This is a genomic window from Zunongwangia pacifica (genome assembly GCF_023499215.1).
Classification (GTDB): domain Bacteria; phylum Bacteroidota; class Bacteroidia; order Flavobacteriales; family Flavobacteriaceae; genus Zunongwangia; species Zunongwangia pacifica.
The window spans coordinates 1-57,671 of the sequence record NZ_JAKHSK010000024.1 but is presented as its reverse complement, the minus strand read 5'-3'; the positions used below and the strand labels follow the sequence as shown (position 1 = coordinate 57,671).

Below are 57,671 nucleotides of genomic sequence, written 5' to 3'. Positions count from 1 at the left end.
TAATTCGCCCAGGGAAATAGTCGTCCTATGTTTGTAATGGGCAGATTTCAATATAAGAAGGGAAAGCAAAAAAAGTACTTCGTCATCTCGACCGGAGCGGAGAGATCTTTTTTCTGGTAGAAGTTAGGATATAGAGAAGAGACGCAAGAATCAGGAAGCAGGCCTATTAATTTTGAATAACTTTATTATTTAGTCTAATAGAGAAAATTTGTAAATTACTGCAAAGGCTTCTCGATACAACAACTTTTGAACCTTGAACTTTTAAACTTTGAACGTCTATCTTGATTGAGATTTCTCCATTCCGCTGCGCTTCACCTGCCTGCCGGCAAGGCAGGGTCGAAATGACGACGAAGTTCATTCAAAACTTAGCTTCAAGAATTCAACATAAAATAGTCATCCTATTTTTGTAATGGGCAGATTTAAATAGAAGAAGGGAAAGCAAAAAAAGTACTTCGTCATCTCGACCGGAGCGGAGAGATCTTTTTTCTGGTAGAAGTTAGGATATAGAGAAGAGACGCAAGAATCAGGAAGCAGGCCTATTAATTTTGAATAACTTTATTATTTAGTCTAATAGAGAAAATTTGTAAATTACTGCAAAGGCTTCTCGATACAACAACTTTTGAACCTTGAACTTTTAAACTTTGAACGTCTATCTTGATTGCGATTTCTCCATTCCGCTGCGCTTCACCTGCCTGCCGGCGAGGCAGGGTCGAAATGACAACGAAGTTCACTCAAAATTCAACATTCAACATAAAAAAGATAGGTCCTATATTCTAAAATCTATATACTTTCTTCGGAGTTATGCAATAATCAAGCGGAATGTCACTGGCGTAAACATCTTCAAAAGCCTCTTCAGCTTCGTAAAAAGAGAGTCCTATTTTAATAATATCAGGTTTACAGGTGCTTAAAAATTTATCGTAGTAGCCTTTGCCATAGCCAATGCGGTGACCATTTTTATCGAAAGCAAGTAAAGGCACAAAAACCACATCTATTTTTTCTGAAAGAATTTCGATGCCGTCTACAGGTTCAGGAATATTCCACCTGTTTTTTTTGATTTTGGTAGTTTCGGTAAGTAAATAATTGATTAAGTGGTTATGCTCGATATCGGTTCTTGGGATAACCACATTTTTATCCTTACCCTGAAGAATGTGTAAAATAAACTCGGTATCCACTTCTTTCTGTTCAGCGATACTTAAGAACAGGTGATAAAATTCGCCTTCCCAAATATCTAATTTCAGCAGATTATTGGCGATTTCTAAACTATATTCTTCAATAACTTCAGGAGAAAGATCGATACGTAAAGTCTTGTATTTTTTACGAAGTTCGGTTTTATTCATCGGTCACTTTTGATGCAGTTGAAATATGAAAAATGGCATCACCCTGATACACAATAGGAGCTTCATTCACATTGATGATATACCCCTGATTTCGGGACTTTATCTTATGCCTGAATTTTCCGTAAGGATCGGTAATCGTACCAATATATTCTCCTTTTTCTACATGCTTTCCGCAGGGAACCTTAAGATGTAAAAGGCCGCTGTACTTAGCACGCATCCAGGTGGTGTTTTCAATCAAAATAGGCTCAGCGTGTGCATCGGGAAGCTCAAATTTAGTTTTAAGCATGTTTAGATGATCCAGAATCCGCATGGTGCCTTCTACTCCCTGTCTTGCAATTTCTTTATTGCTATCCTGAGATTTTCCGCCTTCAAAAAGTAAAATAGGAATGCCCATTTTAGAACAGGTTTCACGATACGACTTAGTAATCGTAGTAGAAACGATGGTAAAGGGCGCTTTAAAGATATTCGCTAATTCGATGCTGTGTTTGTCACCTTTTTTTACCCGAATTTGGGCTACGTTAAAACGGCTTGCCCCACCGGTGTGAAAGTCCAGGCAGAAATCTGCGATTGGTAAAATTTCCTGAACAAATTGAAAGGCAAACCTACCGGCAAGCGATCCGTTTTTAGTTCCCGGGAACATTCGATTAAGGTCGCGCCCATCGGGAAATTCACGAGCCATATTTAAAAAGCCAAAAACATTCATGACCGGTATGCAAATGGTAGTGCCGCATTTAGGCTTATTAATTTCTTTACTAATAAGCTGTCTTACGATTTCTACCCCATTCAGCTCGTCACCATGAATACCGGCGGTAATTAAAACCACAGGCCCCGGATTTTTAGAACGCTCTATAATTACAGGCACTTCTACAGAAGTTGTGGTATAGAGTTTCGCCATATTAAGGTTAATGGTAGCGCTTTTACCGGGTAAAATCTTTTTGCCTAGAATTTCCAGGACGTTGTCTTTGGTGATTTGAGGCATAAATTATATTAGGCGTGTTTCTCTATATATCGAATGATGGTTTTGGCGATATCTTTTCCGGTAGCTTTTTCGATACCTTCTAATCCTGGTGAAGAATTCACTTCAAGAATTAATGGTCCGCGAGAACTTTGAATCATATCTACCCCTGCAACGCCAAGCCCCATGGCTTTGGCAGCTTTTACCGCTGCGATTTCTTCTTCATCGCTAAGTTCAATAGCTTCAGCGCTACCACCACGATGCAGGTTAGAACGGAACTCGCCTTCTTTTCCTTGTCTTTTCATGGCGCCAACTACGTGACCATCTACTACAAAAGCTCTAATATCTGCTCCTTTAGCTTCTTTAATAAATTCCTGCACAATTACGCGAGCCTGTAAACCGTTAAAAGCTTCAATTACCGATTCGGCCGCATTTTTGGTTTCAGCAAGAACAACACCAACACCTTGTGTTCCTTCTAAAAGTTTAATTACTAATGGAGGCCCACCAACCTGACTAATAACTCCGGAAACGTCTCGGGAATAGTTAGTAAATACGGTTTTTGGAAGCCCAATTTTAGCACGAGAAAGTACCTGAAGACTTCTAAGTTTATCGCGGCTTCTTACCAAAGCTTCACTTTCTGTAGTGGTAAATGCCCCCATCATTTCGAACTGGCGAACTACTGCGGTGCCATAAAACGTTACCGAAGAACCAATTCTTGGGATAATCGCATCGACATCTTTTATATAGTTTCCCTTAAAATAAATGTTAGGGTTTCTCCTTTCAATTACAATATCACATTTTAAAGGATCTACCACCTCTACGGTGTGTTTGCGTTTCATCGCAGCTTCGACAAGGCGTTTTGTTGAATATAGTTGTGTATTTCTGGAAAGGATTTTAATGTTCATTTTGTTGGTGTTGATTGTTAAATGATAAATCAATTAGTTGTGGATCCACAATAAATTTGTTGCTTAAAAATTTTCGTCCTAAAAGAACAGGGAAACGCATTTCCTGGCGTGAAGACAAAGAAAGCGAAATTTTATAGATTTTATTAAAAAGCTTTATTTTAGATTCGATCTGGTAACGTTTCTGTATCATTCCATTACTGCTGCGAACGTAAATAATCTCATAGTCTTTAAAAGTGAACTCTTTACCATTATATTGCTCATGCTCTTCGTCAAGAAATTTGCAATATAATACATCGTCTTTTTCAACAATTTCGTCACAGTGGATGGAAGAAGTGTAAGCTCCGGTATCTATTTTTACCGAAATTCCTTCAAGATCCAGCACCGGGAAATCTGCCTTGTCAAAACGTCCAATAATCCTTTTTTTGCCTTCGCTCATATACCCAAGATAGCCAAAATAAATGTTTTACGGTTTTAAGGAATTATAAAATACCTTTAAAACTGCGAATTTCAGCATTACATCTGAGATTCTGAAATAAAAAATGAATGAAGATGCGTTATAAAAATTACTTCAAATTTTCTCGAATTTCTTCAGAATGGCCTAAAGATATTTTAAATTTGAAGTGATGGAAATACCTTCTTTGGATGTACAGTTAAAGACCTTACCCGATAGTCCCGGTGTTTATCAATATTTCGATAAAAACGGGAAGATCCTTTATGTGGGTAAAGCTAAAAATCTTAAAAAACGAGTAACGTCTTATTTTACCAAACGCCATGATAGTCATCGTATAGGCGTAATGGTTAAAAAAATTCACGAAATAAGGCATATCGTGGTTTCTTCGGAAACCGATGCATTGCTACTGGAAAATAATCTGATTAAAAAATTGCAGCCGCGTTTTAACGTGATGCTGAAGGATGATAAAACCTATCCCTGGATTTGTATCAAAAATGAGCGTTTTCCAAGAGTATTCCCTACTCGACGACTGGTTAAAGACGGGAGCGAATATTATGGCCCGTTTACCAGTTTTAAAACAGTAAATACATTGCTCGATTTAATTAAAGGTTTGTATAAACTACGAACCTGTAATTATGATCTTGCTGAAGATAAGATTAGGGAGAATAAATACAAAGTTTGCCTGGAATATCATTTAGGCAATTGCCTGGGACCATGTGAAGGTTATCAGGGAGAAGCAGAATACAATAGAAATATCGATCATATTCGGCAGATCGTAAAAGGAAATTTTAAAGATTCGCTTCATCAGTTTAGGGAGCAAATGCAGGAGCATGCCACTAATATGGAGTTTGAAGATGCGCAGCGAATAAAAAATAAGATTGAAGTTTTAGAAAATTATCAATCCAGGTCTACAGTGGTTAATCCAAAAATTAATAATGTAGATGTATTTTCTGTAATTAGTGACGAGGGTTATGGTTATGTGAATTTCTTGCAGCTTATGCACGGGTCGATTATCCGGTCGCATACCATTGAAATGAAGAAAAAATTAGAGGAGACCGATGAAGAATTACTGGAATTAGGGATCACAGAGATAAGACAGCGATTTAATTCAAAATCTCCCGAAATTTATGTGCCTTTTAAAGTCGATGCCGGTGACGATGTAAAAGTAACGGTGCCAAAACTGGGGGATAAACGTAAGATCGTAGAATTATCTGAGCGCAATGCCAAGTATTATCGGCAAGAACGATTTAAACAAATGAAAATCGTAGATCCAGATCGCCATGTAAAGCGGGTGATGGCCCAAATGAAAGAAGATTTACGTTTAAGTGTAGAGCCAAGGCATATCGAATGCTTTGATAACTCTAATATTCAGGGAACAAATCCTGTAGCGGCCTGCGTAGTTTTTAAAAACGGAAAACCCAGTAAAAAAGATTATCGTAAATTTAATATCAAAACGGTTGAAGGGCCTAACGATTTTGCTTCGATGGAAGAGGTGGTGTATAGAAGGTATAAACGTCTTTTAAATGAAGGGGAAGAATTGCCGCAGCTTATTATTGTGGATGGTGGTAAAGGACAGTTGGGCAGTGGTTTAAAAGCTTTAGAGGCCTTGGGTTTACGCGGTCAGGTGGCGATAATTGGTATTGCAAAAAGATTAGAAGAGTTATTTTATCCTGGCGACCCGGTACCGTTGTATTTAGATAAAAAGTCTGAAACTTTAAAAATCATTCAACAATTAAGGAATGAAGCGCATAGATTTGGGATCACTTTTCATAGAAATAAACGTAGTAAATCTGCGTTAAATACCGAACTGGAGTCTATTAAGGGGATAGGTGAAAAAACGGTGGTCGAATTACTGAAGAATTTTAGGTCATTAAAACGGGTAAAACAAGCTTCAGAGAAGTCACTGGCAGAGGTTGTGGGAAGTGCTAAGGCTAAGATTGTTTACGATTATTATCACTCATAATCTTTATAATAAAAATGAAAAAAATCTTTTGTATCCTATTCTTTTGTAGTTCGATTTTAAGTTTTTCTCAGCAAGAAAAATTGAAGGTTGGTGTTGTTTTGAGTGGAGGAGGCGCAAAAGGGCTGGCGCATATTGGAGTTTTAAAAACGATAGAAGAGGCCGGCGTTCATATCGATTATATTGCAGGAACCAGTATGGGGGCGATTATTGGTGGGTTGTATGCTTCAGGCTATACGGCAGTCGAATTAGATTCGATTGTAAAAAACACCAATTTCAATATTCTTATCCAGGATGAAATTCCAAGAAGATCCATGACGTTTTACGAGAAGAGAAATACCGAGCGTTATGCGCTTACCCTTCCCTTTGATAATTTTAAATTAGGATTTCCCTCAGGATTAAGTAAAGGCCAAAATATTTACAATTTAATGTCTGGCCTTACGGTGCACCTGGATAACGAAAAAGATTTTTCAAAATTGCCAATTCCGTTTTTTTGTGTGGCTACCGATATAGAAACCGGAGAGGAAGTTATTTTAGATAAAGGTTCGCTTGCAAAATCCGTAGCGGCGAGTGGTGCTATTCCCTCTCTCTTTTCTCCTGTAAAAATAGATGGTCGCCTGCTTATCGATGGTGGTGTGGTTAATAATTATCCCGTTGAAGAATTGCGGCGTCGCGGTGCCGATGTGATTATTGGGGTAGATGTTCAGGATTCGCTAGTTAATCGAAAAAACTTAAAAGGGGTGTTCGATATTTTTACACAGGTGAGCAACTTCAGGACGATTAAAGACATGAAAAATAAGATTCCGCTTACCGATATTTATATTCGTCCTGATATTGGTCCTTTTACGATCATGTCTTTTGAAGAAGGCACTGCGATTATCGACTCTGGTAAAGTGGCCGGAGAGCGTCAAATTTCGGCATTAAAACAATTGGCGCAAAAGCAAGAGACGCATGTTAAACCATATCACCGAAAGGTGATGGATACCATTAATTTAAGCCGAATTGAACTTGCAGGGAATACCAATTACCCACGGTCTTTTATTATGGGAAGGCTTCGGTTAAAAACTCCCGGAAAATATAGTATTTCGCAAATAAATGAAAGTATCGACTTTTTATCGGCTACCGGAAACTTTGATAAGATTAACTATTTTTTTACCCACGATAAAGGAGAAGATACGTATGCATTAAACCTTAATATCGATGAGAGTGAGAACAAAACTTTTCTAAAATTAGCCTTGCATTATGACGAATTGTACCGTAGTGCCGCATTGGTGAATTTAACCCGAAAAAGTTCGATTTTCACAAACGATGTTACCTCTTTAGATTTAATTGTTGGGGAAAATATTCGGTATAATTTTCAGTATTATATCGATAAAGGTTATTATTGGAGTATTGGGGTAAAATCCCGATTTAACTCTTTTGATACGCCGGTAGATTATAAGCTTATTGAAGAAGAGGTGAGCGAAGAGGGGCTTAATATTAACCGAATTGATATCGATTTTAAAGATTTTACCAATCAATTTTATGTAGAGACCTTATTTAGGCAAGTAGCTTCGTTGGGATTGGGAGCAGAGCATAAGTATATAAAAATCTCTTCAGAAACAATTAATAGTAATGAAGAAGAGCAGGACGTTCCCGGAACCGAATTCGAAAATAATCACTATTACAGTGCTTTTGCTTATTTAAAATATGATTCTTTTGATAATAAATATTATCCAAAGCGCGGATTTTATTTTAATGGGGATTTTCATATTTATCCATTTTCTTCTGTCCATGATTTTGAAGAGTTTTCTATCGCCAAGGCAAAAATTGGCTATGTTTTTACCCCTATAAGAAACCTAAGTTTTCGACTTTTTTCTCAAACAGGATTTAGAATTGGCGATAGCGACAATCAAATATTAGATTTTCTTTTAGGAGGCTACGGAAATGATCTTATTAATAATATGGTGCCGTTTTATGGTTATGATTTTGTGAGTCTTGGGGGCGATAGTTTTATAAAAGGTCTTGTTGAAGTGGATGCAGAAATAGTAAAGAATAATCATGTTACCCTAAGTGCTAATTTTGCAAATGTAAGAGACGATTTATATTCTTCTGGAAATTGGTTCTCGATGCCAGATTATACGGGCTACGCCTTAGGCTATGGAGTGGAGACCTTTCTTGGGCCGATGGAAGTAAAATATTCTTATTCGCCAGAGATCGAAGAAGGTCAATGGTTTTTTAGTTTAGGTTTCTGGTTTTAATGCGCTTTTCTTTAAAATATTTTTTAATCGCCCTTTTATTTTTTGGAATGGAGTTTTTAATAGCAAGATCCCTAAATGGCGGTTTTATTCGCAACGTGTTTGGCGATTACCTAATCGTATTTGTAATGTATTATTTTTTACTCACGTTTTATAAGTGGCAAAAATTTAAACTTGCTGTTTTCGTTTTGCTCTTCGCTTATCTGATCGAGCTCTTACAATATGTGCAAATTTTAAAAATCCTCGGAATTCAAAAATCCACTGCTACCGATATGATTTTAGGATCATCTTTCGATTGGTTGGATATGCTGGCGTATACTTTGGCATTTTTAAGTATTATTGGTATAGCCAAGGTTTTTAATAAAGAGGTTTGATAACTAAGGGGGTGACTCGCTTTTAAATTTAAAATTTTTCGTCTCGCTTCTTGATTCGAAAATCTGTTTTCTCTACTCTATTTTCTGTATTCTATGCACTAACAATAAAGCAATCTAACTCCTAACATACAAAGAATTTGGCAGAAATAAGGATGCTTCAGCTAGTTCTGTTGAGTGAAAAAGCTTCAGCAACTAACTCAAAACTCCGTAGGCGCAGTTCTTTATTAAAACTCATGGTAGAAATAATCACTTCATCAACATCAAAATCCTTCGCCAAATTAATGATCTTCTCTTTTACGCGATCTGGGGTGCCAGAGATTAATCGCCCTGCATTATAATGTAATCGTTGTTTCTCAAAAGAAGTAAACTGATGATTTCTTACATCTTCAAATTCAGGTAGGTTTTGGTAGTTTCCTTTGTCAAATTGTAGCAGAATATAATCAATATATTTACGCATTTGGTTGGCTTCCTCTTCGGTTTCGCCGCATATCACGAACGAAGAAATTAATGCTTTAGGTTCTTGGCGATCCTCGGTAGGTCTAAAATGTTTGCGATAACTCGCTACTATATTAGGAGAAACACTTCCGTTGATAAACTTTGCCACGGCAAGATTTAAACCCAGATCGGCAGCGATTTTAGCACTACCACCGCTACTACTTAAAATCCACTGTTGCGGGCTTGTTTTTACCTGCGGGATAGCATAAATAGGTGAATTGTTTACTTGCGCATTATCCTTAAAAAAATGATTTAAATGTTGAAGTTGCTGAATATAATCTTCTTCTTTAAAAGTATTTGAAGGATTTAAAAGATTAGCACTAATGCCATCACCACCGGGTGCACGCCCAATACCAAGATCAATGCGGCCGGGATATAAAGCTTCTAACATTCTAAAGTTTTCGGCCACTTTAAAAGCGCTATGGTTAGGTAACATAATGCCGCCGCTGCCCAATCGAATTTGCGAAGTTTCAGCTCCTAACCTTGCCATTAAAACCTCTGGAGCAGAGCCGGCAATAAAGGTAGAATTATGATGCTCAGAAATCCAAAAACGCTGATAACCTAAATTTTCAGCAAGAATAGCAGTTTCTATAGTTTCCTGAATTGCAGCAGCAGCTGTGGAATTGGTACGAACCACAGATTGGTCTAAAATTCCAAGTTTAAGATCATTCATGCAAAATGCTTTTATTAAGTTATTCGGTTTTTAGAGCAATTGCTTACAAACTAATTTAGGATATTGAAGCTTAGTTTTACATTTCATTTAAGAAAGAATGCGCTTGTTTTCTATAAATTTATTATTAGTTAATTTTATATGGTTTTTATTGATAATTTTATAATTTTAGCAAACATGAAAGTAGTCTAATTAAATATTTAATTATGCCTTTTTATCATAAATTAGGTAAGATTCCGCATAAACGACATACCATTTTTAAAAAACCAGATGGGAGCCTTTATTACGAACAGGTTTTTGGAACCATTGGTTTTGATGGGATGTCTTCGATCTCTTACCACGAGCAACGACCTACACAGGTTAAAGAAGTTAAGAAAAGTTATAGCGTAAAACCTGCAATCTCGAAAGAAAATAACTTAAAATCCTACCGATTAAGAGGCTTTAAGATACAGCCAACACGTGATTATTTAGAAAGCAGGAAGGTGATTTTAACCAATAGTGATGTCGATATTATTCTGGCAGCACCACAAAAGTCTACCGATAATTATTTCTATAAAAATGCCGATAGTGACGAGCTCTTATTTATTCATAAAGGCAGCGGAAAATTAAGGACGCATTTAGGGAATCTCGATTTTAAATACGGTGATTATCTACTTATTCCGCGGGGAACGATCTATAAACTCGATTTTGATACCGAAGAAAACCGCCTTTTTATTGTAGAATCCCGAAGGCCCATCTATACGCCTAAACGATATCGAAATTGGTTTGGGCAGCTTTTAGAGCATTCGCCATATTGCGAGCGTGATCTAAGACAGCCTTACGAGTTGGAAACCAATAATGAAAAAGGCGATTTTTTAATTAAAATCAAGAAACAGGGAGAGATTTTTGACACGATTTATGCCTCGCATCCATTTGATGTGGTAGGTTATGATGGGTATAACTACCCTTATGCATTTTCGATACATGATTTTGAGCCTATTACAGGTAGGATTCACCAGCCGCCGCCTGTACATCAAACTTTTGAAACCGATGCGTTTGTGGTTTGTAGTTTTTGCCCGCGTAAATACGATTATCATCCAGAGAGTATTCCGGCACCATACAGCCATAGTAATATCGATAGTGATGAGGTGTTATATTATGTGGATGGCGATTTTATGAGCCGAAATGATATTGAAGCTGGGCATATTTCGTTGCATCCGGCCGGGATTCCGCACGGGCCACATCCCGGTGCGGTAGAACGAAGTATCGGAAAAACCGAAACCGAAGAACTGGCGGTAATGGTAGATACCTTTAAGCCTTTACAACTTACCGAAGATGCCATGGCCATTGCCGATGAAACCTATTACAGATCATGGTTGGAAGACGAGGATCAATAAAAAAGATTCAAAAAATAACGAATATTAAGATTATGTCTAAAGATAATTCATCATTACAATTAGAAAAAGTAATTCCTGAAGCAGATGATTTTCTTCCTATTTTAGGGACAGATTTTGTAGAGCTGTATGTTGGGAATGCAAAGCAGGCCGCATATTATTATCAGCATGCATGGGGATTTCAGCCGGTAGCTTATTCTGGTTTAGAAACCGGGCAGCAGGATAGCGTTTCTTATGTATTGCAACAAGGAAAAATCAGGATTGTACTCACCTCTCCTTTACAACCTTCTGGAGCAATCAATGCGCATATCGATAAGCATGGTGACGGGGTGAAATTTGTGGCTCTTTGGGTAGACGATGCCAAAAAAAGTTATGAAGAAACCACCAAAAGAGGTGCTAAAAGTTATGTAGAGCCTTATGAATTGGAAGATAATCATGGGAAAGTAGTGATTTCTGGAATTCATACTTACGGGGAAACGGTTCATCTTTTTATTGAAAGAGGAGAATATAAAGGCCCATTTATGCCGGGTTACAGAACCTATGCGCCGCTTGCCAAATCTCCAGAGACCGGTTTAAAATATATCGATCATATGGTGGGTAATGTAGGTTGGAACGAAATGAATAAGTGGTGCGAATTTTATGCAAAAGTGATGGGATTTGCACAAATGGTTTCTTTTGATGATAAAGATATTTCAACAGATTATACCGCTTTGATGAGTAAAGTGATGAGTAATGGGAATGGGCGAATTAAATTCCCGATTAATGAACCTGCGGAAGGAAAAAAGAAATCGCAAATTGAAGAATATATCGATTTTTATAATGGTGCCGGAGTGCAGCATATCGCTTTAGCTACCGACAATATTATTGAAACAGTAACTTCCTTACGCGATCGTGGAGTGGAATTTTTATATGTTCCAGAAACCTATTATGATGATTTATTAGATCGCGTAGGAGAGATCGATGAAGAATTAGCGCCGCTAAAAGAACTGGGAGTGCTGGTGGATAGGGATGATGAAGGTTATTTATTACAGATTTTCACGAAGCCGGTTTTAGATCGCCCAACCATGTTTTTTGAAATAATACAAAGAAAAGGCGCGCAATCTTTTGGAAAAGGAAACTTTAAGGCTTTGTTTGAAGCCATTGAAAGAGAGCAAGATTTGCGAGGAACGCTAAAATAATTGTAAATAATTGATTTTTAGATAATTTAAAGGTGTGTTTTTAATGTAAAAATCAGTATTTTAGTTAAAGTCTGTTTTTAGCTTTTTTTAATAGGATAAAATGCAGAATTTTGCGCTCGCATTTTTGGAGTGGTTACCAAATTTGTTTTTTCATAATTTAAGTTTTAGTTGGTTAATAAGACAAAAAACCTCGTCATTAATTTGATGGGGTTTTTTGTTTTGATACATTTGGAATAGTAATTGTAAATCACATAAAAGATAGTCATTCAATATAACACTGTTTCAAATTTAAACCAATGGTTCAAAGACTTACAATTACGATAATACTACTTTTCTTCGCACTTACTTCACATCAAGCTCAAAATGCCTATGATGCTGGCGAATGGTTTAAATTCAGGATACATTATGGTCCATTTAATGCAAGTTTTGCAACGCTTCAGGTAAACGAAGCCAATTTAGAGGGGAGACCGGTTTATCATGTTGTGGGTAAAGGTAAATCTACCGGAATGCTGCACTGGTTTTTTAAAGTAGATGATAATTACGAAACGTATATAGACCGTAAAACGGGGCAACCTTATAAATTTATACGTCAAATCGACGAAGGTGGGCATACTAAAGATTTAGAGATCGATTTTGATCATAAATCAAATAACGCTTATGTTCATGATAAAAAGCATGATAAGAAAAAGACCTATACTACAAAGGAAAATATCCATGATATGTTGTCTGCATTTTACTATCTTCGCAGCAACATAAACGAGGAGTCGCTGCAACCCGGCCAAGAGATATTCCTTAACCTTTTTATCGATGATGAAAGTATGGATTTTAAGGTGAAATTTTTAGGGAACGAAGTGGTAAAAACCAAGTTTGGAAAGGTAAATGCGCTAAAGTTTAGACCTTATGTAATGGCAGGTAGAGTTTTTAAAGAGCAGGAAAGCCTTACTTTTTGGGTAAGTGCAGATAAAAATAAAATACCTTTAAAAATAAAAGCCGATCTTGCTGTAGGATCGCTTGATGCTGATCTTGATGCTTATAAAGGTCTAAAATACCCCTTCAGGATTATTATAGATTAGCATGGAAATTAAACCCGAAATAGCCGAGAGAATAGAATTACTTGAAGAGAAATTCAGAAATTCTGGTCAGGATATGGGGTCTTACTTAGATGGTCTTTTATACGACCGCTATTTAACATATTGGGATTATATAAGTTTAGATACGTTGCTGAGTTTGCAAAAACCAGAGACACATTTCCCAGACGAAGAGATTTTTCTAACCTATCACCAGATCACCGAGTTATATTTTAAGCTGATTATCCACGAGCAAAAGCAGGTGATCGAAAATCCTAATTTAACCGCTTCTTATTTTATTGAAAAACTGAATAGGATGATACGTTATTTTAGGGTGCTCATCAATTCTTTTGATGTGATGATTAAAGGGATGGAGCGTGAGCAGTTTTTAAAATTCCGTATGGCATTATTGCCGGCAAGTGGTTTTCAGTCGGCTCAGTTTAGAATGATCGAGTTTTATTCAACTCCGGTTGAAAATCTTGTAGAGCATAAGATTAGAAAAAACTTCAGTTTAAATAATTCTATCGAAGAATTATTCGAAAATATTTACTGGAAGAAAGGTGGTATAGACCTTAAAACCGGTGAAAAAACCTTAACTCTAAAACAGTTTGAAAAAAGATATACGCCCCGCTTTTTAAGAATTGCAAACGAGGTTAAAGGAAAAACCCTGTATGGTCGTTATCAGGGCCTGGCAGCTTCAGAAAAAAACAATTCAAAATTAATCGAAGCACTACGTACTTTTGATAGTAGTGTAAACGTTAACTGGTTGTTGATGCATATAGGTGCCGCATATAGACATCTGGATCATGGAAAGAAAACGGTAAAAGCCACTGGTGGCACAAACTGGAAAGAATTTTTACCACCGGGATTTCAAAAAATATCTTTTTTTCCTGAATTGTGGAGTGAAGAAGAACACGAAGAATGGGGCAAAGAATGGATAAACCACATGTTTAATATTGAAAATAAGAATTAGAAATTGAAGAAATTTAGTTTTTTATTCCTGCTATTATTAGTTTTTGCGGGATGCAAGGAAGAAACAAAAGATCAAGCCGTAGCAGAAACTAAAAAACCAGCGCCCAAACCTATTGTAAAAGAATTTGGGTTTGTTTTGGACGATTTTGATATAGTAGTAGATACCATAGAACGAGGAGATAACTTTGGATATATTCTGGATAATCACGGGGTAGATCGTGGTAAAGTTTTTGAAATTTCAGAAAAAGTAAAAGATACTTTTAATCCTGCCAGGATCACTGCGGGTAAAAAATATATTATTTTGAAAGCTAAAGATTCGGCTCATACACCGCTTCATTTTATCTATCAGAATAACAAAATCGATTATACGGTTTTAAACATTGGCGATAGTATTTCTGCCTATACCGCTAAAAAGCCGGTTTCTATAAAAAGAAGGGAAGTTTCTGGAGTAATTACGTCCTCACTTTCCGAAGCTATGCAGGCACAAGGTTTAAGTAATCTGCTGGTTTATCAATTATCAGATATTTACCAGTGGAGTATCGACTTCTTTAAACTTCAGAAAGGAGATCAGTTTAAAATGATCTATCACGAAAAATATATCGATGATACTATTTTTGCCGGAATAGAAAGTGTAGAGGCAGCAGTTTTTAAACATTCAGATCGTCCTTTTTACGCGTTTAAGTATGAGACAGATTCAATAACAGGACAGGCCAGTTTTTATGATGAAGAAGCAAAAGCCTTGCAGAGCTTTTTCTTAAAAGCACCGCTAAATTATAGTAGGATCTCTTCCAGATATCAGCGAAGAAGATTTCATCCGGTACAAAAAAGATGGAAGGCGCATTTAGGAACAGATTATGCCGCGCCAACCGGAACACCAATAAAAACAACGGCAGATGGGGTAGTAATTGCTTCCAGTTATACTTCGGGTAACGGTAATTATGTGAAAGTACGCCATAATAAAAAATATACCACACAGTACCTTCACATGAGTAAACGAAATGTAAGAAACGGGCAGGCGGTAAAACAAGGCGACGTGATAGGTTTTGTTGGCAGTACGGGGTTGGCTACCGGGCCTCATGTGTGTTATCGATTTTGGGTAAATGGTAAACAGGTAGATCCTTACAGCCAAAATTTACCGACAGCCAAGAAAATTGAGGGAGCTAAAAAAGACGATTATTTTGCTTTTATCGAGCCGCTAAAGACAGCACTGGATAAAATACCTTATAAAAATATCTAAAACCAAGATTTTGTGTAAGATTTGGTGGTTTTATCTACTAAACTTTCACAATAAAAAATTGAAAAATGAAGAATATAAATCCAACCAAAACCCAAGCCTGGAAAAAATTAGAAGCTCATTATGCTGAGACAAAAGACCAGTCTTTAAAATCGCTTTTTGAAAACGATAGTGAGCGTGCAGCAAAATTCACCACCAAATGGGACGATTTTCATGTAGATTTTAGTAAGAATAAAATTACGGAAGAAACCAAAGCACTTCTTATCGATCTTGCCAATGAGTGTGGATTAAAAGAAGCTATGGATGCTTATTTTGGGGGTGAAGCCATTAATAAAACTGAAGGGCGACCGGTATTACATACGGCTTTAAGAGCTTCAAAAGATGCCGATATTAAAGTAGACGGTGAGAATGTAATGAGCGAGGTTGAAGAGGTTAAAGCAAAAATAAAAGCTTTTTCTTCTGAAGTTATTCAGGGAATTACGAAAGGATATACAGGAAGAGATTTCACGGATGTTGTAAATATTGGAATAGGAGGATCTGATCTTGGCCCCGTAATGGTAACTGAAGCTTTAGAGTTTTACAAGAACCATCTAAATGTTCACTTTGTATCGAATGTTGATGGAGACCATGTACATGAAACAATAAAGGATCTAAATCCTGAAACTACCTTGTTTGTTATCGTTTCTAAGTCTTTTACCACTCAGGAAACCTTAACCAACGCAACGACTATTAGAAACTGGTTTATGAAAACGGCTCCTGAAGAGGCGGTTTCTAAACATTTTATTGCCGTTTCCAGTAATGTGGCAAAAGTAAAAGAATTTGGAATCGACGAAAATAATATCTTCCCAATGTGGGATTGGGTTGGTGGTCGTTTCTCACTTTGGAGTGCAGTAGGACTTTCTATAAGTTTAGCGATTGGATATCCAAATTTTGACGCTTTATTAAGTGGAGCGCAAAAAATGGATGAGCATTTTAAACAAACAGCGTTTGAAAATAATATTCCTGTATTGGCTGGATTGTTAAGCGTTTGGTATAACAATTTTTATAAAGCAGAAAGCGAAGCGGTAATTCCTTATTCTCAATACCTGCATAGATTGCCGGCGTATTTGCAGCAGGCAGTGATGGAGAGTAACGGTAAAAGTACCGACCGTAATGGAGATAAAGTAGATTATCAAACCGGGGCGATTATTTGGGGAGAACCAGGAACAAATTCGCAACATGCATTTTTCCAGTTAATACATCAGGGAACAAAATTAATCCCGGCCGATTTTATAGGATTTAAAATGTCTTTATTTGACGATAAAGATCATCATCATAAATTAATGGCCAATTTCTTTGCACAAACAGAAGCCCTACTTCAGGGAAAAACCGAAGATGAGGTTCGTGAAGAGTTGTCTTCAAAAGGAATGAGCGAAGCGGAAATTAAGGAGTTATTACCTTTTAAATTATTTGATGGAAATAAGCCAACAACCTCTTTTTTAATTGATAAACTAACACCAGAGAGTTTAGGCAAGTTAGTCGCCATGTATGAACATAAGATTTTTGTACAGGGGGTAATTTGGAATATCTTTAGTTACGACCAGTGGGGAGTAGAATTAGGGAAGCAATTGGCAAGTACTATTTTAAAGGATATAGATAGCAAAAAGGTAGATAATCATGATTCCTCTACAACCAATCTTTTAAAGGCTTTCCTGGATAAGTAAGTTTTAAAATAACTTTATGTAAAGCTTAAGCACCTCATTTTGAGGTGCTTTTTTTATATCATGTTTAAGATTTCTTAATTGTCAATTAACTAGTAAAAGAATAAGATTAGCCAACTTTAGATTTCAATTAAAATCAAAACAAACTAATAATGAAAAAACTTTTACTAACCGTAATCTTATTTTTGCCGTTGGCTATTTTCGCTCAGGGAATTGTAAGAGGAACAATCGTCGATTCAGAAATGCAAAGTCCGCTTCCTGGAGCAAATATTCAAGTAGTGGGAACTAATAATGGAACGACGACAAATTTTGATGGAGAATTTGAGATCGAAGTAATGTCGAATACAGGGGTTATTAAAATTACCTTTGTGGGATATGCTACAAAACGTATTAATTTTAATGTTACTAACGGGGATCAGGATTTAGGGAAGATTGCAATTAATACTGATGAAAATGCACTTTCAGAAATTGTTTTAATTGGTTCAGGAGTGATCGATCTTGAAGATGATCGTGCTACACCAATTGCCGTATCTACAGTAACATCTTCTGAAATTCAACAAAAGTCTGTTGGGAATGTGGAGTTTCCTGAAGTAATGAAGAACATTCCTTCAGTATACGTCTCTAATCAGGTAGGTTTTGGTGATTCGCAAATGTTTTTACGAGGTTTCGATCAAACAAATACCGCTTTCCTGTTAAACGGGCAACCTATTAATGGAATGGAAGATGGTAAAATGTATTGGTCTAATTGGAGTGGTATGACCGATATTGCAAATGCCGTACAGGTACAAAGAGGACTAGGTTCTTCTAAACTAGCAATTTCTTCGGTTGGAGGGACGGTGAATATCGTTTCTAAAACTACAGATAAAACCGAAGGTGGTTTTGCAAGGTTTTTAACTGGGAATGATAGCTTTTTAAAGTTTACGGCAGCTTATGATTCTGGTTTAAATGATAAAGGATGGGGATTTTCGGTTTTGTTGGACCACTGGCAAGCGCATCGTAAATTTTCTGAAGGTACTTTTGGAGAAGGTCAAAACTATTTCTTCTCGGTAGGAAAATTAATGGGAGATCATAATTTCAATTTCTTGATTTTTGGTGCGCCACAACAGCACGGTCAAAGATGGTCGCAGCCAAAAGAGGTTTTAGAGGAATATAGGAAATACAATCAGCACTGGGGTTGGGATAAGGACAAGATAACATCAGAAAGAGTAAACTTTTATCACAAACCAGTAATAAATTTAAACTGGGATTGGAGTATTTCGGAAGCATCAGATTTGTCGACAGTGCTTTATGCCTCTTTTGGGCGTGGTGGTGGAACCGGTCCCAGAGGTAATGGTTTAATAAGGGAGCCAGATTATAACATAGCTGGTGGGATTAGTGGTCAGATAGATTATGCTGCGATAAGAGAACAGAATTCTCAAATAGGTATTGGGGGAGATTATAGCAATCCTTTAGGGGCTGGATATATTAGAAGAGCATCGATGAACAATCATGCTTGGTATGGAATGATTTCTAATTTTAAAACTGAGCTTTCTGAAAACCTAAGTATGAATGTTGGTGCCGATTTTAGATTTTATACCGGAGACCATTTTAGACAGGTGATCGATTTTTATGATTTAACAGGCTGGTCTAATGATCGCCCCGATGATCGTATCGTTAGGGAGTCTTTTAGTATCAATCCTTGGTCGACTTTATTCGATTATGCAAAGAAAGACGAAAGAATAAATTATGATTACTCTGAAGATATTAACTATCAAGGAGTCTTTGGACAATTAGAGTATGCCAATGATGCATTTTCGGTTTTCTTCCAAGGAGCTTTATCCAATCAATCCTATAAACGAGAAGATCGTTTTGCAAAAGATGCGAATGGAAACAAAACGACCAAAGAATCAGACAAAACTAACAAAGTGGGATATAATTTGAAAGGTGGAGCGGCTTATAATTTTAATGAAAATCATATTTTGTTCGCTAATGCAGGTTTTTATTCGCGGCAACCATTCTTAGATAATATTTTTGCCGGAACAGCAGAGCTTGCAGATCCAGAGGTAGATAACGAAGAAATTACAGGCTTAGAAGCGGGTTATCGCTTCGAAATGAATAATATCCAAATTAACCTGAATGTTTATAGAACCGAGTGGGCAAATAGGTTTATAGCCAATGGAAATACTATTATTGATCAAACTGGAACACAAATAGATATTAATAGGGAGCAAACAGATGTAACCCAGTTACATAGGGGAGTAGAATTAGATGTAAAATATAAAACGTTTAACGGTTTGCATTTTGGGGCATATACATCAATAGGTGATTGGGAATATTCAGGATCTACTCCTTATAGAACTAGGGATTTTAGGGATAATACTTACTTTACAAATGATGATATAAGTGATTACAAAGATCAAAATGGGAATGCCCTACCCGCCAATTTCTTTAATGGAAATGTAGACCTTGATGGGGTAGAAGTGAGTAATGCGCCTCAATTTTCTCTAGGGGCTAACGTTTTATACGAGTTCTTTAAAGGTTTTGAAGCGGGGCTGGATTTTAACTACTTTGATAGATTATACGAATTTGTAGATGTTGCAGATGTGGTTGCTCAGGGAGCATCTTATGAAACGACTAAGTTGGATAGTTATGCGCTGTTCGATCTTACCGCGAAGTATGAGTTTGACTTTGGAGGAAACAATTTTATATTTAGAGGAAATATTTATAATCTTTTTGATAATGAATATGTAGCGCAAACAGATGCTTTTGGTGTATTTTTTGGTTTAGGAACTACTTGGAATGCAAGCCTCACCTATAAATTTTGACTATCTTCTTACTAATATCTTAATTAGACAGCCTTTTGATGATGTATTTTCATTAAAAGGCTGTTAAATTTTTAATAAGGTTAAAAGTATAAGACAAAATACCTTATGTAAATAACTTTTAAGCTCTCAATTTCAATGCTTTCAAAAAATGTTTTAGTTTTGACACGCATTAAGATGTTAAATAAAAATCCTTAACATTACGTTAAACTTGGATTTTGGAAGAATAACTTCTTTTGCGCCGAACTAAAATCAAATCAAACAAGTGCAATGAAAAAAATTACAAATCTATTATTTGTAGCGTTCATGATGTTAACTGCCTTAGCCCAAGCTCAGGGAGTTTTAACCGGTAAAGTGGTAGACGGTGAAACTGATACACCTCTACCGGGTGTAAATGTAATTGTAGAAGGTACATCAATTGGGGTTACTACCGATTTTGACGGGCTTTTTACAATAGAGGTTGATAAAAATCAGGGTGTACTTAACCTATCTTATGTTGGTTTTGCATCAAAATCTGTAAAATTTACTATCGCTAACGGTGAAGAAAAGGATCTTGGTACTTTATCGCTGCAAATGGATGAGGGAGCTTTAGACGAAGTTTTGGTAACTGCATATTCTTTAGCAATTGACCGTAAGACACCAGTAGCGGTTTCTACAATTAAATCTGAAGAAATAGCATTGAAATTAGGAACTCAGGAGTTTCCTGAAATACTTAAAAGTACTCCAGGTATTTATGCCACAAAACAAGGTGGTGGATATGGAGATGGCCGTGTTAATATACGTGGTTTTAGCTCTGAAAACGTTGCTGTTATGATTAATGGTGTGCCGGTTAACGATATGGAAAATGGAGCGGTATATTGGAGTAACTGGGCAGGTTTAGGAGATGTTACTTCTACAATGCAGGTACAAAGAGGTTTAGGAGCATCTAAAGTAGCCGTTCCTTCTATAGGGGGAACTATTAACATTGTTACCAAAAGTATAGATGCTGTAGAAGGTGGTAAAATATCCTCTTCAATTGGTAATAACGGATATTTAAAATATGGAATGACATATTCTACAGGTCTTTCTGATAAAGGTTTTGCAGCGACAGTTTCTGCATCAAGAATTAAAGGTGATGGATATGTTAATGGTCTTCAATTTGAAGGATATAATTATTTTGTGAATTTATCTCAACAAATTAACCCAAATCATCTTCTTTCTTTTAATGCGTTTGGTGCTCAACAAGAACATGGTCAACGTTACACTAGGGAGACTATAGAAGAATATAAAAGAACAGAGCAGGGACCAAAAAGATTTAATGCCGATTGGGGATATAAAAATGGAAAAATTTATAATTCTTCTTATAACTTTTATCATAAACCTCAGATGTCTTTAAACCATTATTGGACAGTTAGTGAAAAAACAAATATTTCTACTGCTCTTTATGCTTCTTTTGGATCTGGTGGAGGTCGTAGAACAGAAGGTGATAAGATAGGATCTGATGAATATAGAATTGGGGGATTCGATCAGCCAATAGATTTCGATAAAATTGTAGACGAAAATAGAGAAAGAGGTGCTTTAGGAGCAACAGATATGATTTTTGCTTCAAATAATAGCCACCAGTGGTATGGTATACTTTCTACATTCAAAAATAGAACTACTGATAAATTAACTATTTCAGGAGGAATTGATGGTAGATATTATATAGGTTCTCACTGGTATGAAATTACTGACTTGTTAGGAGGTGATTATTGGTTAAACGATAATTCTAGTGATTTAAATGCTGGACAGGCTTTACAAGTAGGAGATACTTTTGGTAAAGATTATGATGGTAAAGTGTTACGAGGGGGTGTATTTGCTCAAGCAGAGTATGATATTTTAGATAATTTTAATGTATTTCTAGCTGCAGATATTTCTAATACTACTTATAGTGTAGAAAATAATCTAAAAAATATCGAGAAAAAAGAATCAGATAAAGTAGACTTTTTAGGATACGGAGTAAAAGGAGGTGCGAATTATAATTTCACAGATAATCAAAACGTATTTGCTAATGTAGGTTATTTTTCAAGAGCTCCTTTTCTTACCAATGTATTCTTAAATGCTACTGGTAGTACAGAAGCAAATAAAGATGCTGTTAATGAGAAAGTATTTAGTACTGAGTTAGGATATGGGTTTAGACTTCCAAATTTAAAAGTTGCATTAAATTTATATCGTACTCAATGGATAGATAAATCTATTGCAGGAAGTTATAGTAATCCTGCTGATCAAAATACTAGATTGTTTTATAACCTTCAAGGTGTAGACGCAGTACACCAAGGGGTAGAGTTAGAGTTATCATATAATGTAACAGATAACTTTAAGTTTAATGGAATGCTTTCTCTAGGAGATTGGAAATGGACTAATAATGTAGAAGGTGTGAAACAAGATGAAAACGGAGAAGTTATAACTGGTGATGACGGGAACCCACAAAAGTTATTTGTATACTCTAAAGATTTGAAAGTAGGAGATGCTGCTCAAACTACTTTTGCTGTAGGAGCGAGTTATGATTTTGCTCCTAAATCAACAATTTTTGTAGATTATAATTATGCTGGAGATATGTATTCTTCTTATTATGTAGAGGATAGAGATGACTCTAAGCAAGAAGGAATAAATACTTGGAAAGCTCCAGATTATGGACTTTTTGATCTAGGAATTAAGCATACATTCGATTTTGGTCCTTTCCAAGCATCATTATACGGAAAAATTAATAACGCATTGAATACCGAGTATATCTCTGATGCGAATGATCAAGGCAATGGAGCTCAAAATGCGTTGGTTTATTTTGGAGCGGGAAGAACTTACAGTGTAAGTTTTAACCTTAAATTTTAAAAATTAAAGATAAAAATATAGAAATGAAAAAAATTTTCACTCTAATAGTAGGTTTAACAACACTTTTCTCAGTTGGTTGTGATCCTATGGATGATATTTATGATGATCTTAATATTCAGGATAACGAAATTCAAGGGAATATAGATTATACTTTAGAAGAAAAGGATTATACAGATATTTTAGATCTTAACTATTCAAATTTTAATAGTGTAGATGATGCAAAAAGTTTAATCCCTCAGGTTTTAAGTGAAAAGTATCCTGCATTAGGTAAAGGGTCTTTAGCTTCTGTTACTTATGATATTTACTCTTCTCGCCCCAAAGAGGATAGCTTAATTGTTTATTCTGCTACAAATGATGATTATGCTAAATATGGTGATGATAAATATCCTAATTGGGATGGAATGAGCCAAATTTATGATTTTCTAAAAGGTGAATATCCAGATGCTGAAAATAGGACATTAGTTTCTTTAACTTATGATTATTTTGATGGAGGAACTAAAGAATTGAATAATGGGTTCTTTTATGTTAATGGCGAGTGGATGTTTATCCAAGGATTCACGCAAGAGGAATATGCAGAAATGGGAGAAAGCTATGCGAACTTCTCAAATGAAGATGAGGCATACCAAAAAATCCCTATTTACTTAAAGGACAAATTTAAGTATGAAACTGTTGAAGCTGGAGATATTCAACCAATAATGTACAAACTATATAAAAGTGGTAAGACTGTTAGCTATATCGCATATTTTATTTATGATGGTGAAATGTGGTCTATCTATGATAATGTACTAAGCCAAACCTTACAATTTGGTCATGATGGTGAAACTTGGATTCCTGATAATACAATTCAGTATTCATTCACATCTGAAGATTATACTTTAGCCGCTAATGAACTTTCATCTAAATATCCTGATGCTACAGATAATTTGAGCAATTATGGAAACTTTAATAAATCCCGTTGGGATGATGATATGTTACTAGAAGCGATTAATGTGGTATTAGATAATTTATCTCCAAATGCTGAAGTAGGTCAAAAATACGTCGTAAAATATACGGTTTATGCTGGAGGTACTTCAGATGAGACAAGGTCAGTAATCAAATCAGAAGATGGTTCTTGGGTAGATTTATAATCTTGTTAGCCTTGTAAAAACAAAACCTTTCGTATTTTAAATGCGAAAGGTTTTCTTATTTATTAATAAAATGAAATGATTATGAAGAAGTTTTTATGTTTAATTTGTCTTGCCGCAATATTAGGATGTAGTAGTGACGATAGCGATGCTCCGGTAGATCCTACAGATGATATAGTAAAAGAGCTTCCCGAAGCAGTAGATGATGAATTTAACACGATAGAGGATACTGAATTTAAAATTACGGGATTACTGGATAACGATATAGTTCCAACAGGTACGCGTTTAAAAGAATTTGATACAGAAACAGTTGCTGGAGGGGAAATTGTGGATAACCGTGATGGAAGCTTTACTTATCGCCCAGTTGATAATTTTACTGGTGAAGATAGTTTTACTTATACCATTTGTGATAAAGAAGGAAATTGCTCTACGGCGACGGTAAAGTTAATAGTGCAAGATACGGGTTCCCCTAAAGCAGTAGATGATGTTGTTATTGGAGTAACTGGAGTAACTATCATAATTGATGATCTTACCGATAATGATGATTTGATTGACGGAGCTAAAATCACTAGCGTAGAGAATGGTGAAAACGGAACAGTTGTTTTAAACGGGGATCAAACTGTAAGTTTTACTCCTGCTGCAGATTTTCAAGGAGAGGCCAATTTTACTTATACTATTTGTGATGATGACGAAACTCCTTCCTGTTCTACTGCTACAGTAACTGTTAAAATTTCAGAACCTTTAGCATTCAATATTCCAGCTGAACTTCAGGAGTACTATAAAAACACCGTTTTTTCGGCAAATTCAGAGATTACAAAGGAGTCAATAACAGATTTGACTATTGATATGCATACCACCATACTTACTTACTTCCAAAGACATGATTATTTATATAGTGCAGATGCCGATCCAGACAATCAGGATGATGTAATTTTAATGTATTCTGGAGAAAGAAGATACTGGCAGGAATATACATCAAGTAGTAATTCTTACTCTCCACAAACTTTTAATACTGAGCATATTTACCCTCAGTCAAGATTATCTTCAGAAGATGCGGTTACAGATCTACATCATTTGCGTTCTGCCGATGCTAGTATAAATTCTTTAAGATTAAATTATCCTTATGCTGATGGTAATGGAGAATATGGTCTTGTAGGGAATAATGAACAATGGTATCCCGGTGATGATTGGAAAGGTGATGTAGCAAGAATGATTTTCTACCTTAATATTCGATATGGTGAGAGTTTTGATAACGTTGGAGGTTTAGATCTTTTCCTTAAGTGGAATGTAGAAGATCCTGTTTCAGAATTCGAAATGCAAAGAAATAACGTAATCGAAGCTGCACAAGGTAACCGAAATCCGTTTATCGATAATCCATATTTAGTGACCCTTATTTGGGGTGGAAGTGATGCCGAAAATCGATGGGAATAACCTATTTTTGTAAAAAAGAAAATTATGTACCAAACTATTCAATTTATACATTCCTACTGGGCTTATTTAGTAGTTATAATGCTTACCATCGCTTCGATAAGTGCAATTATTGGTTGGGTTTCCGGTAAAGAATATAGTGCCGGTAATTTTAGAATATCCCTTTTTACGCTTATCGTTTCTCATATTCAGTTACTTATTGGTATTGTTCTTTACTTTGTAGCACCTTATTTTAAAATGTGGGGCGAAGTTGGAATGGGCGGAGTAATGAGTGATGATACGCTAAGATTGTATAACCTTGAGCATCCTCTTATGATGATTATCGCTATTGCTTTAATTACCATAGGCTATTCAAAACACAAGAAGAAATTAACTTCTACGCCAAAATTTAAAACACTGGCGATATTTTATACGATTGCTTTGGTGGTACTTCTTTCAAGAATTCCTTGGAACGCATGGTTATAAAAAATTAACCTTCAAAATATCGAAAATCCCTGTTTTTAACGGGGATTTTTCTTTTTTATAAGATAAAGATATACTGGGAAATGATCGCTATAGCCACCCAGGTAGCCATTATATCCATAACTTCGGAAGGGGTATCCTTTATACTGCCCCGTAGAGGTCACCAAATAATCTTTTTTGAAAACTCCTGCTTTGTAATACTGAAAATGCTCATAATTTTTAGTCAGCAGCGTTCCGGATATTAAGATCTGATCAAATAAATTCCAATTGTCCCGATACGCTAAACTGCCAACACCGTTTTTATATAACTTTAGCATCGGATTATAAAACTGAAATTGATTTGGACTTTCTGAAGTCTTCAGCACATTTTTTACATTCTTGTTTTTAGGATCGTCATTAAAATCCCCCATATTGATAATTTTAAATGAAGGATTGATCGCCCAAAGCGAATCGCATATTTTCCGGTTGACCAATGCTGCCGATTTTCGATAATTTCGGCTTGCTTTTTCGCCACCACTTCTGGATGGCCAGTGATTTACCAAAAAAGCAATTTTTTCATTTTGAATTTTTCCGGTTACCAATAAAATATCCCGAGTATATTTTCTTTTTCCTTCCTTGTTTTGTAAAGGAACTGCAATAGCTTTCGATTTTATCGGAGTAAATACTTTAGAATTGTAGAGTAGTGCATTGTCTATCCCGCGACGATCTGGCGAATCAAAATGGATAATTTTGTAGTTCTTATTTTTTAAGTTTTCAGTGTTTAATAAGTCTTCAAGTACACTGTAATTTTCTACCTCACATAATCCAATAATCTCGGGACTATGGCCAGAGAATTCCGTCCCAATTTCTGATAATACCCGTCCAATATTGTTTAATTTAAGCGTATATTTTTCTTTAGTCCAGGCATCTTTACCTTCAGGTGTACGATCGTCATCAAAAGTAAAATCATCATTTTCAGTATCAAAAAGATTCTCTGTGTTGTAAAAAGCAATGGTCAAAACATCGTAGGTATCCCGACCTTGAGCAAGCCCAATTCCGCAGTATAAAAGAAAAAGGACTGTTAATAATTTAGTAGTCAAAATCTTACTATTTTAAGTGATTGCGTTAAAAATCTTAATTTTTATTGATAAAGTTATACGGTTTCGAATACTATTTGTTAACTTGAATATCTAATGTATTGATTTTCAGTGAAAGGATTGGTCTTTTTTTGGATGATTTCAATGTCTTTCGGCTTTTTACAGGCCCAGGAAAGGTTAATTTCTGGACAAATACTTAACGCCAATTCTCAGGAGGTGATTGCTGGCGTTTCGGTGAGTATAGAAAATCATTTTCTAAAAGAAACCACAGATGTCAACGGGGGATTCACTTTAAAATTCGACGATTTAGAAATGGGAAATTATATATTGAACATTTCTAAACCTGGTTTTGAGTCGTTGCGCTTACCTGTACTTCTGGATCAGGCAAGTTTAAATTTAGGGGTTATTAGGCTAATTCCAGATGTCATCGAAGAGCAGTCACAATTGGGAAATATAAATTTAAGCGAAAATCAGCTGGACGATGATCAGATAGATGCTGGCTTTTCATCGATTTTAACCGCTGGCAAGGACGCTTTTTTAAATGCTGCAGCTTACGATTTTAGTCAGACCTATTTTAAACCACGGGGCTACGATAGCCAATATGGGAAAGTAATGATTAATAGTATTCCGCTAAATAAAATCCAAAATGGCAGGCCGCAATGGAGTAATTGGGGCGGATTAAACGATGTGCAGCGTAATCAGGATTTTAATTTTGGCCTTACTGCAGTGGATAATAGCTTCGGAAGCCCTGCCGGTACTACCAATTTTGTAATGCGGGCATCAAAGTACTCAAAAGGAGGTCGTCTTACTTTATCCGCAGCCAATAGAAGCTATCGCTCCAGGATTATGGCCACCTATAGTTCGGGAGAATTAAAAAATAATTGGTTTTATACGCTATCCCTTTCAGGGAGATTTGCTGAAGAGGGTTATATTGAAGGAACTTCGTATAAGGCGAAGTCAGCTTTTCTTTCCGTAGAAAAAAAGATAAACAAAAATCACAGCCTGAATGTTGCGGCAATTTATACGCCTAATATTCGGGGAAAATCAGCAGCGATCACCAATGAAGTTTTTGATTTAAAAGGAAGAAAATATAATAGCTATTGGGGGTTTCAGGGAGATGAGATCAGAAATTCCCGGCAACGCCGGGTAGAGGAGCCTATTTTGATGCTGAATCACTTTTGGGATCTTTCAGAAAATACGAAGATAAATACCAATGTTGCTTATCAGTTTGGACATATCGAGAATACCAGGATCGATTATGGAGGTACTAATTTAGTGCGATTTAACGATGAGGCCTCTTATGAAGGCGGAGGGCAAAATCCAGATCCCGCCTATTATCAAAATTTGCCAAGTTATTTTTTAAGATCTGAAGGGAGAGAGAACTACGAAGCAGCATACAAAAGTGCGGCGGCATTCAGGGAAAATGGACAATTAAACTGGCAGGCGATTTATGGCGCAAACATGGCTGAAACCAATAATGGGAATAATGCGGTGTATGCTTTAACCGAAGATCGCAATGATGACCATTCCATGTATCTTAACGCTATTGTTGATCATACCATAAATGCAAAGTTTAAACTGAATGGCGGAATTAATTTTCAGTATTTGCAAAGTCATAATTATGCGAAAATCGACGATCTTTTTGGCGCAAATCATTTTCTGGATATCGATTTCTTTGCTGAACCCATAAATGATTATTCGTTAGAGCAGGTTGCTCAAAGCGATGTACAAAATCCCAATCGTTTAGTGACCCAGGGTGATATTTATAAATATAATTACGATCTAAATGCCAATAGTCTTCAAGCATTTTCACAACTTCAATTCGCAACGAAGCATATCGAAACTTACTTTTCTGCAAAAATGAGTTTTACAAATTATGAGCGTTTTGGTAATTACCAAAACGGATTATTCCCGGATAATTCACTTGGGAGAAGTAAGGAACTGAATTTTATCGATTTCGGATTAAAATCTGGAATAACGTATCATTTTACAGGTCGGCATTCCGTTTCCTCTAATCTGTTTTTTGCCAGTAATCCACCAACACTACAAAATAGTTTTGCCAATCCGCGGCAAAATAACACGGTGGTTCAGGATCTGGATAGCGAACAAATGTATAGTGTAGACGCTACATACCGTTATCGTTCGCCAAATTTCAATCTTAAAATCAGCGGCTATTTTACACAATTTCGAAATGTGACTGATGTCTCTTTTTATTATGTAGATGGTCTTTCTGGTTTGGGGAGAAATACAACAACCGCTTTTGTTCAGGAGATTCTTTATGATGCCGAAAAGCAGCATTTAGGGATCGAGTTTGGGGCTGAAGCTCAGGTAACTTCAACCATAAAATTAAAATCGGCTGTAGCGCTAGGGCAGTTTATCTATTCCAATAACCCTAATTTATATTTAACCAGCAATAATTTTGCCGGCAATGTGAATTACGGGGAAACACGTTTAGAGAATTATCGGCTCGCAAATGGACCACAACAGGCCGTGCAGTTAGGTTTTGAATATCGTGATCCCGATTACTGGTGGTTTGGTTTTACGGCCAACTATTTTGCAAATGCGTTTATCAATGTGAGTCCGTTGCTTCGAACGGCAAATTTTGCTACCGATACCGATGGTTTGCCGTTAGAAAATTATGATGCGCAATTAGCCAGAAAATATCTTAAACAGGAAAATTTAGGCGATTATTTTCTGCTGAATGCGATTGGAGGAAAATCCTGGAAACTGGGTGATTATTATGTGGGCATTTTTATAAGCCTTAATAATATACTGGATAAGCTTTATAAAACGGGCGGTTACGAACAATCCAGAAATGCAAATTTCACCAGTTTGCAGGAAGATCGGCAACGTGAAACACCGGTTTTTGGGAATCGTTACTGGTACGGCTATGGTACCACTTATTTTGCTAATCTTTATGTTAGGTTTTAAAATGAAGAAATTTCTAAGCCTTTTTATACTCATTTTGATCAGTTGTGTGAAGACCGATGATTATAACGTGCCCCAAAGCCAGCTTCCCAAGAATGTAGGCGTAGAAGGCACCAAAATCAGTCTGCGTGCAGTAAAGAATAGTTATAATGAAGAAACAGGGGAGATCTATACATTTTCAGGAGATCATTATTTTGAAGGCTATGTAATTTCGTCTGATCGTGCCGGTAATTTTTATAATGAACTCATTCTTCAGGATCATCCTGAAAATCCCGAAGCCGGTATACAAATTTTGATTGATGAAAATGCACTCTATCAGCGTTATAACTTCGGAAGAAAAGTTTTTGTAAAATTAAACGGACTCAGTATTTCGAAAAATAACGGATTAATTCAGTTGGGGAAACAAAACAGGGGTGATCTCGATCCAATAACGCCTTCAGAAATCGATGAATATCTAATTCGTTCAGAAATTATAGAAGACATCATTCCGCAGCAAATCAAAATTGGGGATTTTTCAGCAACTTTATTAAGTACTTATGTGCAGTTAGATCATATTCAGTTTAACCGAAATTTAGTGACACCAACCAATAGCACTTTTGCGGCTGAAACTTTCGATCAATTTGATGGTTTACGCCAAATAGAAGAATGTGGTAGTGATGATACGGCTTTGCTAAGCACAAGCACTTATGCCGATTTTAGATGGCTTAATTTGCCGGAAAACTCAGGAAGCATATTGGGTGTTTTAGGACGTGATTTTTACGATGATTTTTATATTATTCAGGTGAATTCTTCGGAAGATTTGTTGTTTGAAGGGAATCGCTGTGATTCCGAATTTTTTAGCTGCGGCACCAATACTACGGAAGGTGAAACGATTTTATTTGAAGAAAACTTTGCTGAAATCACCAACGAGAATAAATTAGATCCTTTAGGGTGGACTAACCTAAACGTAAACGGAGGAGAAGAGCGATTTGTGGATGCCACGGCTAACGGGAATAGAACGATCAGAATTTCGGCCTATAATACCGGGGAGAATCCGTTGGAGGCCTGGCTTATTACTCCGCCCATAGATCTTTCGCAAACACTAAATGAAGTTTTGTCTTTTGATATTAAAGCCTCTTATGACAACGGAACTATTTTGCAGGTTTATGTAAGTGAAGATTTTGATGACGATCCAAAGAATGTAAACTGGCAGTTGTTAGAAGCCAATATTCCTATAGGGCCTTCCAGACAAAGTGGGGTGAATTTTACAAATTCTAAGATCGATCTTTCCTGTTTTACTGCTGAAGTTTATATAGGTTTTCGTTATCAGGGAAGAGATCCTTCACGCACCACAACTTATGATATTGATAACATAAGAATAACTGCTGAATAATTATTTTCGTAAAAATTAAAACCCCAAACAATCAAAGAATGAAACTTAAACTAGCTGTGATATTCATTGTTTTTAGGATATATTTTATGAATGCACAGGATATCACGGGTTCCTGGAAATGGACTTCGCCAGACGGTTTCCAGCAATTTGATATCGAACTGGAAAAGATTAGCGACAAAGAATACCGCGGTAAACATTGTGCCATTTTTGATAATGGCGAGCGTATAGATTGCGCTAATGATGACACCTTCTCTATTGTATTACTTAAAATCTCTGAAGGGAATTTTGCCGGCACCATAGAAAGTAGCTATGAGCAATCCCAGGGTAAAATAAGAATGCAATATCATACTCAGGAAGATGTGCTGTATTTTAATCTTACTAAAAATCCACCGGGAATTTTTTATTTGCCTGAAGAGGCTATTCTAACCCGTTGATTAATCCCTGATAATTTCTTCGGTTTTATAAGGCGACCAGATTTCGTAAATAGCATCACCGGCCGAGCTTTTACCACGATGATGCCATTCGTTGTTTAGGATTTGATAATCGAAAGTTAAGCTGGCACCCACTCTAAAATCGTCTTTAGAGAAAAACTCGATATTTTCGATATATCGGCCATATTTTGCCAGGTATGATCCGCCACCTGTCGCAAAGAATTCTCCGGTGGCCGAGTTGTAAGCGATCCATTGAAAACGTGTTCCGCTAAGAATTTTTATAGTTTTACGATCTCCAATTTCCCGTTTTTGCATTTCACCATCTTTCTGCCGACCAGTAATGATCCAAACTCCTGAAAGCTCGTCCTGATAATCACCGATTTTAAGCCAGGTTTGTGTGAAATCCTGTTCTTTAAATTTTAGGGTGTCTTTGGTCACTTCAACAACAAGATTATTGATATTTCCCACTTTTTCTTTATTTGCCGAATTGAACTCGAATTTTTCGGTATAAGAAGATCCTTCAACTTCATAAATTCCACCTTTGGCATTTTTAAAATCATAGTCACCTTCTTTAGTGCCTTCAGCAAAAAAAACATCCTGATAAATACGAACCGTAGTAAGCTCAACAGGTGTTTTATTTTCTGAAATTAATTCCCACGATCCCTCTAAACCTGCTAAACTTTGTGAATTACCAAGCTGAAATATACTGAAAGCTATAAATGAAAAAAGTATCTTCATCACACCAATTTTTGATAATGAAGATACTAAATTTACTCGATAATCGAGACTTAATGATTATCCGTAATTTGTAATAATTTGTTGTTTTCGTCATTCCGGACTTGATCCGGAATCTCATACTGTATTGAAAATCAATCTATTGTGATGAGACCCTGAATCAAGTTCAGGGTGACCACACCACATTATGATTTATTGCGGACATTCAAAAAAATTTATTTTTTAATATTTTTTGCCCCGAGTTCGTTTGATAATCGCGGTTTGTTTCTTTTGAAGAATAGTGATTGATTACTTTTCTTCTCCGTATTTATCGTATTCAGGGTATAGGAAGTTGTTATAGGGAAAGCGTGTAATATGAATTTTACGAACAGCTTCGTAGACTTTCTTTCTAAAATGCTCCATATTCTCTTTTTCTAATGCCGAAATAAATAATACGTTATCACCAAGACGGTTCATCCAGGTTTGTTTCCATTCGCTTAACGTGTAATGCGCGGTTGTTTTTTCGGTAATAAGATCATCTTCAGCAATTTCTTCAGGTACATATTGGTCGATCTTATTAAAAACCATAAGCGTTGGTTTATCTGAACTTTTTATTTCATCCAGAATTTGATTTACTGAGTCGATATGCTCTTCAAAATTAGGATGTGAAATATCGACTACATGCAACAATAAATCGGCTTCTCTAACTTCATCTAAAGTCGATTTAAAAGATTCTACAAGCTGTGTAGGTAGCTTTCTAATAAACCCTACTGTATCGGTTAAAAGGAACGGCAAATTGCGGATAACCACTTTTCGTACCGTAGTGTCCAGGGTGGCGAAAAGTTTGTTTTCAGCAAATACTTCACTCTTGCTAATCGTGTTCATTAAAGTCGATTTTCCCACATTGGTATAGCCTACCAAAGCCACCCTAACCAATTGACCACGATTACCACGCTGCACTTCCATCTGTTTGTCGATAGTTGCCAGTTTCTTCTTCAGCAAAGAAATTTTATCACGAACTATACGACGGTCGGTTTCGATCTCTGTTTCCCCGGGACCACGCATACCAATACCACCACGTTGTCTTTCAAGGTGCGTCCACATCCCGGCAAGTCTTGGTAATAAATATTCGTATTGGGCAAGTTCTACCTGAGTTCTTGCATAGCTGGTTTGTGCACGCTGGGCGAAAATATCAAGAATAAGATTGGTTCTATCCAATACTTTACATTTCAGTATTTTCTCTATGTTTTTTTGCTGGGCAGGCGATAGCTCATCATCAAAAATGGCGGTACCAATTTCGCTTTCAGCAACATAATTTCGTACCTCTTCCATTTTCCCAGATCCAATGAAAGTCTTTGGATTAGGAAAATCCATTTTTTGCGAGAAACGTTTTGCAACTTCTCCGCCGGCAGTATAGGTAAGGAATTCTAGCTCATCCAGATATTCCTCTAATTTATCTTCATTTTGGTCCTTAGTGATGATCCCAATAAGAACCGCTTTTTCGTAACTTAAATCTGTCTTTTCAATCATAAATACAAAGGTACACAATAGATTAGTATTGTGATTTAGCACGTAATTTTTTCAAAATAATTTAACCAAAAAAAGAGGCTGTCTACAAACATCCAAAAACGTCATTCTGAACCTGTTTCAGAATCTCATCTCATTGATTTAAAAATAGTTATGAGAACCTGAAACAATTCCGATAGCTATCGGAACAGGTTGACTAAAATTGAGTTTTTAGACAGCCTCTTAAAATTTAGTATTTTGAACGGTTTAGAAGCTGTAATTAAATCCTAAACCAAAAACTTCTCGTATCTGAAATGCTCCTACAGCATTATCATCATATATGGCCTGGAAAATAAAATTTGTTGACAATAAGTCGTTAATTTTCATCTTTACATTGATCGTGTAATCAATATCCACATTTTGAGGATCTTCCAGATAGTTAGAATAGAGATTAAGAATGTTTTCCATTTTTACATTTTCGATAATATCGAATTTAGCATAGGCTGAAAGGGAAGCACCAAGCTCGAATCGAGACGATTTTCCTTCATCCACACCAAAATAATCACCGTCCTGATAACCTTCTACACTGGTAAAGTAAGAATCTACAAAAATAAACCTTGCGGTAGCCGGGGCGATGTTTACATAAAAATTCTCGTTTTTCTTCCAAAGCATACCGGGACCAAATTGCAGGTAGGCGGGAGAGAAAAAGTTTGTACGTTCTGTACGGATGGTTTCACCCGTTTCGGCATCTTTACTAAACGTATAACCTTTGGTAACCTGAGTTCTGAAATTTGTAAAAAATGAATAAAACCAGTTAGAACCTTCTACTTGTTTACCTGCAACCGAGTTAATTTCTAAACGATCACTGGTTTTTCTGGCAAAATCGTCTCCTTTTTGTTTTGTAAGTCCGTAATCCACTAAAATTTTAGAATCCCAGGTAAAATCATCTTTTAGATAATTAAAATCATAATTAAAGATGAGGTTTCCTGCGATATTAGACGTTCCGCCACCGGTCCATTCGGCATTAAATGCCGACTGATTAAAAAGTAGCTGGATGTTACCTTCTGTTGTCCATCCTTCTTTCTGTTCTTCGCTGTCATCTTCCTGAGCTTGCATGTTTAGAAATCCCCCTAACATTAGCAGGCTAAGTAAAATCTTTTTCATTGGTTAGTTGTATTTGGATTAGTTTTTTGGTTTTTTGTATAGTGGAACCGAAGAGCATGCTTCGCCATACATGATACTTTTGGCTATTGGCTGTAGTTTGCTTATCAATAGCAAATAGGCATTTTTGGGAACAGGTTTGTTAGCGCAACCTTTAATGATTACCGGTTTATCTTCTAATTCTGAAAGATCCATTTGCTGAATAATTTCAGTATAAAGAATATTTTCTAAATCGTCGAGGCTACCGGTTACGGTCTTTTTAGCGTATGGTTGAAGGTAAGTGGCAATAAGCATATAGGCCCACGCCGGGATAATAGCATCGGTACTGCAATGTAAAGCCACATAGCAATCCTGATATTGGCTCCAATCGTAATTTTTTGCTTCCTCTCTAAAAGTACTTTCACGTAATACAAAACCTTCCAGCAACCAGCTTGAAATATCAAAAGCCACTCTTTGGCCTTTTGGATAATAATCTTCCAGGTTAAAAGTGACTAATGTACTGTTTGCTACTCGATTTACAATTTCTCCTGTAGCCATACACGTTCTTTTATAATAATCCTAATTCTAATTTAGCGCCTTCACTCATTAAATCCTGACTCCATGGCGGATCGAAAGTAATTTCAACCTCACAATCGTTTACTTCATCCAGTGATTTTACTTTTTCTTCCACTTCCTGTGGTAAAGACTCAGCTACCGGGCAGTTTGGTGTAGTAAGCGTCATTAATATTTTCACATCATAATCTGTGCTTACCATTACATCGTAAATAAGTCCCAGCTCATATATATCTACAGGGATTTCGGGATCGTAAATGGTTTTTAAAACTTTTACGATTTTTTCTCCCAATTCCTGAGTGTCGATTTCCTGTTCCATTTTATTTTAATTGGGTTTGATATGCAATTGCATACATTTTTAGTTGTTTGATCATACTTACCAATCCGTTGGCGCGGGTAGGGGATAAGTGTTCTTTTAATCCAATCTCGTCGATAAACTGAGTGTCTGCTTCAAGAATATCTGAAGGATGGTGCCCAGAAAAAGCTCTAATTAAAATGGCTACAATTCCTTTGGTAATGATCGCGTCGCTATCTGCGGTAAATTCAAGTTTCTCACCGTTTAACTCGGCATGAACCCAAACTTTACTCTGGCAGCCTTTAATTAAATTTTCTTCAATTTTATACTTCTCATCAATAAGCGGAAGTGATTTTCCAAGCTCGATCATATATTCATAACGCTGCATCCAATCGTCGAACATTGAAAATTCATCTATAATTTCCTCTTGTATTTCTTGTATAGATTTACTCACTTTTTTTCGGTTTTTATAAGGCTAATTAAAATCTGGTTATCATTCGATAATAACTTAAGCTCTTTTTCAGAAAAACTAAATTTCTCTATGTTGCGCAATACTTTAGAGATCGTATTTTCATTCTGCATTGCTCCCTGACAAAACTTCCTGGTACTTATGGCGTTAGAAAATGTAAGCTTATTTTTACTAATCTCATAACTAGCACCAATATTATTACAATCTGTAGTTACCGCAAGTGTTTTGTTTTCTGAATTAAAGTCAAATATAAGATTCCCAAGATTTTCAGTGCTATTATCCAGTGTTTTAACCGAATATTTACCTGAAATTTCGGAATTATTTAACGTTTTGTGTTCAGCCTCGCTAAGATTGGGCGTTTCTTTAGGTTTGTTTTCCTGTTTACAAGCGCTTAAAAAGAGGAAGCTGAAAATCGCTAAAATCACTAAGGATTTATGCCAGCATGGCTTTGGCTTTAATAACGGCTTTGATAAATGCATCTATTTCTTCTTTTGTATTATAAAACGAAAAAGAAGCGCGAACCGTACCGGGAATTTTATAAAAATCCATAATGGGTTGTGCACAATGGTGCCCGGTTCTCACTGCTATACCCAATTTGTCGAGAATCGTACCAATATCATACGGGTGCATTCCATTAATATTGAAAGAAATTACCGCTGTTTTTTCTTTTGAAACGCCATAAATCTCCATTCCGTCGATTTCCAGAAGTTTTTTTGTTGCATAATGAAGGAGCTCTTCTTCGTAAGCAGCAATTTTATCAAAACCAAGATTATTCATATAATCCAGTGCTGCTCCAAAAGCGATACCACCACAAATATTAGGGGTTCCTGCTTCAAATTTATGCGGAAGATCGGCATAAGTGGTTTTCTCGAAAGTTACCGTCGCAATCATTTCGCCACCGCCCTGATAAGGTGGTAGTTTATTAAGCCATTCTTCTTTTCCGTACAGCATACCAACACCTGTAGGGCCACACATTTTATGTGCAGAAACCACGTAGAAATCTACATTTAAAGCCTGTACATCGGCTTTAATATGCGGTGCTGCCTGTGCCCCATCAACTAAAACGGCCGCATTATATTCGTGAGCTTTGGAGATGATTTTTTCGATTGGATTTACGGTACCTAAAGCATTAGAGACATGATTTACAAATACAAGCTTGGTCTTTTCTGAAAGTAATTCTTCGAAAGCAGAATAGATTAATTCTCCTTTCTGATTCATTGGGATTACTTTTAAAAGGGCTCCTGTTTTTTCAGCTAAAATCTGCCACGGCACAATATTAGAATGGTGTTCCAGTGCAGAAACGATAATTTCGTCACCTTTTTTCAGTAAAGAACCAAAGCCATTGGCTACAAGATTGATCCCGTGAGTGGTACCTGAAGTAAAAATGATTTCATGAGCCTTTTTGGCATTAAAATGCTCCTGAATTTTTTTACGGGCCTGCTCATATTTGTCGGTAGCCTCTTGTGATAAAGCGTGTACGCCGCGGTGAATATTCGCGTTGTAATTAGAATAATAATCTACAATCACATCGATAACCTGTTGTGGGGTTTGTGAAGTTGCAGCATTATCAAAATAAACGAGAGGATATCCATTTACTTCTCGTTTAAGAATAGGGAAATCCTCTCTAATTTTTTCTACGCTATAGGCTAATGCTTCAGTAGCTGTACTCATATCTTAAAGTTTTTGCTGGACAAAATGGGCTACTTTAAAAATAGCTTTATAGATTGAAACCTAATTCAATACCAAGTTTTTCAGCAATAAGATTGTTGATTCTTTTCTTGATCTCTGGGATTTTTACACTTTCTAAAACGTTATTAGCGAAAGCGTACATTAATAATCCGCGAGCTTCTTTTCTGGGAATTCCTCTGGATTGTAGATAAAATAGTGCATCTTCGTCTAATTGTCCTATCGTACAACCGTGACTACAACGTACATCATCTGCAAAGATTTCTAGCTGAGGTTTGGAGTTGATGGTGGCTTTATCATCTACAAGAATATTATTGTTAGATTGATACGCGTTGGTTTTCTGCGCTTCTTTTTCTACTACCACTTTACCGTTAAAAACCCCAACAGATTTATCGGAGAAAATCCCCTTATAATCCTGGTGACTTTCGCAGTTAGGATAAATATGGTGTACTAGCGTGTTATGATCTACATGCTGTTTGCCTTCAATAATGGTAACTCCCTTTAGGGTAGAGTCAATACGCTCACCTTTTTGATAGAAATTAAGATTATTCCGGGTAAGGTTACCACCAAAAGAAAAGGTGTGTACAGAACAGTTACTTTCGTCTTTTTGTTCGATAAATGTGTTATCGATTAAAGATGAAGTTTCTTTATCATTCTGGATTTTATAATAATCTACAATGGCACGACGGTCTGCAAAAATTTCGGTAACCGAATTGGTTAATACAGGATGATCTGTTAAACTTTGGTGTTTTTCGATAATCTGTACATGAGAATTCTCATCGACCACAATAAGGTTTCTTGGCTGAAGTAATAAAGAAGATTCATTTCCCGTAGAGAAATTAATAATCTGAATTGGCTTATCTGCCATGATATTCTTATGAATATGAATATAAGCACCTTCTTTGGTGAATGCCGTATTTAACGCATTAAGACCATTTTTTGGAGCAAGCTTATTAAAATAATTGTCGATAACCGGCTTGAATTTGTCTTTATTTAAAGCAGAAGACATTAAGCATACATCGATTTTATCGTGCGTGGTATTTGATAAATGAGACGAATAAATACCATCGATAAATACCAAATCATAAGTATCGATATCATGATTAAGGTACTTTTTAATCTGGGTATATTCTATCGCATCTTCTTTTTTAGGAAAAATGCTGTAGTCGTGTTTTAGCGCAGACTTTAAAGAGGTGTATTTCCAGGCTTCTTCCTTTCTGCTGGGAAAACCAAGGGTCTCAAAATCTTTAATCGCCTGATTTCTTATTTGCTGAACATCATCATCTACCTGATATTGCTCGTCGAAAGCTAAAAATGATGATACTAATTTATCTTTTAATTCCATTTTCTTCTGTTTATCAGTTGTCATACAAATTCTCAAGATTGGTCAAAAAAACCAATCTGTTTTTATCGAATTTTAATATTAAACTGCTTTTTCCTGCTTAATCCAGTCGTAACCTCTTTCTTCTAACTCGTAAGCAAGTTCTTTACCTCCGGTTTTAACGATTTTACCATCGATTAAAACGTGTACAACATCTGGTACGATATAATTTAAAAGTCTTTGGTAGTGTGTAATTACAAGAACGGCGTTATTTTCTGTTCTTAATTTATTCACTCCGTTTGATACAATTTTAAGGGCATCGATATCTAAACCAGAATCTGTTTCGTCCAAAATCGATAATTTTGGCTCTAGCATGGCCATCTGGAAAATCTCATTTCTCTTTTTCTCCCCGCCAGAGAATCCTTCGTTTAATGATCTTGATAAGAATTTACGATCGATTTCAAGTAATTCCGATTTTTCACGAATAAGCTTAAGCATTTCGTTAGCAGGCATATCTTCTAAACCATTGGCTTTACGATGCGCGTTAATTGCAGTTTTCATAAAGTTGGTTACCGATACTCCTGGAATTTCCACTGGGTACTGAAAAGAAAGAAAAACACCTTTGTGAGCTCTTTCCTCTGGATCAAGTTCAGCAAGATCTTCATTTTCAAAAATGATTTCACCATCTGTCATTTCGTATTCTTCTCTACCTGCAATAACAGAAGATAAAGTACTTTTTCCAGATCCATTAGGACCCATGATAGCGTGTACTTCACCCGGGTTAATCTCAAGATCGATTCCTTTTAGGATTTCTTTTCCTTCTATACTTGCGTGTAAATTCTTTATCTTAAGCATAATTATTTGGTATGCATTTAGGCTAAGCCTAAATTATGTTTGTTATTCCTGTCTATTTTTTGTGCTATCGGCAAGGATAGCTACAATTTCTCTTAATTCTATATTTCTTTTGATTCCGGTTTGTCTGGGGCTTTGCTTTAATTTTCCTTTCACTTTTACCGGGATCATTTCGAAATCATCAGTTTTATAAGCTTCAACTTGTTTTCCCAAATTTCGGCTTAAGCTGTCGATTTCGACATTATATATAAAGTTTTCGCCTCTTAAAATGGCATCTTTTTCAGTGAAAACGAATTTGCCTACTACTGTTGGTACGGTATCCTGTTCAGTTTCTTGCTCTTCAGCAACATTCTCCTGCACGGTCTGCTTGGTGTCATCTTTGCAGGATGCTATGGTAATAAGCAATAAAAATATAAACAGAATTTTCTTCATTTTCTATAATTAGATCGCTTATCCTACAGAACCTTCTAATGAAATTTCTAATAGTTTTTGTGCTTCTACGGCAAACTCCATGGGAAGTTTATTTAATACTTCCTTACTAAAGCCATTAACAATTAGTGCGATCGCTTTTTCAGTATCAATTCCTCTTTGGTTACAGTAAAAAATCTGGTCTTCACCAATTTTACTGGTTGTAGCCTCGTGTTCTACTTTCGCCGTTTTGTTTTTTGCTTCGATGTATGGGAAAGTGTGCGCCCCACAAGCATTACCCATTAATAGGGAATCACATTGCGAAAAGTTTCTTGCATTTTCGGCACGCGGATTTATTTGTACCAAACCACGATACGAGTTTTGTGATTTTCCTGCTGAAATTCCTTTAGAAATAATGGTACTCCTGGTGTTTTTACCAAGATGGATCATTTTTGTTCCTGTATCGGCCTGCTGGTAGTTATTCGTTACCGCGATAGAGTAAAACTCTCCAACCGAATTATCTCCTTTTAATACACATGAAGGATACTTCCAGGTTACTGCAGATCCTGTTTCTACCTGGGTCCAGGATATTTTAGCGTTTTTCTCGCAAAGACCTCTTTTTGTTACGAAGTTAAAAACTCCGCCTTTTCCGTCTTTCCCTCCAGGGAACCAGTTTTGTACGGTACTGTATTTTATTTCGGCATTATCTAAAGCGATAAGTTCTACTACTGCCGCGTGTAATTGATTTTCATCACGCATTGGCGCGGTACAACCCTCAAGGTAACTTACATAACTACTTTCATCAGCAATCACTAGCGTTCTTTCGAACTGCCCTGTACCTGCCTGATTAATTCTGAAATATGTTGATAGTTCCATTGGGCAACGAACGCCTTTGGGAATATAACAGAATGAGCCATCACTAAATACAGCAGAATTTAAAGCGGCATAAAAGTTATCCTTCTTAGGAACTACAGAGCCGATATATTTTTTTACTAATTCTGGGTGTTCTTTAATAGCTTCTGAAATTGAACAGAAAATGATCCCTTTTTCAGCTAGTGTCTTTTTAAATGTAGTGGTTACAGAAACTGAATCCATGACCACATCTACGGCAACACCGGCTAGTTTTTTCTGCTCGTCTATAGAAATACCTAGCTTTTTAAACGTATCAAGCAACTCGGGATCAACTTCATCCAAACTATCGTATTTAGGTTTCTTGTTAGGAGCCGAATAGTAAGAAATGTTTTGGAAGTCAGGTTTTTGATAGTGAACATTTGCCCATTCTGGTTCTTCCATTTCTTGCCATGCCCTAAAAGCTTCCAATCGCCATTCTGTCATCCATTCTGGCTCTTCTTTCTTTTTAGAGATTGCTCTAACAATATCCTCGTTTAAACCTACAGGAAGGGTGTCAGACTCTATATCGGTATAAAATCCGTACTCATATTCCTTGGTTTCGAGTTCTTTTTTTAAGTCGTCTTCAGTATATGCCATTTCAGTATTTTATAATTCAAGGTTCAAAATTCAATATTATTTAAATTTTGCTCCTCTAAAATCACTCTTTTGCAAATAATCTATAAACCCATTTATTTGCCTGCTCAATGAAATAACTTTGTTCTTAAAGTCTTCAAAATCATCTTCATTTAGATATCCACGGTCAAAAGCTCTATATAATATTGTGATCGGGTTTCTCCACAAGATGCTTTTGCTATAGAAAGAAATTGAATAAATTCTCTATTTCCATTTCTTTCGAATCCCTCTGCTATATTATCCATTATTGAACCTGATGATCCATTTAATTGATTATATAGTTTAAAATCATTTTTAAGATTTGTATTCTGTTTCGCTTTGTAAACAATCTTGCAGATTTCTCTGGCCTTTTGGCAAATCTCTAAATCTTCAAATTGTTTAATTGTTGCCAACTTTGAATATTAAACCTTTAACATTGAACTTTTCTTTTTAAAGCGAAAAACTTTCACCGCATCCGCAGGTTCTTTGGGCATTTGGGTTATTAAAAACAAAACCTTTGCCGTTTAATCCGCCAGAATATTCTAAAATAGTTCCTGCCAGATATAAAACACTGCGTTTATCTACAATGATTTTAATATCGTTATCTTCAAAAAGTTTGTCATCATCGGCTTTAGATTTATCGAATTTTAGTTCGTACGATAAACCAGAACAGCCGCCGCTCTTCACGCCAACGCGTACAAAGTCCTGAAGGCTGTCAAAACCTTCTTCTTCCATTAGAGCAGAAATCTTTTTTCTTGCATCTTCACTAACTTTTATCATAGCTTAAAAAGATCTTTTTAAATCGCGTACAAATATACATTAAAACAAGCGTTTTACCATAGCGGTAATATTTGTTTTAAAAATGTAGAAATAGACGTATTCGATTATTATTAAAGGCCTTTATTTTACCGGGTTTAAAAAAGGCTAAGTTGTTTTATGTCAAAATCTTCCGGATGATTTGTAAATTCTGGAACTTCTTATTCTATTAGTGGGATAATATAGGAAACCTTTCAGTTTATATGATAAAATTCGTTAAGTATATGTTGTTGCCATAATATTCATTTATTTTGCATAAAATTTATTTGTGATGTTTGATAATAGTGAGCCTACCAAAACAAGTTTATCTGAATTAGGGGAATTTGGATTAATCGATCATTTAACCAAAAATTTTTCTCCAAAGCATTCTTCTACGATTAAAGCGATTGGTGATGATGCCGCAGTGTTAGATTTTAAAGATAAGCAAACACTGGTAAGTACAGATATGCTTGTAGAAGGTGTGCATTTTGATCTTGCTTATATGCCGCTGAAGCATTTAGGGTATAAATCTGTTATGGTAAACGCATCAGATATTTATGCCATGAATGGTAAAGCAACACACATCACAGTTTCTATTGCGCCGTCTAATCGTTTTCCGGTAGAAGCTTTAGAAGAATTATATGCCGGCATACAATTAGCGGCAGATTTATATAATATCGATGTGATTGGTGGGGATACGACTTCTTCTACATCTGGATTATTTATAAGTATTTCGGTTTTTGGGGAAGCTAAAAAGGAAGATGTGGTATACAGAAGTGGGGCACAGGCTAATGATTTACTGGTGGTGACCGGAGATTTGGGTGCTGCTTATATGGGATTGCAGGTATTGGAACGAGAAAAACAGGTTTTTAAAGCCAACCCTAATGCGCAACCAGATCTAGATCAATATACTTATTTAATCGAACGCCAATTAAAACCTGAAGCACGTAAAGATATTCCGCCTTTGCTTAAAGAGCTTGGAGTGAAGCCCACTTCGATGATTGATATTAGCGACGGACTTTCTTCTGAAGTGATCCACCTTTGTAAAAATTCGAAAACCGGCGTGAATCTATATGAAGAAAAAGTGCCGCTGGATCCTGCTGTAATATCGGTTTGTGAAGAATTTGAATTGGATAGTACAATGATTGCATTAAGTGGCGGTGAAGATTATGAGTTACTATTCACCATTTCACAATCAGATTTTGATAAAATAAAAGGAAATCCAAACCTCACTATTATTGGTCATATGACCGAAGAAAGCGCAGGCATGCATCTTATCACACGTGCCAACCAGGCGATTCCATTAGTTGCTCGTGGATGGAACTCTATGAAGAGTGAAGAATAAAGCTTAAGAAGCTTTGGCGTAATGACTTTGGCGTAGACGGCGATCTTTTCGTTTTTTGTGAATTTTGGCGATATAGTTGTTCGTTTCTTTAAATTTCTTTGTTAAGGGTGCTAAGAATCCATTCGCTGTGTCTGTCATTTCCTGTCCGCAGTTGGCACACTTATATTCGTGTACGTGATCGGTAACATTTTTGGTTACCTTTAACTTGTGGCCAAAAATACTACAGTAAACTTTAGCGAAAGAAAATTTATGGGGATTATCTTTCATAAGTGATTGATTTTTAATTTTTTGACTCTTTAAAATTAAAAAATACTTACGAAAATCCCAAAGAATAGCTAATTTTTTGTTAAATAATATTTTTTAAGATTTTGATTGCGAAAAATGTAATATCTGGCACTTATTTTCATTAAATGACAAATTTAATAGCACCGTTTCTATGCGTTTTACATTGGTGTTTTGTGCAATCTTAACCGTTTTAGCTAGTTTTTACAGTGATTTCTGCTGAATGATATGGATAAATGACTTTTCTTTAAACCCTTTGTTGATTTTAGCTTGTATGATGCATCTGTTCTCTTAAGTTGTTTCCAAATTATGATATTAGAAGAGATTTTTACTGCTGAATTTTATGCTTTTGATTGAAGAAAATGAGATAATTGTTCCCTATTTTCAATAAAGGATAAGTGTCCATCGGGAAATTCGATGATTTCAGCATTCGTTTTTTTGGCTATTTGTAGGGTGGTTGTTACATCCAGCACCGGGTCCTGCATGCCAATAACCATAAATTTCTCTCCTTTAAAGTTTTTAAATGCTTCAGTGCTGTCTAATCTATTCTTCATTCCCAGTGTGGCTGCAATAATATTTTCTGAAGCCATTTTTTGTGCTTCACGTTTAAGAATTTCGATTTCTGGCTTAAACTTTTTATTATTTTCAGAAGTTAAGAGGTTAGAAATCGCCATACTTACAAAAGCCGATTTGTTTTTGGTCAGCATATCAGCAACACGTTCCCTGTTTTCCTTTTTCTCGGGAGTATCTTCAGCTGGGGTAGAATTGATAAGGCTAATCTTTGATATTTTCTCAGGATGTTTTTTTAAGATCTCCATAATTACATAGCCTCCCATAGAATGACCGGCAAAGCTGGCTTTTTGGATTCCTAAATGATTAAGTACTTCCACTACTGCATCTGCCATATTTTCCATAGAATGGACGTTAGCGATATTTCCTGTTTTTCCATGGCCCAAAAGATCGATTGTAATCACCTGGCGCTCTTTAGAAAGTAATTCCAGATAGTCTTTCCAAATTGCTTCGGTTTCTAAAAATCCATGTAAAAGCACTAAAGGATTGCTTTTTCCCTTTGTTGTAAACTTTATTTGTGTATTTTTATACAGTATTTTCATAAGCATTACATTATAAAAGGCCGCAAAATTGAATTAATTTTCAATTATTGTGGCCTTTTTATATAGCTGTTAAGAGTTCATAATCTCCTCAATCTCCTCTGCTTCAATAGGAATATTGCGCATTAAATTAAACGGTTCTCCTTTTTCCTGGATTACAACATCGTCTTCTAATCGAATTCCGAATCCTTCTTCCGGCAGATAAATTCCCGGTTCAACAGTAAAAACCTGGTTCGCTTTCATAGGTTCGGTTAAAATACCATAGTCATGCGTATCTAAGCCAATATTATGAGCGGTACCATGCATAAAATATTTTTTGTAAGCTGGCCAGTCTGGATTTTCATTTTGTACATCGGCTTTATCAAGTAAACCAAGATCCAGTAGTTCTGAAGTCATTAGTTTTCCAACTTCTTTATGAAATTCGTCCCACATGGTTCCTGGGATCAACCATTTTGTAGCTTCGGTTTTAACCTTATTAACGGTATTGTAAATTTGCTTTTGTCTATCGGTAAATCTTCCTGAAACGGGAATCGATCTGGTCATGTCACTAGAATAGTTGGCATACTCGGCACCCGTGTCTAATAAAATAAGATCTCCTGCTTTACATTGCTGATTATTTTCAGTGTAATGCAATACGTTGGCATTATTTCCGCTCGCGATAATAGGGGTATAAGCAAAACCTTTAGAGCGGTTTCTTATCATCTCGTGCCAGTATTCCGCTTCAATTTCATATTCCCATACGCCAGGTTTCGTGAATTTAAGCGCTCTTCTAAAAGCCTTCTCGGTAATATCGCAGGCTTGCTGCATTAAATCCAGCTCGATAGGATCTTTTACAGAACGTAACCTTTGCAAGATGGGATTACTTTTAGCAACCTGATGCGCCGGGTATTTTTGTTTACACCATTTTATAAAGCGATCGTCACGGGTTTCTGTTTGGATACTTCCCTGAACGCGATAATGTTCATTTTTGTTAAAATAAATCGTCTCTGCTTGCGCCATAATTTCAAAAAACACCTTTTCAAAATCTTGTAGCCAGTACACTGTTTTTATACCACTTACTTCAAAAGCTCTTTCTTTTGTAAGTTTTTCGCCTTCCCAAACGGCGATATGCGGATTGGTTTCGGTTAAGAAAAGTATTTCCCGGTGTTCTGGTTTTGGTGCTTCTGGAAATAAAACTAGAATCGCTTCTTCCTGGTCTACACCACTTAGATAGAATAAATCCCTATTTTGCTGAAAAGGCATTGTACTATCGGCCCCAATAGGGAAAACATCATTAGCATTAAAAACAGCTAATCCTCCAGGAACCATACGCTCCATAAAGTTTTTACGGTTTTTAATAAATAGTTTGCGGTCTATTTGATCGTATTTCATAACTGTAATTTCAAATTATCCCCCAAAGCTAAAAAACAGCGGTTAGAATGCCTGTTAATCCAAGGCTAATATTTGATAAAATAGACAATGCATTAGGAATGCAACAACGATTTGTTACGGAAGCTTTATTGCTGATAAAAAATCATTATATTTATACTTATGATTTTTTAATAATTAAGCTAATTTTTATTTTTTAGTTTATATCTGTAATTGAAATGTATGTTGAAGCTTTTTTAATGAAATGTTTAATCGATATTTGTTTCAACTTTAATACTTAAAATTTTAAAACTGTGTGTGGAATTGTTTGTGCGTTCGATTTAAAAGAGAAGTCTGATGATTTAAGACCTCAATTATTAGAAATGGCCAGATGTTTAAGACATCGTGGTCCGGATTGGAGTGGGATTTACAGTAATGATAATGCGATTTTGGCGCACGAGCGTCTTGCCATTGTCGACCCAATTTCAGGAGGACAGCCTTTATTATCCAAGGATGGTAATTTAGTACTTGCCGCTAATGGCGAAATATATAATCATAAAAAGTTAAGAGCGCAGTGCCCAGATTACGAATTTCAAACAGCATCAGACTGTGAAGTGATCCTGGCGTTGTATAAACACAAAGGAGCGAAATTTCTTGATGATCTAAACGGAATTTTTGGTTTTGCTATTTATGATGTAGAAAAGGACGAATATCTAATTGCAAGGGATCATATGGGGATTATACCTTTGTATATTGGTTGGGATCAAAATGGTACTTTTTATGTTGCTTCAGAGCTTAAAGCACTGGAAGGAAAATGTACTAAAATTGAATTGTTCCCTCCAGGTCATTACCTGTCCAGTAAAGAAGATGGTTTCCAGAGATGGTACGAGCGTGACTGGATGGAATATGATGCGGTTAAAGATAACGAAACCAACATCGAAGAACTAAGAGAAGCTTTAGAGAAAGCGGTACATCGCCAGTTAATGAGTGATGTTCCTTATGGGGTATTACTTTCAGGCGGGCTGGATTCTTCAATAACTTCAGCAGTAGCTAAAAAATATTCAGAAAAAAGAATTGAAAGTGATGATAAAGATGCTGCATGGTGGCCAAGATTGCACTCTTTTGCCATTGGATTAGAAGGTTCACCAGATCTTGCAGCGGCGCAAAAGGTAGCCGATCATCTGGATACGGTGCATCACGAAATTAAGTTCACTATTCAGGAAGGTTTAGATGCGATAAAGGATGTGATCTATCATTTAGAGACTTATGATGTCACCACAATTAGAGCCTCAACCCCTATGTATTTAATGGCCAGGACTATCAAATCTTTAGGGATTAAAATGGTGCTTTCTGGAGAAGGGTCTGATGAGCTTTTTGGTGGATACCTTTACTTTCATAAAGCACCAAATGCCAAAGAATTTCACGAAGAAACCGTACGTAAACTAGATAAATTGCATCAATACGATTGTTTAAGAGCGAACAAATCACTTTGTGCCTGGGGAATAGAAGGTCGTGTTCCTTTCTTAGATAAGGAATTTATGGATGTGGCGATGCGAATTAACCCACAGGACAAAATGATTAATGGGGAGCGTATCGAAAAATGGGTACTTAGAAAAGCTTTTGAAGATTATCTGCCAGAAAGTGTGGCCTGGAGGCAAAAAGAGCAATTCTCTGATGGTGTTGGTTATAGTTGGATCGATACTTTAAAGGAACTTGTAAATTCTGAGGTTACAGATGAACAACTTAAAAATGCTCATTTTAAATTCCCAATTCAGCCACCATCAAGTAAAGAAGAATATTATTACAGAACGATTTTCTCGCAGCATTTCCCAAGTGATGCTGCAGCATTATCTGTTCCTTCAGTACCTTCAGTAGCATGTAGTACACCAACAGCTTTAGAATGGGACGAGTCTTTTAAGAATATGAACGATCCATCTGGTAGGGCAGTAGCAAACGTGCATTCAGATGCTTATAAAAAAGATTTGATAGAAGGTTAATTCCTTATTTAGGGTTTTATTGCCCGGGGGTTGCCTTATAATGATCAGAAAGATTTTAGGAACCATATCTTATGGGTTTGCCACAAAGGTTCTTGAGTCCTAAAAGTTAAACTTAAAAAGCCATTCAAAATTTGATATTTTGAATGGCTTTTTTTGTGAGATGGATATATTTTCAAAATTTTATAAATTGTAGAATTTCAATCGTTTGAATTATTTTTTCGATTTTAAGGATTTCATCTTTTAGCTATTGAAAATACTGTTTTTATACGTTTTTGGGTCTACAGTTTAGCAACTTTTGAGATTAAACAAAATTATGGCTTACTTAAACTTGTTCTAAATAGCCCTACAAAGAAGCATGAAAGTTTGTCCGTAAATGAATTGGAGTGTATTTTTGCTGTTAAAATTCTATAAATAATCAAACCAATGGGTGGATTTTTAAAATCATCTATCGCAAAGAAAGTTGCGATGGCCTTGTCGGGACTGTTCCTGGTCTTATTTTTACTTCAGCACTTTACAATAAATTTCACTTCTGTTTTTAGTGAAGACGTATTCAATGAAATTTCCCATTTTATGGGAACCAATTTTTTCGTACAGGCTATTCTTCAGCCGGTATTGATATTTGGGGTGATATTTCATTTTATAATGGGATTTGTTCTGGAAGCCAAAAACCGTGGTGCTCGAAATGTAAAGTATGTAAAATATAACGGAGGAGCTAACTCAAGCTGGATGTCCAGAAATATGATTTATTCTGGATTAGTAATATTAGCCTTTTTAGCACTGCATTTTTATGATTTTTGGATACCAGAAATTGTACATAAATATGTGGAATCTCACCCAGAGGATGCTTCAAGATATTATAGTGAGATGGTCGCTAAATTTCAGGATCCAATAAGAGTGGGAGCCTATTGCCTATCTTTTGTTTTTCTTAGTTTGCACCTGCTTCATGGGTTTTCTTCATCATTCCAGTCTATGGGTTGGAATAACAAATATGCTAAGGGAGTAAGAGGCCTAACAGTGGCTTTTGCTATAATTATTCCGCTAGGATTTATTTTTATAGCATTGTTTCACTATATCAATAACCTTTAATTCGCAAGATTTATGTCAGTTTTAGAATCAAAGATACCAGAGGGGCCGCTTAAAGATAAGTGGACTAAACATAAAAATGATATTAACCTGGTAAACCCTGCCAATAAGCGAAATATCGACATTATTATTGTAGGTACCGGGCTTGCAGGAGGTGCTGCTGCGGCGACTCTTGCAGAATTAGGGTATAACGTAAAGACATTTTGTTATCAGGATTCTCCAAGACGCGCGCACTCTATTGCCGCTCAGGGAGGTATAAATGCATCAAAAAATTATCAGGGAGATGGTGATTCAGATTACCGTCTTTTTTATGATACAGTAAAAGGCGGGGATTATCGTTCGCGCGAAGCGAATGTGTATCGTCTTGCTGAAGTATCTGGAAATATTATCGACCAGTGTGTGGCGCAAGGTGTGCCTTTTGCAAGGGAATATGGTGGTTATTTAGACAACCGTTCTTTTGGTGGTGTTTTGGTTTCCAGAACTTTTTATGCCAAAGGTCAAACTGGTCAGCAGTTATTATTAGGAGCTTATTCTGCGATGAATCGCCAGATTAATCGTGGTAAAATCCAGTCCTTTAACCGTCATGAAATGATGGATATTGTTTTAGTTGATGGTAAAGCAAGAGGGATTATTGCCAGAGATATGATTACAGGAGAGCTAGAAAGACATTCTGCTCACGCTGTTGTTTTAGCGTCTGGAGGTTACGGGAACGTATTTTTCCTTTCAACAAATGCTATGGGAAGTAACGTGACGGCAGCATGGAGAGCTCACCGTAGAGGAGCTTACTTTGCTAACCCATGTTATACGCAGATTCACCCAACATGTATCCCGGTTACCGGAGATCATCAGTCTAAATTAACGTTGATGTCTGAATCTTTACGTAACGATGGTCGTATTTGGGTTCCCAAGAAAAAAGAAGATGCTATAGCCATTAGAGAAGGAAAGAAAAAACCAACCGAACTTTCTGAAGAAGAAAGAGATTATTACTTAGAAAGAAGATATCCTTCATTTGGTAACTTGGTGCCTCGTGATGTAGCGTCCAGGGCAGCGAAAGAACGTTGCGATGCAGGATTTGGAGTAAATAAAACAGGCCAGGCGGTATATCTGGATTTTGCTAGCGCGATTAAACGCTACGGAAAAGAAGCCGCATTTACTTCGGGTCATAAGAATCCATCTGAAGCTGAAATTATAAAATTAGGTAAGGAAGTTGTAGAATCTAAATATGGTAACCTTTTCCAGATGTACGAAAAGATTACAGATCAAAATCCTTACGAAACACCAATGATGATTTATCCTGCAGTTCACTATACCATGGGCGGACTTTGGGTAGATTATAATTTACAAACAACCATCCCCGGATGTTATGCTGCAGGAGAAGCTAACTTCTCAGATCACGGGGCTAACAGATTAGGAGCTTCAGCTTTAATGCAAGGGCTTGCCGATGGTTATTTTGTATTGCCTTATACTATTGGAGATTACCTTTCAAAAGATATTAGAACCGGTAAAATCCCAACAGATTCTAAAGAATTTGATGCGGTAGAAAAAGAAGTGAAAGACAGTATCGATCGCCTAATGAATGCTGGTGGTAAACACTCTGTAGATACTTACCATAAGAAATTAGGTAAGATCATGTGGGAAAAATGTGGTATGGCGCGTAATGAACAAGGTCTTAAAGAAGCTATCGAAGAAATTAAGGCGTTAAGAGAAGATTTTTGGAAGAACGTTAAAGTAACAGGAACCGCAAATAGCAAAAATGCAGAATTAGAAAAAGCGGGGCGTGTAGCCGATTTCCTTGAATTAGGAGAACTTTTTGCCAAAGATGCGTTGCATAGAAACGAGTCTTGTGGAGGTCATTTTAGAGAAGAATATCAAACCGAAGAAGGAGAAGCCTTAAGGGATGATGAAAACTTTAAATATGTAGCTGCATGGGAGTATAAAGGGCAACCTAGTGATGCCGTCCTACACAAAGAAGAGCTTATCTTCAATAATATTGAATTAAAAACAAGAAGTTATAAATAGACCTATTATGTTAATCGTGAATAGTTAATGGTTGGCATAAAATTGTAATGGATAAAATAAAAAGCTTTGAAGACTTAAAATGCTGGCAAGAAGCAAGGGTTTTAAGAAATCAAATCAAAGATTTAATTCAGACTTTTCCAGATTATGAAAAATATGAATTAATATCTCAAATGCGTAGAGCTTCACGATCAGTAACTCATAATATTGCTGAAGGATACGGAAGATTTCATTACAAAGAAAATATTCAGTTTTGTAGAACATCACGAGGTTCACTTTACGAATTACTCGATCAACTGATTACTGCAAATGATGAGAATTATATTGATAACGATAAGTTAGAAGCTTATAAAAAACAAATAACTAATTGTTTATCGCTTTTGAATGGATATATAAACTACCTTAAAAGAGCGGCTAAAAACAATTAACTTTTAACATTTAACTTTAACAATATGAAGTTAACACTTAAAATATGGCGACAAGAAAACGCTAAGGCTAAAGGGAAGATGGTATCCTATCCAATCGACGGAATCGAAGGGGATATGTCTTTTCTTGAAATGCTAGATGTATTAAACGAGAGTCTTGTTGCTAAAGGTGAAGATCCGGTAGAGTTTGATCATGATTGTCGTGAAGGAATCTGTGGAACCTGCTCACTTCAGATTAACGGAGAGCCACATGGTCCAGATCGATTAATTACTACCTGCCAGCTACACATGAGAAAGTTTAACGACGGTGATACTATCGTTATCGAGCCTTTTAGAGCTAATGCTTTCCCAGTAGTAAAGGATTTAATTGTAGATAGAGGTGCCTTCGATCGTATTCAGCAAGCAGGAGGTTATGTGTCTGTAAACACATCGGGAAATACCATCGACGCTAACAGTATTCCGGTAAATAAGCATGATGCAGATGATTCTTTTAATGCTGCAACCTGTATTGGTTGTGGGGCTTGTGTTGCTGCCTGTAAAAATGCAAGTGCGATGCTATTTACTTCAGCCAAAGTTTCGCAATACGCTTTACTTCCACAAGGAAAGGTAGAAGCGACAGATCGTGTTTTAAATATGGTTCGCCAAATGGATTTGGAAGGATTTGGAAACTGTACCAATACCGGTGCTTGTGAAATCGAGTGTCCTAAAGGAATTTCTTTAGAAAACATTGCTCGTATGAACCGTGAGTATTTATCGGCAAGTACTAAAGGATAAAATATATTTTTTCTGAATAAAACTGATCCCGATTTCTTTCTAGATTTCGGGATTTTTTGTTTTGCCTTGAAAATATGGCTTTTGCCCCTCTCCCCAACCAACCCCAAAACCTTGTTAACATAATTACGATTCAATAAGCAAATTTCTATCTTCGCTATTAAAACAAATATTTATGAAAAACCTGGTTTATTTCTGTTTTGCGATGTTAATGTTCAGTTGTAATTCAGCTAAAAACAATCAAGATATGAATCCGACGCTAATTGCTGAAGGCAACCTATACGGGAATGGCAACGATGGTTTAGTGGAAACCAATATGGTGCTTAAAAACCAGGCAGAATGGAAAGAAGTAGCCGCTAAAATGAATAAGATAAATGCTACGATAAAAGAAGAACAGATCGATGCGATCGATTTTGATAAGCAAATGGTGATTGTGTTAATCGATCAGCAACGCACCAAAGGAGGGCATTCTATCAAAATTGCAGCGGTAGACAATAAGATGCAATCGGTGGTGATAAGTATACAGAAATCGCATCCGGAAGGGATGGCCACAATGGTAATGACGCAGCCTTATTATGTGGCGACAATTCCTAAAACCGATAAACAAATCGAATTTGAAGAAGTGAAATAGCTCATTGAAAATCAATATTCAAAATAACCATTTTCAGTTGGCGTGCAGTGGCGTTTCCTTTTGGGAAGAGCAAAAAGCCCTGCTGGTAGCCGATGTACATTTGGGGAAGATCTCTCATTTTCGGAAATACGGCAGCGCGGTGCCACAATCGGCAATTCAGACGAATTTTGATCGCCTGGATGAAGCAGTTGCGAAGTTTCAACCACAGAAAATCATCTTTTTAGGCGATCTTTTTCATAGCGCGTTGAATGCCGAATGGAATTTATTTGAAAACTGGCTTCAAAAGCAACAAGCTGAAATTATCTTAATTGCCGGAAATCACGATATTATTTCTCCGTTGCATTATGAAGAATTAGGGGTGAACATTCATCAGGAATTACAGATCGAGAACTTCCGGTTAACGCATCATCCCGAAGAAAAAGAAGGGAGTTTTAATATCTGCGGGCACATTCATCCCGGATACCGATTAGTCGGCTTGGCGAAACAGCATTTAAAACTAAAGTGTTTCTTCCGAAGCAAAAATCAACTGATTTTACCTGCTTTTGGTGAATTTACCGGGACATTTTTAATGAAACCCGAAACTGAAGATCAGGTTTTTGTGTGCGCGCAATCTGAAGTCATTCGGGTGAATTAAAATGTTTTTCATTTTTAATAATCTAAACTTTAACCTAAAACTAACGCTGGTTTAATTCGCTAATAATTAATTTCATAAATTAATTGTGTCATCCCAAATCTCATCACTCCTATGAGATTCTGAAACAGGTTCAGAATGACTACTCAGACTAAAAACTATGAAACCAAAACTACTCGCTGTTCTCAATTTTCTTTCCGTAGTCATCACGCTTTTTGTGAGTTATTACACGCAAGCCGTGAAGCTTAACGGAAACACGATGGGCAGCCTAAGTCACGAATATTTTAACCTGTTCACTCCGGCAGATTATGCTTTTGCCATTTGGGGAATTATCTATTTGGGATTGCTGGCCTTTTCGGGCTATCAAATCTATCAAGCGTTCGGCCCAAAAACCGATTTGCAGTTTCTTCAGCAAACAAAATTCTGGTTTATTTTGGCCAATCTTGCCAATGCCGCCTGGGTGATTGTCTGGTTGTACGAATACACGGGATTGTCGATTTTTTTAATGCTGCTGATTCTCTTTTCACTCATCAAAATTATCCTGAATACCAATATGGAACGTTGGGATGCGCCCTTAAAAATCATCGCATTTAGTTGGTGGCCCATTTGTTTGTATTCGGGTTGGATTGCGGTGGCCACCATTGCCAATATCGCCGCGTATTTAGCCAAGATTGGATGGAATGGAGGTATTTTTTCTGAAGTGCAATGGACGATTATTATGATTGTTGTCGCTGCGATTTTGAATATTGTAATGATTTACGCCCGATGTATGCGCGAGTTTGCTGCCGTTGGGATTTGGGCGTTATTCGCCATTTATATGCGACATTCTGACGACCAAACCTTAATTGCTTATGTAGCTTTAGGGAGCGCTATTTTAATCGGACTCAATTGCGCTTATCACGGCTTCCTCAACCGAAAGCAAAACCCAATGTATCGAATGATGAATAAGAATTAGATTTTAGATCGCTTCGCTTTTAGAGTATAGACTATAGATTCAAGAGCTAGGAATCAAGATTGAAAATGTTGAATTTTAAATTAGAAAAAATGAGGTCATCTCGACCCTGCCTCGCCGGCAGGCAGGCGAAGCGGAGAGATCTTTTTTCTTTTGAAGTTATGAAATTTTTATAAGCGAAAGGTCATTCTGAACTTGTTTCAGAATCTCATTAGAGTGATGAGATCCCGGATCAAGTCCGGGATGACGAATTTATATTAACTAAAGTCTAGACTCTAACCTCTCAAATCTCAATACTAACTACTCCCTACTAAAAATAAAAACCTGATAAATATCATATTTTAAACGAGGGCTGCTTCTCATCTTTGGTGATTAAACTTAAGACGAATGAAAAACGCCATATCCCCACATCAGTTTCATATTCCGGTGATGGGCATTGCTTACACCATCGATACGCCGGTAAAAGTGGCGCATTTTGGGATAAATTCTTCCATTTCAATTATCGAAGATCACCTTATCGAAAAAATGCGTGAGTATTATTATAAACTCAATAACGAGACTTTTCACCCCATCACTAAAAAAGAATCCAACTTTAGGGCCAAGCGGATTACCGATTACCTGAATTTGATTGGTGAAGAAGTGAAAAAGAAAGTAGAAGAGGTGAAAACCGCTGCTTTTTCAGGTACTTCAGAAATTACCAAGTATTTTGAAATGCTTCCTGAAGTTTCTGAATTAAAACAGAAATACCTTAAATTTCTTCAGCTAACTGATCCTTCAGAAAAAGAAAACCTGGAAACCGAGTTGAGAAAAGAAGTGAAACCCGGTGCGATTGAAGTCAATATTATGACGAAAATCGATAGCGACCAAATTGATGAAAACAAAGAAGTTATCGAAAACGGATCTGATGCTTTGCAGGCCTTAAAAGGCTATGCCGAAAGCAATTTGGAGAATTCAACCTTGGTTTTTTCGGCCGGGATGAACCCCAGATTGTTTAATTACCTGTCCTCTTTTAAAACTTTTAAACCCAATAACAACGGGAATTTCAGCAAAGCCATCGCTATAAAAGTCAGCGATTACCGTTCCGCTTTAATTCAGGGAAAATACCTCGCCAAACGTGGAATTTGGGTTAGTGAATTCAGGATTGAATCGGGCTTAAATTGTGGCGGACACGCTTTCGCGACCGACGGTTTTTTGATGGGGCCGATAATGGAAGAATTTAAGCAGAAAAAAGACGAATTACAGTCAGAACTATCCGCACTTTACCGAAGTGCTGTTGCTGAAGAAGCTGAAATTTCAGCATTGCCCGACATAAAAATCACCGTACAGGGAGGGATTGGTACGTTTGAAGAAGACACCTTACTAAAAGATTATTTTCAGGCCGATGCGACCGGATGGGGATCGCCATTTTTACTTTGTCCGGAAGCGACGAATGTAGATGAAGAAACCCTCGAAAAACTTCAAAAATCGAAGGAACAAGACATTGTTTTAAGCCATAGTTCGCCGTTGGGCGTTCGGTTTAATTATCTGAAGGGAGCCAGCGGAGAGGATTTCCGAAGAAGAAATCTTTTACGTAATAAACCCGGCAGTTCGTGCCCAGAGAAATTGTTGGAATCGAATACTGAATTTACCGAAAAACCCATTTGTACCGCTTCGCATAAATACCAAAAATTAAAACTGAAGCAAATTCAAAATTCCGATTTATCGAATGCTGAAAAGGCCAGGGAAGCCGATTTGTTGTTTCAAAAAGAGTGTTTATGTACCGGTTTGTGCAATAGTGCCGCTAAAAATTACAATTTCAGCTTTGTAAAGAAAATGGATTTTGTCACTGTTTGCCCTGGGCCAAATTTGGCGTATTTTTCGGGTAAATATTCCTTAAAAGAGCTCACCGATCATATTTATGGCCGTACAAATGTGTTGAGCGGTTACCGCCCGCATATGTTTATTAAAGAATTGCAATTGTACATTGATTACTTAAAGGAATTGGCCGATAGCACCGATTTTTCGAATAAACGGGAAGCGAAAAAGTTCACCCGATTTACCCAAAATCTGGAAGAAGGGATCGACTATTACAAGAATTTATTCTTTAGAAAAGTGATTAAAGAACATCAGTTTTTAACCGATTTATTGATCTGCGAAAGCCGAATTTTAGAAATAACACAGCAAGCGGAAGTGGCTTAGGTTTTAGACCGCTGCGCGGTTAGAGCTTAGTACATAGACCGGCTTCGCCTGTTAGAAAATAGACTAGAGAATCAAGACAGAAGAGCCAGGAATCAGGATTGGAAATGTTGAATTTTGAATGCTGAATTTTGAATGTAAAAGTGATGTCATCCTATGTTTGTTGCATGTAGATTTAAGAGAAATAATGATTAGATTTCAATAGAAGAAGGGAAAGCAAAAAAACCGTGCTTTGTCATTGGTCTTATAAGGCTGTTCGAGATGCTGG

The 57,671-nt window shown here is 36.5% G+C and carries 49 protein-coding genes and 1 pseudogene; 27 read left to right on the top strand and 23 right to left on the bottom strand.

Annotated elements, in window-relative coordinates; translation table 11 throughout:
• Positions 1-773: 773 nt before the first annotated feature.
• The 4 genes from L1967_RS15375 to L1967_RS15360 are packed head-to-tail and all read right to left on the bottom strand — an operon-like array spanning position 774 to position 3,633.
• Positions 774-1,337 carry a 5-formyltetrahydrofolate cyclo-ligase gene (locus L1967_RS15375; RefSeq protein ID WP_249602391.1) on the bottom strand — a complete coding sequence of 188 codons (564 nt, stop codon included), beginning with the start codon at positions 1,335-1,337 and terminating at the stop codon, positions 774-776.
• Positions 1,330-2,316 (bottom strand): succinylglutamate desuccinylase/aspartoacylase family protein, encoded by a 987-nt coding sequence (locus L1967_RS15370; protein ID WP_249602390.1) that lies wholly within the window; start codon positions 2,314-2,316, stop codon positions 1,330-1,332. The genes L1967_RS15375 and L1967_RS15370 overlap by 8 nt, the downstream gene beginning before the upstream one ends.
• An 8-nt stretch (positions 2,317-2,324) precedes the next feature.
• A complete protein-coding gene (rimK, locus tag L1967_RS15365) occupies positions 2,325-3,197 on the bottom strand; it encodes a 30S ribosomal protein S6--L-glutamate ligase (RefSeq protein WP_249602389.1) in 873 nt (290 codons plus the stop codon).
• Positions 3,187-3,633: an ATP-dependent zinc protease family protein gene (locus L1967_RS15360; RefSeq protein ID WP_249602388.1), complete on the bottom strand. Its 447-nt coding sequence runs from the start codon at positions 3,631-3,633 to the stop codon at positions 3,187-3,189. The genes rimK and L1967_RS15360 overlap by 11 nt, the downstream gene beginning before the upstream one ends.
• Positions 3,634-3,820: 187 nt before the next feature.
• On the opposite strand from L1967_RS15360, the gene uvrC reads away from it, so the two are divergent.
• From uvrC to L1967_RS15345, 3 genes are read left to right on the top strand one after another with little or no spacing between them, the layout of a single operon-like run.
• Complete coding sequence (gene uvrC / locus L1967_RS15355) at positions 3,821-5,611, top strand: excinuclease ABC subunit UvrC (RefSeq protein ID WP_249602387.1); 1,791 nt, start codon at positions 3,821-3,823, stop codon at positions 5,609-5,611.
• Positions 5,612-5,625: 14 nt separating this feature from the next.
• Complete coding sequence (locus L1967_RS15350; RefSeq protein WP_249602386.1) at positions 5,626-7,848, top strand: patatin-like phospholipase family protein; 2,223 nt, start codon at positions 5,626-5,628, stop codon at positions 7,846-7,848.
• Between the two features lie 47 nt (positions 7,849-7,895).
• Positions 7,896-8,219 (top strand): ribosomal maturation YjgA family protein, encoded by a 324-nt coding sequence (locus tag L1967_RS15345; RefSeq protein ID WP_249602385.1) that lies wholly within the window; start codon positions 7,896-7,898, stop codon positions 8,217-8,219.
• Positions 8,220-8,376: 157 nt separating this feature from the next.
• Here L1967_RS15345 and L1967_RS15340 read toward each other — a convergent pair whose 3' ends face one another.
• Positions 8,377-9,387, bottom strand: coding sequence for an LLM class flavin-dependent oxidoreductase (locus L1967_RS15340; RefSeq protein WP_249602384.1), 1,011 nt, complete (start codon positions 9,385-9,387; stop codon positions 8,377-8,379).
• A 203-nt stretch (positions 9,388-9,590) separates the two neighbouring features.
• Between L1967_RS15340 and L1967_RS15335 the strand changes: the two genes are divergently transcribed.
• The 11 genes from L1967_RS15335 (at position 9,591) to L1967_RS15285 (ending at position 25,573) form a co-directional block, all read left to right on the top strand.
• Positions 9,591-10,760 carry a homogentisate 1,2-dioxygenase gene (locus L1967_RS15335; RefSeq protein ID WP_249602383.1) on the top strand — a complete coding sequence of 390 codons (1,170 nt, stop codon included), beginning with the start codon at positions 9,591-9,593 and terminating at the stop codon, positions 10,758-10,760.
• 32 nt (positions 10,761-10,792) lie between these two features.
• Positions 10,793-11,935, top strand: a complete 1,143-nt coding sequence (hppD, locus tag L1967_RS15330; protein WP_249602382.1) for a 4-hydroxyphenylpyruvate dioxygenase — start codon at positions 10,793-10,795, stop codon at positions 11,933-11,935.
• Between the two features lie 296 nt (positions 11,936-12,231).
• Entirely contained in the window at positions 12,232-13,008 is a 777-nt protein-coding gene (locus L1967_RS15325) for a DUF3108 domain-containing protein (RefSeq protein ID WP_249602381.1), read from the top strand.
• 1 nt (position 13,009) lies between these two features.
• A complete protein-coding gene (locus L1967_RS15320; protein WP_249602380.1) occupies positions 13,010-13,975 on the top strand; it encodes a tryptophan 2,3-dioxygenase family protein in 966 nt (321 codons plus the stop codon).
• 3 nt (positions 13,976-13,978) lie between these two features.
• On the top strand, positions 13,979-15,211 hold the full coding sequence (locus L1967_RS15315; RefSeq protein WP_249602379.1) for a peptidoglycan DD-metalloendopeptidase family protein: 1,233 nt from the start codon (positions 13,979-13,981) through the stop codon (positions 15,209-15,211).
• Between the two features lie 65 nt (positions 15,212-15,276).
• Positions 15,277-16,911, top strand: a complete 1,635-nt coding sequence (pgi, locus tag L1967_RS15310; RefSeq protein ID WP_249602378.1) for a glucose-6-phosphate isomerase — start codon at positions 15,277-15,279, stop codon at positions 16,909-16,911.
• Positions 16,912-17,060: 149 nt separating this feature from the next.
• Positions 17,061-19,712: a TonB-dependent receptor gene (locus L1967_RS15305; protein ID WP_249602377.1), complete on the top strand. Its 2,652-nt coding sequence runs from the start codon at positions 17,061-17,063 to the stop codon at positions 19,710-19,712.
• Positions 19,713-20,015: 303 nt separating this feature from the next.
• A complete protein-coding gene (locus L1967_RS15300; protein WP_249602376.1) occupies positions 20,016-22,556 on the top strand; it encodes a TonB-dependent receptor in 2,541 nt (846 codons plus the stop codon).
• A gap of 23 nt (positions 22,557-22,579) precedes the next feature.
• Positions 22,580-23,683: a hypothetical protein gene (locus L1967_RS15295; RefSeq protein ID WP_249602375.1), complete on the top strand. Its 1,104-nt coding sequence runs from the start codon at positions 22,580-22,582 to the stop codon at positions 23,681-23,683.
• Between the two features lie 81 nt (positions 23,684-23,764).
• The gene (locus tag L1967_RS15290; protein WP_249602374.1) at positions 23,765-25,111 is read left to right on the top strand and encodes an endonuclease; all 1,347 of its coding nucleotides are present in this window, start codon (positions 23,765-23,767) and stop codon (positions 25,109-25,111) included.
• A 24-nt stretch (positions 25,112-25,135) separates the two neighbouring features.
• Complete coding sequence (locus L1967_RS15285; protein WP_249602373.1) at positions 25,136-25,573, top strand: hypothetical protein; 438 nt, start codon at positions 25,136-25,138, stop codon at positions 25,571-25,573.
• A gap of 35 nt (positions 25,574-25,608) precedes the next feature.
• Here the strand turns inward: L1967_RS15285 and L1967_RS15280 are convergent, their stop codons facing one another.
• Complete coding sequence (locus tag L1967_RS15280; RefSeq protein ID WP_249602372.1) at positions 25,609-26,649, bottom strand: endonuclease/exonuclease/phosphatase family protein; 1,041 nt, start codon at positions 26,647-26,649, stop codon at positions 25,609-25,611.
• Positions 26,650-26,790: 141 nt separating this feature from the next.
• Between L1967_RS15280 and L1967_RS15275 the strand changes: the two genes are divergently transcribed.
• The 3 genes from L1967_RS15275 to L1967_RS15265 are packed head-to-tail and all read left to right on the top strand — an operon-like array spanning position 26,791 to position 31,380.
• Positions 26,791-29,577: a carboxypeptidase-like regulatory domain-containing protein gene (locus L1967_RS15275; RefSeq protein ID WP_249602371.1), complete on the top strand. Its 2,787-nt coding sequence runs from the start codon at positions 26,791-26,793 to the stop codon at positions 29,575-29,577.
• A 1-nt stretch (position 29,578) separates the two neighbouring features.
• Positions 29,579-30,946, top strand: coding sequence for a DUF5689 domain-containing protein (locus L1967_RS15270; RefSeq protein ID WP_249602370.1), 1,368 nt, complete (start codon positions 29,579-29,581; stop codon positions 30,944-30,946).
• Positions 30,947-30,984: 38 nt separating this feature from the next.
• Complete coding sequence (locus tag L1967_RS15265; RefSeq protein WP_249602369.1) at positions 30,985-31,380, top strand: hypothetical protein; 396 nt, start codon at positions 30,985-30,987, stop codon at positions 31,378-31,380.
• Here the strand turns inward: L1967_RS15265 and L1967_RS15260 are convergent, their stop codons facing one another.
• The 14 genes and pseudogenes from L1967_RS15260 to L1967_RS15195 all read right to left on the bottom strand — a co-directional run bounded on the left by L1967_RS15260 (position 31,381) and on the right by L1967_RS15195 (position 42,624).
• Positions 31,381-32,115: a hypothetical protein gene (locus L1967_RS15260; protein ID WP_249602368.1), complete on the bottom strand. Its 735-nt coding sequence runs from the start codon at positions 32,113-32,115 to the stop codon at positions 31,381-31,383.
• 285 nt (positions 32,116-32,400) lie between these two features.
• On the bottom strand, positions 32,401-33,621 hold the full coding sequence (hflX, locus tag L1967_RS15255; protein WP_249602367.1) for a GTPase HflX: 1,221 nt from the start codon (positions 33,619-33,621) through the stop codon (positions 32,401-32,403).
• Positions 33,622-33,864: 243 nt separating this feature from the next.
• The gene (locus L1967_RS15250; protein WP_249602366.1) at positions 33,865-34,761 is read right to left on the bottom strand and encodes a DUF3078 domain-containing protein; all 897 of its coding nucleotides are present in this window, start codon (positions 34,759-34,761) and stop codon (positions 33,865-33,867) included.
• An 18-nt stretch (positions 34,762-34,779) separates the two neighbouring features.
• Positions 34,780-35,295 (bottom strand): DUF2480 family protein, encoded by a 516-nt coding sequence (locus L1967_RS15245; protein WP_249602365.1) that lies wholly within the window; start codon positions 35,293-35,295, stop codon positions 34,780-34,782.
• A gap of 10 nt (positions 35,296-35,305) precedes the next feature.
• A complete protein-coding gene (locus L1967_RS15240; protein ID WP_249602364.1) occupies positions 35,306-35,629 on the bottom strand; it encodes an SUF system Fe-S cluster assembly protein in 324 nt (107 codons plus the stop codon).
• Between the two features lies 1 nt (position 35,630).
• Positions 35,631-36,008: a SufE family protein gene (locus L1967_RS15235; RefSeq protein ID WP_084841237.1), complete on the bottom strand. Its 378-nt coding sequence runs from the start codon at positions 36,006-36,008 to the stop codon at positions 35,631-35,633.
• A gap of 47 nt (positions 36,009-36,055) precedes the next feature.
• The gene (locus L1967_RS15230) at positions 36,056-36,553 is read right to left on the bottom strand and encodes an META domain-containing protein (protein ID WP_249602363.1); all 498 of its coding nucleotides are present in this window, start codon (positions 36,551-36,553) and stop codon (positions 36,056-36,058) included.
• Positions 36,507-37,745 (bottom strand): aminotransferase class V-fold PLP-dependent enzyme, encoded by a 1,239-nt coding sequence (locus L1967_RS15225; protein ID WP_249602362.1) that lies wholly within the window; start codon positions 37,743-37,745, stop codon positions 36,507-36,509. The genes L1967_RS15230 and L1967_RS15225 overlap by 47 nt, the downstream gene beginning before the upstream one ends.
• 46 nt (positions 37,746-37,791) lie before the next feature.
• Positions 37,792-39,105 carry a Fe-S cluster assembly protein SufD gene (sufD, locus tag L1967_RS15220; protein WP_249602406.1) on the bottom strand — a complete coding sequence of 438 codons (1,314 nt, stop codon included), beginning with the start codon at positions 39,103-39,105 and terminating at the stop codon, positions 37,792-37,794.
• Positions 39,106-39,183: 78 nt separating this feature from the next.
• Positions 39,184-39,936, bottom strand: a complete 753-nt coding sequence (gene sufC / locus L1967_RS15215; protein ID WP_249602361.1) for a Fe-S cluster assembly ATPase SufC — start codon at positions 39,934-39,936, stop codon at positions 39,184-39,186.
• A 42-nt stretch (positions 39,937-39,978) separates the two neighbouring features.
• Positions 39,979-40,365, bottom strand: a complete 387-nt coding sequence (locus L1967_RS15210; RefSeq protein WP_249602360.1) for a hypothetical protein — start codon at positions 40,363-40,365, stop codon at positions 39,979-39,981.
• A gap of 18 nt (positions 40,366-40,383) precedes the next feature.
• A complete protein-coding gene (gene sufB / locus L1967_RS15205) occupies positions 40,384-41,829 on the bottom strand; it encodes a Fe-S cluster assembly protein SufB (RefSeq protein WP_249602359.1) in 1,446 nt (481 codons plus the stop codon).
• Positions 41,830-41,865: 36 nt separating this feature from the next.
• Positions 41,866-42,257 (bottom strand): annotated as a pseudogene (locus L1967_RS15200) (four helix bundle protein).
• Between the two features lie 37 nt (positions 42,258-42,294).
• Positions 42,295-42,624 carry a HesB/IscA family protein gene (locus L1967_RS15195; RefSeq protein ID WP_249602358.1) on the bottom strand — a complete coding sequence of 110 codons (330 nt, stop codon included), beginning with the start codon at positions 42,622-42,624 and terminating at the stop codon, positions 42,295-42,297.
• A 307-nt stretch (positions 42,625-42,931) separates the two neighbouring features.
• Between L1967_RS15195 and thiL the strand changes: the two genes are divergently transcribed.
• Positions 42,932-43,984, top strand: a complete 1,053-nt coding sequence (gene thiL / locus L1967_RS15190; RefSeq protein ID WP_249602357.1) for a thiamine-phosphate kinase — start codon at positions 42,932-42,934, stop codon at positions 43,982-43,984.
• Between the two features lie 3 nt (positions 43,985-43,987).
• On the opposite strand, the gene L1967_RS15185 is transcribed toward thiL, so the two are convergent.
• From L1967_RS15185 to L1967_RS15175, 3 genes are all read right to left on the bottom strand, one after another.
• Positions 43,988-44,251, bottom strand: a complete 264-nt coding sequence (locus tag L1967_RS15185) for a hypothetical protein (RefSeq protein ID WP_249602356.1) — start codon at positions 44,249-44,251, stop codon at positions 43,988-43,990.
• A gap of 356 nt (positions 44,252-44,607) precedes the next feature.
• Positions 44,608-45,378, bottom strand: a complete 771-nt coding sequence (locus L1967_RS15180; RefSeq protein ID WP_249602355.1) for an alpha/beta fold hydrolase — start codon at positions 45,376-45,378, stop codon at positions 44,608-44,610.
• A 69-nt stretch (positions 45,379-45,447) separates the two neighbouring features.
• Positions 45,448-46,746 carry an aminopeptidase P family protein gene (locus L1967_RS15175; RefSeq protein ID WP_249602354.1) on the bottom strand — a complete coding sequence of 433 codons (1,299 nt, stop codon included), beginning with the start codon at positions 46,744-46,746 and terminating at the stop codon, positions 45,448-45,450.
• Between the two features lie 290 nt (positions 46,747-47,036).
• Here L1967_RS15175 and asnB point away from each other — a divergent pair, with 290 nt between their 5' ends.
• The 9 genes from asnB to L1967_RS15130 all read left to right on the top strand — a co-directional run bounded on the left by asnB (position 47,037) and on the right by L1967_RS15130 (position 57,406).
• Positions 47,037-48,719 (top strand): asparagine synthase B, encoded by a 1,683-nt coding sequence (asnB, locus tag L1967_RS15170; RefSeq protein WP_249602353.1) that lies wholly within the window; start codon positions 47,037-47,039, stop codon positions 48,717-48,719.
• Between the two features lie 423 nt (positions 48,720-49,142).
• Entirely contained in the window at positions 49,143-49,805 is a 663-nt protein-coding gene (locus L1967_RS15165) for a succinate dehydrogenase cytochrome b subunit (RefSeq protein ID WP_249602352.1), read from the top strand.
• Between the two features lie 12 nt (positions 49,806-49,817).
• Complete coding sequence (locus L1967_RS15160) at positions 49,818-51,821, top strand: fumarate reductase/succinate dehydrogenase flavoprotein subunit (RefSeq protein WP_249602351.1); 2,004 nt, start codon at positions 49,818-49,820, stop codon at positions 51,819-51,821.
• Between the two features lie 47 nt (positions 51,822-51,868).
• Positions 51,869-52,246, top strand: coding sequence for a four helix bundle protein (locus tag L1967_RS15155; protein ID WP_249602350.1), 378 nt, complete (start codon positions 51,869-51,871; stop codon positions 52,244-52,246).
• 24 nt (positions 52,247-52,270) lie between these two features.
• On the top strand, positions 52,271-53,017 hold the full coding sequence (locus L1967_RS15150) for a succinate dehydrogenase/fumarate reductase iron-sulfur subunit (RefSeq protein ID WP_249602349.1): 747 nt from the start codon (positions 52,271-52,273) through the stop codon (positions 53,015-53,017).
• Positions 53,018-53,261: 244 nt separating this feature from the next.
• Positions 53,262-53,645 (top strand): protease complex subunit PrcB family protein, encoded by a 384-nt coding sequence (locus L1967_RS15145; protein ID WP_249602348.1) that lies wholly within the window; start codon positions 53,262-53,264, stop codon positions 53,643-53,645.
• Between the two features lie 4 nt (positions 53,646-53,649).
• Positions 53,650-54,279 (top strand): ligase-associated DNA damage response endonuclease PdeM, encoded by a 630-nt coding sequence (gene pdeM / locus L1967_RS15140; protein WP_249602347.1) that lies wholly within the window; start codon positions 53,650-53,652, stop codon positions 54,277-54,279.
• 157 nt (positions 54,280-54,436) lie between these two features.
• Positions 54,437-55,231 carry a tryptophan-rich sensory protein gene (locus L1967_RS15135; RefSeq protein WP_249602346.1) on the top strand — a complete coding sequence of 265 codons (795 nt, stop codon included), beginning with the start codon at positions 54,437-54,439 and terminating at the stop codon, positions 55,229-55,231.
• 384 nt (positions 55,232-55,615) lie between these two features.
• Positions 55,616-57,406, top strand: a complete 1,791-nt coding sequence (locus tag L1967_RS15130) for a hypothetical protein (protein ID WP_249602345.1) — start codon at positions 55,616-55,618, stop codon at positions 57,404-57,406.
• The last annotated feature ends 265 nt before the right edge of the window (positions 57,407-57,671 follow it).

Coding starts and splice junctions, on each gene's coding strand:
- L1967_RS15375 (WP_249602391.1), bottom strand. CDS start 1,337: ATGAATAAAACCGAACTTCGTAAAAAATACAAGACTTTACGTATCGAT.
- L1967_RS15370 (WP_249602390.1), bottom strand. CDS start 2,316: ATGCCTCAAATCACCAAAGACAACGTCCTGGAAATTCTAGGCAAAAAG.
- rimK (WP_249602389.1), bottom strand. CDS start 3,197: ATGAACATTAAAATCCTTTCCAGAAATACACAACTATATTCAACAAAA.
- L1967_RS15360 (WP_249602388.1), bottom strand. CDS start 3,633: ATGAGCGAAGGCAAAAAAAGGATTATTGGACGTTTTGACAAGGCAGAT.
- uvrC (WP_249602387.1), top strand. CDS start 3,821: ATGGAAATACCTTCTTTGGATGTACAGTTAAAGACCTTACCCGATAGT.
- L1967_RS15350 (WP_249602386.1), top strand. CDS start 5,626: ATGAAAAAAATCTTTTGTATCCTATTCTTTTGTAGTTCGATTTTAAGT.
- L1967_RS15345 (WP_249602385.1), top strand. CDS start 7,896: ATGGAGTTTTTAATAGCAAGATCCCTAAATGGCGGTTTTATTCGCAAC.
- L1967_RS15340 (WP_249602384.1), bottom strand. CDS start 9,387: ATGAATGATCTTAAACTTGGAATTTTAGACCAATCTGTGGTTCGTACC.
- L1967_RS15335 (WP_249602383.1), top strand. CDS start 9,591: ATGCCTTTTTATCATAAATTAGGTAAGATTCCGCATAAACGACATACC.
- hppD (WP_249602382.1), top strand. CDS start 10,793: ATGTCTAAAGATAATTCATCATTACAATTAGAAAAAGTAATTCCTGAA.
- L1967_RS15325 (WP_249602381.1), top strand. CDS start 12,232: ATGGTTCAAAGACTTACAATTACGATAATACTACTTTTCTTCGCACTT.
- L1967_RS15320 (WP_249602380.1), top strand. CDS start 13,010: ATGGAAATTAAACCCGAAATAGCCGAGAGAATAGAATTACTTGAAGAG.
- pgi (WP_249602378.1), top strand. CDS start 15,277: ATGAAGAATATAAATCCAACCAAAACCCAAGCCTGGAAAAAATTAGAA.
- L1967_RS15305 (WP_249602377.1), top strand. CDS start 17,061: ATGAAAAAACTTTTACTAACCGTAATCTTATTTTTGCCGTTGGCTATT.
- L1967_RS15300 (WP_249602376.1), top strand. CDS start 20,016: ATGATGTTAACTGCCTTAGCCCAAGCTCAGGGAGTTTTAACCGGTAAA.
- L1967_RS15295 (WP_249602375.1), top strand. CDS start 22,580: ATGAAAAAAATTTTCACTCTAATAGTAGGTTTAACAACACTTTTCTCA.
- L1967_RS15290 (WP_249602374.1), top strand. CDS start 23,765: ATGAAGAAGTTTTTATGTTTAATTTGTCTTGCCGCAATATTAGGATGT.
- L1967_RS15285 (WP_249602373.1), top strand. CDS start 25,136: ATGTACCAAACTATTCAATTTATACATTCCTACTGGGCTTATTTAGTA.
- L1967_RS15275 (WP_249602371.1), top strand. CDS start 26,791: ATGTCTTTCGGCTTTTTACAGGCCCAGGAAAGGTTAATTTCTGGACAA.
- L1967_RS15270 (WP_249602370.1), top strand. CDS start 29,579: ATGAAGAAATTTCTAAGCCTTTTTATACTCATTTTGATCAGTTGTGTG.
- L1967_RS15265 (WP_249602369.1), top strand. CDS start 30,985: ATGAAACTTAAACTAGCTGTGATATTCATTGTTTTTAGGATATATTTT.
- L1967_RS15260 (WP_249602368.1), bottom strand. CDS start 32,115: ATGAAGATACTTTTTTCATTTATAGCTTTCAGTATATTTCAGCTTGGT.
- hflX (WP_249602367.1), bottom strand. CDS start 33,621: ATGATTGAAAAGACAGATTTAAGTTACGAAAAAGCGGTTCTTATTGGG.
- L1967_RS15250 (WP_249602366.1), bottom strand. CDS start 34,761: ATGAAAAAGATTTTACTTAGCCTGCTAATGTTAGGGGGATTTCTAAAC.
- L1967_RS15245 (WP_249602365.1), bottom strand. CDS start 35,295: ATGGCTACAGGAGAAATTGTAAATCGAGTAGCAAACAGTACATTAGTC.
- L1967_RS15240 (WP_249602364.1), bottom strand. CDS start 35,629: ATGGAACAGGAAATCGACACTCAGGAATTGGGAGAAAAAATCGTAAAA.
- L1967_RS15235 (WP_084841237.1), bottom strand. CDS start 36,008: ATGTTCGACGATTGGATGCAGCGTTATGAATATATGATCGAGCTTGGA.
- L1967_RS15230 (WP_249602363.1), bottom strand. CDS start 36,553: ATGCATTTATCAAAGCCGTTATTAAAGCCAAAGCCATGCTGGCATAAA.
- L1967_RS15225 (WP_249602362.1), bottom strand. CDS start 37,745: ATGAGTACAGCTACTGAAGCATTAGCCTATAGCGTAGAAAAAATTAGA.
- sufD (WP_249602406.1), bottom strand. CDS start 39,105: ATGGAATTAAAAGATAAATTAGTATCATCATTTTTAGCTTTCGACGAG.
- sufC (WP_249602361.1), bottom strand. CDS start 39,936: ATGCTTAAGATAAAGAATTTACACGCAAGTATAGAAGGAAAAGAAATC.
- L1967_RS15210 (WP_249602360.1), bottom strand. CDS start 40,365: ATGAAGAAAATTCTGTTTATATTTTTATTGCTTATTACCATAGCATCC.
- sufB (WP_249602359.1), bottom strand. CDS start 41,829: ATGGCATATACTGAAGACGACTTAAAAAAAGAACTCGAAACCAAGGAA.
- L1967_RS15195 (WP_249602358.1), bottom strand. CDS start 42,624: ATGATAAAAGTTAGTGAAGATGCAAGAAAAAAGATTTCTGCTCTAATG.
- thiL (WP_249602357.1), top strand. CDS start 42,932: ATGTTTGATAATAGTGAGCCTACCAAAACAAGTTTATCTGAATTAGGG.
- L1967_RS15185 (WP_249602356.1), bottom strand. CDS start 44,251: ATGAAAGATAATCCCCATAAATTTTCTTTCGCTAAAGTTTACTGTAGT.
- L1967_RS15180 (WP_249602355.1), bottom strand. CDS start 45,378: ATGAAAATACTGTATAAAAATACACAAATAAAGTTTACAACAAAGGGA.
- L1967_RS15175 (WP_249602354.1), bottom strand. CDS start 46,746: ATGAAATACGATCAAATAGACCGCAAACTATTTATTAAAAACCGTAAA.
- L1967_RS15165 (WP_249602352.1), top strand. CDS start 49,143: ATGGGTGGATTTTTAAAATCATCTATCGCAAAGAAAGTTGCGATGGCC.
- L1967_RS15160 (WP_249602351.1), top strand. CDS start 49,818: ATGTCAGTTTTAGAATCAAAGATACCAGAGGGGCCGCTTAAAGATAAG.
- L1967_RS15155 (WP_249602350.1), top strand. CDS start 51,869: ATGGATAAAATAAAAAGCTTTGAAGACTTAAAATGCTGGCAAGAAGCA.
- L1967_RS15150 (WP_249602349.1), top strand. CDS start 52,271: ATGAAGTTAACACTTAAAATATGGCGACAAGAAAACGCTAAGGCTAAA.
- L1967_RS15145 (WP_249602348.1), top strand. CDS start 53,262: ATGAATCCGACGCTAATTGCTGAAGGCAACCTATACGGGAATGGCAAC.
- L1967_RS15135 (WP_249602346.1), top strand. CDS start 54,437: ATGAAACCAAAACTACTCGCTGTTCTCAATTTTCTTTCCGTAGTCATC.
- L1967_RS15130 (WP_249602345.1), top strand. CDS start 55,616: ATGAAAAACGCCATATCCCCACATCAGTTTCATATTCCGGTGATGGGC.